The 56,736-nt window shown below is 33.2% G+C and carries 43 protein-coding genes; 23 read left to right on the forward strand and 20 right to left on the reverse strand.

The window, feature by feature from the left end:
* Nucleotides 1-79 precede the first annotated feature (79 nt).
* From AAC024_RS07015 to AAC024_RS07100, 18 genes are all read left to right on the forward strand, one after another.
* Nucleotides 80-3,169, forward strand: coding sequence for an efflux RND transporter permease subunit (locus AAC024_RS07015; RefSeq protein ID WP_339894574.1), 3,090 nt, complete (start codon nucleotides 80-82; stop codon nucleotides 3,167-3,169).
* Between the two features lie 1,078 nt (nucleotides 3,170-4,247).
* Nucleotides 4,248-4,577, forward strand: a complete 330-nt coding sequence (locus tag AAC024_RS07020) for an iron-sulfur cluster assembly accessory protein (RefSeq protein WP_339894575.1) — start codon at nucleotides 4,248-4,250, stop codon at nucleotides 4,575-4,577.
* A 33-nt stretch (nucleotides 4,578-4,610) separates the two neighbouring features.
* On the forward strand, nucleotides 4,611-5,006 hold the full coding sequence (locus AAC024_RS07025) for a four helix bundle protein (RefSeq protein ID WP_339894576.1): 396 nt from the start codon (nucleotides 4,611-4,613) through the stop codon (nucleotides 5,004-5,006).
* A gap of 34 nt (nucleotides 5,007-5,040) precedes the next feature.
* Nucleotides 5,041-6,489: a Fe-S cluster assembly protein SufB gene (sufB, locus tag AAC024_RS07030; protein ID WP_339894577.1), complete on the forward strand. Its 1,449-nt coding sequence runs from the start codon at nucleotides 5,041-5,043 to the stop codon at nucleotides 6,487-6,489.
* A 110-nt stretch (nucleotides 6,490-6,599) separates the two neighbouring features.
* Entirely contained in the window at nucleotides 6,600-7,019 is a 420-nt protein-coding gene (locus AAC024_RS07035; protein WP_339894578.1) for a hypothetical protein, read from the forward strand.
* A 101-nt stretch (nucleotides 7,020-7,120) separates the two neighbouring features.
* On the forward strand, nucleotides 7,121-7,873 hold the full coding sequence (sufC, locus tag AAC024_RS07040) for a Fe-S cluster assembly ATPase SufC (RefSeq protein WP_339894579.1): 753 nt from the start codon (nucleotides 7,121-7,123) through the stop codon (nucleotides 7,871-7,873).
* Between the two features lie 152 nt (nucleotides 7,874-8,025).
* Complete coding sequence (gene sufD, locus AAC024_RS07045; protein ID WP_339894580.1) at nucleotides 8,026-9,339, forward strand: Fe-S cluster assembly protein SufD; 1,314 nt, start codon at nucleotides 8,026-8,028, stop codon at nucleotides 9,337-9,339.
* Nucleotides 9,340-9,481: 142 nt separating this feature from the next.
* Nucleotides 9,482-10,696 carry a cysteine desulfurase gene (locus AAC024_RS07050; RefSeq protein ID WP_339894581.1) on the forward strand — a complete coding sequence of 405 codons (1,215 nt, stop codon included), beginning with the start codon at nucleotides 9,482-9,484 and terminating at the stop codon, nucleotides 10,694-10,696.
* Between the two features lie 126 nt (nucleotides 10,697-10,822).
* Nucleotides 10,823-11,245 (forward strand): SufE family protein, encoded by a 423-nt coding sequence (locus AAC024_RS07055; protein ID WP_339894582.1) that lies wholly within the window; start codon nucleotides 10,823-10,825, stop codon nucleotides 11,243-11,245.
* Between the two features lie 105 nt (nucleotides 11,246-11,350).
* Nucleotides 11,351-11,674: an SUF system Fe-S cluster assembly protein gene (locus tag AAC024_RS07060; protein WP_339894583.1), complete on the forward strand. Its 324-nt coding sequence runs from the start codon at nucleotides 11,351-11,353 to the stop codon at nucleotides 11,672-11,674.
* Between the two features lie 72 nt (nucleotides 11,675-11,746).
* A complete protein-coding gene (locus AAC024_RS07065) occupies nucleotides 11,747-12,316 on the forward strand; it encodes a class I SAM-dependent methyltransferase (RefSeq protein ID WP_339894584.1) in 570 nt (189 codons plus the stop codon).
* 1 nt (nucleotide 12,317) lies between these two features.
* A complete protein-coding gene (locus AAC024_RS07070) occupies nucleotides 12,318-12,824 on the forward strand; it encodes a DUF2480 family protein (protein WP_339894585.1) in 507 nt (168 codons plus the stop codon).
* A 190-nt stretch (nucleotides 12,825-13,014) separates the two neighbouring features.
* Entirely contained in the window at nucleotides 13,015-13,956 is a 942-nt protein-coding gene (locus tag AAC024_RS07075; RefSeq protein WP_339894586.1) for a DUF3078 domain-containing protein, read from the forward strand.
* A 345-nt stretch (nucleotides 13,957-14,301) separates the two neighbouring features.
* Nucleotides 14,302-14,670, forward strand: coding sequence for a response regulator transcription factor (locus tag AAC024_RS07080; RefSeq protein ID WP_339894587.1), 369 nt, complete (start codon nucleotides 14,302-14,304; stop codon nucleotides 14,668-14,670).
* Nucleotides 14,671-14,804: 134 nt separating this feature from the next.
* Nucleotides 14,805-15,803 (forward strand): hypothetical protein, encoded by a 999-nt coding sequence (locus AAC024_RS07085; protein ID WP_339894588.1) that lies wholly within the window; start codon nucleotides 14,805-14,807, stop codon nucleotides 15,801-15,803.
* Between the two features lie 4 nt (nucleotides 15,804-15,807).
* Nucleotides 15,808-17,238 carry a glycosyltransferase gene (locus tag AAC024_RS07090; protein WP_339894589.1) on the forward strand — a complete coding sequence of 477 codons (1,431 nt, stop codon included), beginning with the start codon at nucleotides 15,808-15,810 and terminating at the stop codon, nucleotides 17,236-17,238.
* 11 nt (nucleotides 17,239-17,249) lie between these two features.
* Nucleotides 17,250-19,664 (forward strand): sulfatase-like hydrolase/transferase, encoded by a 2,415-nt coding sequence (locus AAC024_RS07095; protein WP_339894590.1) that lies wholly within the window; start codon nucleotides 17,250-17,252, stop codon nucleotides 19,662-19,664.
* A gap of 12 nt (nucleotides 19,665-19,676) precedes the next feature.
* Complete coding sequence (locus AAC024_RS07100) at nucleotides 19,677-20,927, forward strand: YaiO family outer membrane beta-barrel protein (protein WP_339894591.1); 1,251 nt, start codon at nucleotides 19,677-19,679, stop codon at nucleotides 20,925-20,927.
* Between the two features lie 3 nt (nucleotides 20,928-20,930).
* On the opposite strand, the gene hflX is transcribed toward AAC024_RS07100, so the two are convergent.
* Nucleotides 20,931-22,148, reverse strand: coding sequence for a GTPase HflX (gene hflX, locus AAC024_RS07105; protein WP_339894592.1), 1,218 nt, complete (start codon nucleotides 22,146-22,148; stop codon nucleotides 20,931-20,933).
* Nucleotides 22,149-22,210: 62 nt separating this feature from the next.
* Here hflX and AAC024_RS07110 point away from each other — a divergent pair, with 62 nt between their 5' ends.
* On the forward strand, nucleotides 22,211-23,179 hold the full coding sequence (locus tag AAC024_RS07110) for an endonuclease (protein WP_339894593.1): 969 nt from the start codon (nucleotides 22,211-22,213) through the stop codon (nucleotides 23,177-23,179).
* Between the two features lie 265 nt (nucleotides 23,180-23,444).
* Here AAC024_RS07110 and AAC024_RS07115 read toward each other — a convergent pair whose 3' ends face one another.
* The 4 genes from AAC024_RS07115 to AAC024_RS07130 all read right to left on the reverse strand — a co-directional run bounded on the left by AAC024_RS07115 (nucleotide 23,445) and on the right by AAC024_RS07130 (nucleotide 28,577).
* Nucleotides 23,445-23,822, reverse strand: a complete 378-nt coding sequence (locus AAC024_RS07115; protein WP_339894594.1) for a hypothetical protein — start codon at nucleotides 23,820-23,822, stop codon at nucleotides 23,445-23,447.
* 96 nt (nucleotides 23,823-23,918) lie between these two features.
* Nucleotides 23,919-25,355, reverse strand: coding sequence for a DUF5689 domain-containing protein (locus AAC024_RS07120; RefSeq protein ID WP_339894595.1), 1,437 nt, complete (start codon nucleotides 25,353-25,355; stop codon nucleotides 23,919-23,921).
* Between the two features lie 208 nt (nucleotides 25,356-25,563).
* Nucleotides 25,564-25,743 carry a hypothetical protein gene (locus AAC024_RS07125; protein WP_339894596.1) on the reverse strand — a complete coding sequence of 60 codons (180 nt, stop codon included), beginning with the start codon at nucleotides 25,741-25,743 and terminating at the stop codon, nucleotides 25,564-25,566.
* 41 nt (nucleotides 25,744-25,784) lie between these two features.
* Entirely contained in the window at nucleotides 25,785-28,577 is a 2,793-nt protein-coding gene (locus AAC024_RS07130; RefSeq protein WP_339894597.1) for a TonB-dependent receptor, read from the reverse strand.
* 123 nt (nucleotides 28,578-28,700) lie between these two features.
* Between AAC024_RS07130 and AAC024_RS07135 the strand changes: the two genes are divergently transcribed.
* Nucleotides 28,701-29,789: an endonuclease/exonuclease/phosphatase family protein gene (locus AAC024_RS07135; RefSeq protein WP_339894598.1), complete on the forward strand. Its 1,089-nt coding sequence runs from the start codon at nucleotides 28,701-28,703 to the stop codon at nucleotides 29,787-29,789.
* Between the two features lie 78 nt (nucleotides 29,790-29,867).
* On the opposite strand, the gene AAC024_RS07140 is transcribed toward AAC024_RS07135, so the two are convergent.
* The 12 genes from AAC024_RS07140 to uvrC all read right to left on the reverse strand — a co-directional run bounded on the left by AAC024_RS07140 (nucleotide 29,868) and on the right by uvrC (nucleotide 48,284).
* Nucleotides 29,868-30,308, reverse strand: a complete 441-nt coding sequence (locus tag AAC024_RS07140) for a hypothetical protein (protein ID WP_339894599.1) — start codon at nucleotides 30,306-30,308, stop codon at nucleotides 29,868-29,870.
* A gap of 96 nt (nucleotides 30,309-30,404) precedes the next feature.
* Nucleotides 30,405-31,172, reverse strand: a complete 768-nt coding sequence (locus tag AAC024_RS07145) for an endonuclease (RefSeq protein WP_339894600.1) — start codon at nucleotides 31,170-31,172, stop codon at nucleotides 30,405-30,407.
* A 38-nt stretch (nucleotides 31,173-31,210) separates the two neighbouring features.
* Nucleotides 31,211-32,848 carry a choice-of-anchor J domain-containing protein gene (locus AAC024_RS07150; protein WP_339894601.1) on the reverse strand — a complete coding sequence of 546 codons (1,638 nt, stop codon included), beginning with the start codon at nucleotides 32,846-32,848 and terminating at the stop codon, nucleotides 31,211-31,213.
* 12 nt (nucleotides 32,849-32,860) lie between these two features.
* On the reverse strand, nucleotides 32,861-35,479 hold the full coding sequence (locus AAC024_RS07155) for a TonB-dependent receptor (RefSeq protein ID WP_339894602.1): 2,619 nt from the start codon (nucleotides 35,477-35,479) through the stop codon (nucleotides 32,861-32,863).
* A 148-nt stretch (nucleotides 35,480-35,627) separates the two neighbouring features.
* On the reverse strand, nucleotides 35,628-37,247 hold the full coding sequence (gene pgi, locus AAC024_RS07160; RefSeq protein WP_339894603.1) for a glucose-6-phosphate isomerase: 1,620 nt from the start codon (nucleotides 37,245-37,247) through the stop codon (nucleotides 35,628-35,630).
* 3 nt (nucleotides 37,248-37,250) lie between these two features.
* A complete protein-coding gene (locus AAC024_RS07165) occupies nucleotides 37,251-38,585 on the reverse strand; it encodes a peptidoglycan DD-metalloendopeptidase family protein (RefSeq protein ID WP_339894604.1) in 1,335 nt (444 codons plus the stop codon).
* The gene (locus tag AAC024_RS07170; RefSeq protein WP_339894605.1) at nucleotides 38,543-39,460 is read right to left on the reverse strand and encodes a tryptophan 2,3-dioxygenase family protein; all 918 of its coding nucleotides are present in this window, start codon (nucleotides 39,458-39,460) and stop codon (nucleotides 38,543-38,545) included. Before AAC024_RS07170 ends, AAC024_RS07165 begins: the two co-directional genes overlap by 43 nt.
* Before the next feature lie 6 nt (nucleotides 39,461-39,466).
* Nucleotides 39,467-40,249 carry a DUF3108 domain-containing protein gene (locus tag AAC024_RS07175; protein ID WP_339894606.1) on the reverse strand — a complete coding sequence of 261 codons (783 nt, stop codon included), beginning with the start codon at nucleotides 40,247-40,249 and terminating at the stop codon, nucleotides 39,467-39,469.
* 899 nt (nucleotides 40,250-41,148) lie between these two features.
* On the reverse strand, nucleotides 41,149-42,309 hold the full coding sequence (gene hppD / locus AAC024_RS07180; protein WP_339894616.1) for a 4-hydroxyphenylpyruvate dioxygenase: 1,161 nt from the start codon (nucleotides 42,307-42,309) through the stop codon (nucleotides 41,149-41,151).
* Nucleotides 42,310-42,570: 261 nt separating this feature from the next.
* A complete protein-coding gene (locus tag AAC024_RS07185) occupies nucleotides 42,571-43,740 on the reverse strand; it encodes a homogentisate 1,2-dioxygenase (protein WP_339894607.1) in 1,170 nt (389 codons plus the stop codon).
* A gap of 266 nt (nucleotides 43,741-44,006) precedes the next feature.
* Nucleotides 44,007-46,247 (reverse strand): patatin-like phospholipase family protein, encoded by a 2,241-nt coding sequence (locus AAC024_RS07190; protein WP_339894608.1) that lies wholly within the window; start codon nucleotides 46,245-46,247, stop codon nucleotides 44,007-44,009.
* A 243-nt stretch (nucleotides 46,248-46,490) separates the two neighbouring features.
* Nucleotides 46,491-48,284: an excinuclease ABC subunit UvrC gene (gene uvrC, locus AAC024_RS07195; RefSeq protein WP_339894609.1), complete on the reverse strand. Its 1,794-nt coding sequence runs from the start codon at nucleotides 48,282-48,284 to the stop codon at nucleotides 46,491-46,493.
* A gap of 779 nt (nucleotides 48,285-49,063) precedes the next feature.
* Between uvrC and rimK the strand changes: the two genes are divergently transcribed.
* From rimK to AAC024_RS07210, 3 genes are all read left to right on the forward strand, one after another.
* A complete protein-coding gene (rimK, locus tag AAC024_RS07200; protein ID WP_339894610.1) occupies nucleotides 49,064-49,939 on the forward strand; it encodes a 30S ribosomal protein S6--L-glutamate ligase in 876 nt (291 codons plus the stop codon).
* The gene (locus AAC024_RS07205) at nucleotides 49,940-50,914 is read left to right on the forward strand and encodes a succinylglutamate desuccinylase/aspartoacylase family protein (RefSeq protein ID WP_339894611.1); all 975 of its coding nucleotides are present in this window, start codon (nucleotides 49,940-49,942) and stop codon (nucleotides 50,912-50,914) included.
* A 257-nt stretch (nucleotides 50,915-51,171) separates the two neighbouring features.
* Entirely contained in the window at nucleotides 51,172-51,735 is a 564-nt protein-coding gene (locus AAC024_RS07210) for a 5-formyltetrahydrofolate cyclo-ligase (RefSeq protein ID WP_339894612.1), read from the forward strand.
* Nucleotides 51,736-51,912: 177 nt separating this feature from the next.
* On the opposite strand, the gene AAC024_RS07215 is transcribed toward AAC024_RS07210, so the two are convergent.
* From AAC024_RS07215 to ileS, 3 genes are all read right to left on the reverse strand, one after another.
* Nucleotides 51,913-52,539 carry a lipoprotein signal peptidase gene (locus AAC024_RS07215; protein ID WP_339894613.1) on the reverse strand — a complete coding sequence of 209 codons (627 nt, stop codon included), beginning with the start codon at nucleotides 52,537-52,539 and terminating at the stop codon, nucleotides 51,913-51,915.
* Nucleotides 52,540-52,669: 130 nt separating this feature from the next.
* Nucleotides 52,670-53,047 (reverse strand): TraR/DksA C4-type zinc finger protein, encoded by a 378-nt coding sequence (locus tag AAC024_RS07220; protein ID WP_339894614.1) that lies wholly within the window; start codon nucleotides 53,045-53,047, stop codon nucleotides 52,670-52,672.
* A gap of 3 nt (nucleotides 53,048-53,050) precedes the next feature.
* Nucleotides 53,051-56,464, reverse strand: a complete 3,414-nt coding sequence (gene ileS, locus AAC024_RS07225) for an isoleucine--tRNA ligase (RefSeq protein ID WP_339894615.1) — start codon at nucleotides 56,462-56,464, stop codon at nucleotides 53,051-53,053.
* Nucleotides 56,465-56,736 lie beyond the last annotated feature (272 nt).

The following is a 56,736-nucleotide window of genomic DNA, read 5'->3' on the forward strand; positions in this document are numbered from 1 at the left end:
GAGCATATCAAGTTAAAATGGCTTCAATGTCTGGTTCAACACCTGCACACGGTCATGAACATTAAAAAAACGAAGAGAAATGTTAAACAAAATATTATCAATTTCACTTCAAAATAGATTGCTCATTCTATTGGGAGCGGTTGCATTGAGCGTATTGGGCGTGTATTATTCACGTACAATGAACGTCGATGTATTCCCAGACCTTACAGCGCCAACGGTAACCATTCTTACTGAAGCGCACGGAATGGAGTCTGTAGAAGTAGAGAAATTAGTAACCTATCAATTGGAAACGGCCTTAAACGGTTCGCCAAATGTGAGACGAATCCGTTCGTCATCGGCAGCAGGTATTTCCATTGTTTGGGTAGAATTTGAATGGGGAACCGATATTTATCGGGCGCGCCAAATTGTAAATGAGCGCATCCCGATGGTACGTGAAAACTTACCTGAAGGTATTGGAGCACCAACGATGGCGCCTATTTCATCTATTATGGGTGAAATAATGCTCTTGGGTGTGACATCAGATAGTTTATCGGCAATGGAATTACGAACCTTATCAGATTGGACAATCAGACCTCGCATAAAAGCGATTGGTGGTATTGCCAATGTGGTGGTCATTGGTGGCGATTATAAACAATACCAAGTATTTGCCAATCCTGAAAAGATGAAGCATTATAACGTAAGTCTTTCAGAATTGGTAGAATACGTTAAGGAGGCTAACAAAAACGCACCAGGAGGCGTTATCAATCAATATGGTAATCAATACATTATTAAAGGAAGTGGTAGAGCTTATGTGTTGGAAGATTTGCAGGAAGCGGTTTTAAAACAAGTGAATGGTCAGACCATCAAAATAAAAGATGTGGCCACGGTTCAAATTGGAGCTGCCGATAAAATTGGAGATGGTTCATTAAACGCAAAACCCGCTGTGATTCTGACCATCTCTAAACAACCAGATGTAAACACTCTGGAACTAACAGACCGATTGGATGAAGCTATCGCTGATTTAGAGACAACTTTACCAAAAAGTGTCAGCATCAAAAATCACATTTTTCGACAATCTGATTTTATAGAAGCATCCATCAGCAACTTAAATCAAACCTTATTGGAAGGTGCATTTTTTGTAATGATTATCCTTTTCATCTTTTTAATGAATTGGAGAACTACTGTTATTTCATTATTGGCAATTCCTATTTCATTATTGGTATCCATTATCATTTTAAAATGGTTGGGTTATACCATTAACACAATGAGTTTAGGAGGAATGGCAATTGCTATTGGTGCATTGGTTGATGATGCCATTATTGATGTGGAGAATGTGTATAAGCGCTTACGAGAGAACATCAAAAAGCCGAAAGCAGAACGACAATCAACAATTACTGTTGTTCGTGATGCATCAGTTGAAATACGAAGTTCCATCATTATCGCAACACTAATTATTATTGTATCATTTATTCCACTATTCTTTTTAAGCGGAATGGAAGGGCGATTGTTGCAACCGTTAGGTATTGCTTTTGTAACGTCGGTATTAACTTCATTGATAGTTGCGGTAACCGTAACACCAATTTTGTGTTCTTATTTGCTGGATAACGAAAAGCTTTTAAATAAGCAAGCAGAAGGTACACGTGTGGAGCGTTGGTTGCAGAAACACTATGGTAATCTTTTGGAACGTGCCACAAATATTCCAAAAACCATTATTGGAACTACAGTAATTGCCTTTATCATAAGTCTTTTGGTGCTAACCCAATTAGGAAGAAGCTTTTTGCCTGAATTTAATGAAGGGTCTTTGGTAATTAGTGTGGTTGGTCCGCCAGGAATGTCTTTAGAAGAGAGCAACAAAACAGGTAAATTGATAGAAACTATTTTATTGGATTTACCTGAAGTGGAAGTTGTTACCCGAAGACAAGGTAGAGCTGAATTAGACGAACACGCACAAGGCGTAAATGCATCAGAAATAGATGTGCCCTTTATTTTGAAAGACAAAACAAAAGAAGAATTTTTTGAAGAAGTCAGAAACAAATTGAGTAATGCACCAGGCGTAAATATTACTTTGGGGCAACCTATTGCACACCGAATTGACCATATGCTTTCTGGAACGCGTGCCAATATTGCTATTAAAATTTTTGGTTCAGATTTGCAACGCTTATTTGAAGTTGGTAAAAGCGTAGAGCAAAACATCAAAGATATTGATGGTTTGGCAGATGTTGCTGTAGATCAACAAATTGAAGTGCCACAAATACGTATCAAACCCAAACGTCAAATTCTTTCGGCTTATGGAATGACCGTTGGCAATTTAATGGAACAAGTAGATATTGCATTTGCAGGAAAAGAAGCAGGCGAAATTTATGAAGGACAGCAGTATTTTGATTTGATAGTGCGCTACGAAAAAACATTTAGAGATGATATTGAAAACATCAACAATACCTTAATAAGTTTACCAAATGGTGGACAAACCATATTAGGTGAATTGGCAACAGTTCAATCTGTAAGTAGTCCAAACACTATCAATCGTGAAGATGTACAACGTAAAATTGTGGTCGCTGCCAATGTTCAAGGAAGGGATTTACGTGGTGCTGTAAACGAAATAAAGGAAGCGGTTGCAAACAAAGTAAATATGCCAGAAGGCTACCGTGTACAATATGGCGGACAGTTTGAAAGCGAATCCAAAGCATCACAATTGCTTATGATAACAGCAATTATTGCAATAGCCATTATTTTTCTGTTACTGTATTATGAATTTAAAGATGTAAAACTGGCTTTTGTAGTATTAATAAATCTGCCTTTAGCTTTAATTGGCGGTATTTTGATTGTGTATTTCACGTCAGGAATCATCAGTATTGCAGCAACCATTGGGTTTATTAGTCTCTTTGGTATTGCTACACGTAACGGTATTTTATTGGTGTCACGTTACGAAGATTTACGTAAAGAAGGAATGCAAGGGTTTCAATTGATAAAAACAGGAGCTTTAGACCGTTTAAATCCAATCTTAATGACAGCCTTTACAACTGGTTTAGCATTAATCCCATTAGCCTTAAAAGGCGGTGAACCGGGAAGCGAAATTCAAAGCCCCATGGCAGTTGTTATTTTGGGTGGTTTGTTATCGGCAACTATTTTAAATTTGGTTGTGATTCCGTGTGTTTATCAATTGGTAATTCAAAGACGAAAAACGAGGTAATATGTAATTATTCCTGCCCAATCAAAATAATAATGGCTTTATTGTTTATGAAATATAAATGAGGTTCATAATCAAAATTTTGGGCAGGATATCTTTATGAATTTGAAGGTATTGATATTTAAGGAGTTATTGGTGAGGATTCAAATTTATTTCCTGAAGTAAAACCTTTCAAAATCAGGGGCTTTTCAAAGCTGAAGAGATAAAAGAACTTCTAGAATTTGAATCTTGGCATGCCCATAATTTTAAGACTAGTAGCAAAAGAATTGTTGATTGATCCTTTCATGCAAAAAGTAGCACACGGAATTTTTGGTTTAACAGACAACGCTATTCTAATACCCTTTTTACGATCTCTTTCAGACTATGATTTTATAAACAATAATTATTAAAACGATTAATACTACACTAAATGATGTATTTCATCGAAAATATACGGTATTCATCTATTAAATATTATTATTTTTATTAAATTAACCCCAATCAACGGATTCTTTCATGAATAGAAGAATAACATCTAACATGTTTTGCTCAACTTATGGGCATAATTATTTTCGCTTGAGTAAAGCAAATGCTAATACTCCAGAACTTATTTGTAAATGTTGCAAGAGTTATTTTAAATTTGAATCTGACGGCGCTATAACTTCCGTTTCTCAAAGAGAAAATGACAAATTCTCGTCAATGCTCTACAAAAAAAGAATTGCTTAATCTTCAAAAGTAGTCCTCAATAAAAATCAACCAACAAAAGGTAACAACCTTTAATTGAGTACTTCATAAATTGATAAGAAAAACCTATCAAACCATATATTAATATAATGTTAGGTTATTCTATATTCATTGACTTATATTGTATATTTGTCCTCTATTTAGAAACTGTCTTAATAAAATTATTAATTCAAAACTAAATTTAGAGTCTGTTTAAGAATTTGTGATTAGAATTTTTACAGTCTATTTTTGAAGCAGTATGAGGCAAAATTTTTAAACATAGCCTAGTTACGGTTCAAAATTTTAACGAAATAATGCGCAAAAAGAGGCGTAAAAAAATAATTGGCAAAGTCTTAAACAGACTCATAAAAAAAATAATATGATAAAAGTCTCTGAAACAGCTAAAAAGAAAGTGGTTGAGCTTATGACTGATGATGGCTACAATGCAACTACAGACTATGTTCGTGTAGGTGTTAAAAGTGGCGGTTGTTCTGGATTATCTTATGACTTAAATTTTGATAAAGAACAACAAGACGGTGATAAGGTTTTTGAAGACAATGGTGTAAAAATTATAGTTGACAAAAAAAGCTTTTTATACCTCATAGGAACCACATTAGAATATTCAGGTGGATTAAACGGAACAGGTTTCGTTTTTAATAATCCCAACGCTAACCGCACTTGTGGTTGTGGCGAATCATTTTCACTATAAAAGTTCAAAATTTAAAGTTTTAAATTCAAAATCATGGCTAGCGTTAAACAATTTGAAGATTTAGAAATTTGGAAATTAGCGAGAATCCTTTGTGACACTATAAATAAAATTGCCAATAGAACAGATTTAAGGAAAGATCATAAACTCTACAGTCAAATTGATGGTTCTTCTGGTTCTGTAATGGATAATATTGCGGAAGGTTTTGAGAGAAATGGAAATAAAGAATTTGTTCAATTTTTATCAATTGCAAAAGCATCTTGTGGAGAAACACGATCTCAACTCTATCGGGTTTTCGATAGAAATTATATAACTACTGAAGAGTTTCATGAATTAAAAGAAGAAACTATAACCTTGAGTAAGATGATTGGTGGTTTTATGAACTACCTAAAAAAGAGTGATTTAAAGGGAAGCAAATACAAAACAGATTAGCCCAACTTTGAATTTTAAATATTAAATTCGGAACATGAATAAATATACCGAGGATGATTTACGCGAAGAGCTAAAAACTAAAGAATACGAATACGGTTTTTATACTGATATAGAATCCGATACGTTTCCCAATGGTTTAAATGAAGATATTGTGCGTGCCATTTCTAAAAAGAAAGAAGAGCCACAATGGATGACCGACTGGAGATTGGAGGCTTTTAGGGCTTGGAAAGAAATGATTGAACCAGAATGGGCAAATGTGCATTACAAAAAACCAGATTTTCAAGGTATTTCTTATTACTCTGCACCAAATAGCAAGCCTAAATACGATAGTTTAGATGAAGTAGATCCTGAGCTTTTAGCAACATTTGCTAAACTTGGTATCTCAATTGATGAGCAAAAAAAGTTAGCTAATGTTGCTATGGATGTTGTAATAGATTCAGTTTCAGTAGCAACCACATTCAAGAAAACACTAGGTGAAAAAGGCATTATCTTTATGAGTATTTCTGACGCTATAAAAGAGCATCCAGAACTTGTTAAAAAATATTTAGGAACCATTGTTCCACAAAAAGATAACTTTTATGCTGCATTAAATTCGGCTGTTTTTAGTGATGGCTCTTTCTGTTATATTCCAAAAGGGGTACGTTGCCCAATGGAATTATCAACGTACTTTAGAATTAATCAAGCAGGAACAGGACAATTTGAAAGAACTTTAGTCATTGCTGATGAAGGTAGTTATGTAAGTTATCTTGAGGGCTGTACCGCACCAAGTAGAGATGAAAATCAATTACACGCAGCCGTTGTAGAGCTCATTGCCTTAGATGATGCTGAAATAAAATATTCAACAGTACAAAACTGGTATCCAGGAAATGCTGAAGGTAAAGGTGGTGTTTTCAACTTTGTAACAAAACGTGGACTCTGCGAAAAGAATGCAAAAATTTCTTGGACACAGGTTGAAACTGGTTCTGCAGTAACTTGGAAATATCCTTCTTGTATTTTAAAAGGCGATAATTCAGTAGGTGAGTTTTACTCAATAGCAGTAACAAACAACTATCAACAAGCCGATACAGGAACTAAAATGATTCACTTAGGAAAAAACACGAAGTCTACTATCATTTCAAAAGGAATTTCAGCAGGAAAATCTCAAAACAGTTACCGTGGTTTGGTTCAAATAAATTCAAGAGCGAAAAATGCACGTAACTTTTCACAATGTGATAGTTTATTGATGGGTAACGAATGTGGCGCACATACATTCCCATACATAGAAGCTAAAAACAAAACAGCAATAATAGAACACGAAGCAACGACCAGTAAAATTGGTGAAGACCAAATTTTTTATTGTAATCAACGTGGTATTGATACCGAAAAAGCTATTGCATTAATAGTAAATGGTTTTAGTAAAGAAGTTTTAAATAAACTTCCGATGGAGTTTGCTGTGGAAGCGCAAAAATTATTAGAAATAAGTTTAGAAGGAAGTGTGGGCTAAAAGCCCATTCCCATGAAAATGGGAATCTTTAATTTGAAGTTTAATTAGAAAGATACTCGCATTCGAAGTAAAGGCAGGATTCTTATCAAATAAAAATCAAGAGTTAAAAAATGAAAAAGTTACTTTTTATCACATTAATTTTCATAGCATTAGTAAGTTGTAAAAAAGATGTAAAATCTCAAAACTCAGAAGAAACTATCATCAATGATAGTGAAGCAAGAACTGTAAAACAGAGTGATGGACTTACACTATTAAAAGGCGAGTTTGTTTACTACGATGGTGCTGCTGTGCTTCAAACAAATTCTGAAATTTATGGTGTTTTAATTACCGATAAATTAGAAGCCCTTCAAAAACAAGCTGAAAAACATAAATCTGAACCAACAGACATGGTTCAGGTTGAAATACGAGGAAAAATCACAAATCAAAAAGACGAAAAAATTCTTTGGGAGAACAAGGTTGAAGTTATTGAAATATTAAATGTAAAACCTAATTCAAAAGAAGAAAATAAAGTTATAAAACTAGGAAACTAATCAGAATTAAATCACAAATTACAAATTCTAAATTCCAAAAAACAAACAGAAGTAACCATTTGAGATTTTGTATTTGATATTTGGAATTTTAAAAATAAAGTATGTTAAAAATAAACAATTTACACGCAAGTGTTGAAGATAAAGCCATTTTAAGAGGTGTTAACTTAGAGGTTAAAGCAGGAGAAGTTCATGCTATTATGGGACCTAATGGGTCTGGAAAAAGCACATTAGCTTCCGTAATTGCAGGAAAAGAAGAGTATGAAGTAACCGAAGGCAACATCCTTTTTGAAGATGAAGATATTGAAGAATTGGCTGCCGAAGAACGCGCTCACAAGGGTGTATTTTTATCGTTTCAATATCCTATAGAAATTCCTGGCGTTTCTGTAACAAACTTCATGAAAACTGCCATAAACGAAACTCGTAAGGCAAAAGGTTTAGCAGATATGCCTGCTAAAGAGATGCTAAAATTGATTCGTGAGAAATCGGAGTTATTAGAAATTGATAGAAAGTTTTTATCACGTTCTTTAAACGAAGGGTTTTCGGGTGGGGAAAAGAAACGTAATGAGATTTTTCAAATGGCCATGTTAGAACCAAAATTAGCCATACTAGATGAAACTGATTCTGGTTTAGATATCGATGCACTTCGTATTGTAGCAAATGGCGTAAATAAATTAAAAAGCAAAGACAATGCTGTTATTGTAATTACACATTACCAGCGCTTATTAGAATATATCGTTCCAGATTTTGTTCACGTACTTTATAATGGAAGAATTGTAAAATCAGGTACTGCAGCATTAGCTCACGAGCTTGAAGAAAAAGGATACGACTGGATTAAAGAAGAAGTGAACGCGTAGTTAGTTGGCAGTATTCAGTCTTCAGTTGGCAGTTGCTTACTCAATTTCTGATTACTCTTACTTTCTATTAAATATGAAACAGTTATAAATATTATACAGATTTAGTAGCGTTTTAACTGCATACTGAATACTGTCCACTGAAGACTGAAAAAATGGATTTAAAAGAAAAATTAGTATCATCATTTTTAGCATTTGAAAATCATGTCGATATAGATGGATATATTCACGATGTTAGAACGGATGCTATAAAAGTATTTGAAGAAAAAGGCTTTCCTTCAAAAAAAGAGGAAGATTGGAAATACACGTCATTAAATAGTATTTTAAAAGAAGATTATAGCGTTTTTCCAAAACAAGAGAATGCTTTAGATTATAAGGATATCAAAAAGTATTTCATCCACGATATTGACACCTATAAAATCATCTTTATAGATGGAAAATATTCATCGCATTTATCTCAAACTACACATGACGGGATAGATGTATGTTTGATGTCATCAGCTCTAAACAAGCCAAAATACCAATTGATTATTGAAAATTATTTCAATAAAGCTGCGGTAAAAGATAGTTTATCATCATTAAATACAGCGTTTTCAAGTGAAGGTGCTTATATTCATATACCTAAAAATAAAATTGTTCAAAAACCAATTCAAATTTTGCACTTTTCAACAGGAAATGAATCTGCTACCATGTTACAACCACGTAACTTAGTTGTTGTTGATGAGAATTCGCATGTGCAAATCGTAGAGCGTCATCAAAGTTTAACAAGTAATCCTGTATTAACAAATAGTGTTACCGAAATTTTCGCTAACAAACGTGCTATTGTCGATTATTATAAGATTCAAAATGATAACGAAAACGCCTTTTTAATAGATAATACGTTTATCAAACAAAAAAGAGAAAGCTTAGCTTCAGTGCATACTTTCGCTTTTGGTGGTAAATTAATACGAAATAATTTAAATTTCTATCAAGAAGGAGAACGCATAGATTCTACCCTAAAAGGTATCACTATTATTGGCAACAAACAACATGTAGACCACAACACCTTGGTACATCACAAAGAACCAAATTGCGAAAGCCATCAAGACTATAAAGGTATTTTTACCGATAGATCTACAGGCGTTTTCAACGGTAAAGTAGTTGTTAATAAAGAAGCGCAAAAAACCAATGCATTTCAAGCCAATAACAACATTTTACTAAGTGATCAAGCGTCTATAAACACCAAACCACAATTAGAAATTTTTGCCGACGATGTAAAATGTTCACACGGTTGTACTATTGGCCAGTTAGATGAAAGCGCTATGTTTTACATGCGTTCACGTGGTATTCCAGAAAAAGAAGCCAAGGCACTTTTAATGTACGCCTTTAGTAATAACGTGTTAAGTTCGGTTAAAATCCCAGAATTAAAACAACGTATCACCAAGATTATCGCCAACAAATTGGGTGTAAATATTGGGTTTGATCTATAGAAAATTTTGTCATTCCCTCAAAGGAGGGAATCTCATGATGCTAATTTAAAATATTATTATTTTGAAGCTAATCCCGCTTTCGGCAGTCGCTCTCTGCGAGGAGCTCCAACAAATGCCTCAATCGGGGCTAGACATAAACGCTATGTTCAACGTAGAATACATAAGAAAAGACTTCCCCATTCTTTCTCGCAAAGTTAATGGCAAACCTTTAGTATATTTTGATAATGCTGCAACCTCACAAACACCACAACAGGTTATTGATGTCATTGTAGATTATTATTCAAATTACAATGCCAACATTCATCGTGGCGTTCATACTTTAAGTCAAGAAGCAACCGATTTATACGAACAAGCGCGTCTTAAAATACAATCTCATTTCAATGCAAAGTTTTCGCATGAAATCATTTTCACATCAGGAACTACACACAGCATAAATCTCGTTGCAAATGGTTTTTCATCCCTATTAAAAAAAGGAGATGATATTATAGTTTCAGCCTTAGAACACCATAGTAATATTGTGCCTTGGCAAATGTTATGTGAACGAACTGAAGCAACTCTAAAAGTCATTCCTATGAATGAAGAAGGAGAACTCATCATACCGGAATTTGATAAATTGCTATCAAAAAACACCAAACTGGTTTTTGTAAATCATATATCTAATGCTTTAGGAACTATAAACCCTATAGAATATATAATCAAAAAAGCTCATGATGTAGGCGCTGCAGTTTTAATAGATGGCGCCCAATCTGCACCGCACATCAAACCAGATGTTCAAGCTTTAGATGTGGATTTTTATGTCACTTCTGCGCATAAAATGTGCGGACCAACAGGTGTTGGCATGCTATACGGAAAAGAAGCATGGTTAAAAAAATTACCACCTTACCAAGGTGGTGGCGAAATGATTGCAGAAGTAACTTTTGAAAAAACCACCTATGCAGATTTACCTCATAAATTTGAAGCAGGTACTCCAAATATATGTGGAGGCATTGCTTTTGGAGCAGCCATAGATTATATGAATAGTATTGGTTTTGAGAGCATCGCAGCTTACGAAAATGAACTACTGGAATATGGCACAAAGAAATTATTGGACATTGAAGGTTTAAAAATTTACGGTACTTCAAAGCATAAAACCTCCGTTATTTCTTTTAATTTACAAGGAATCCATCCTTATGATGTTGGCACCATTTTAGATAAATTAGGAATAGCAGTGAGAACTGGACACCATTGTGCGCAACCTATTATGGATTTCTATAAAATTCCTGGAACAGTAAGAGCTTCTTTTGCATTTTATAATACTAAAGCTGAAATTGATGCTTTGGTTGAAGGTGTTAAGAAAGCTAAAATGATGCTGTCTTAAATTCTTATCGTATTTTTGCATAAAATTAGAAGTTGTCAGGTTGAGCGCAGTCGAAACCTAATTAATTTATTTAGATTAAAAAACCTTTCGACTGCGCTCAAGGAGACAAAACTAAAATTGAAACCTATGAGTATTGAAGACATCCAAAACGAAATAATAGACGAATTTTCAATGTTTGAAGATTGGGAAGAACGCTACCAATATATGATTGATTTAGGGAAAGATTTACCCTTAATTGACGACCAATACAAAACCGATAGCAACATTATTAAAGGTTGCCAAAGTAAAGTATGGGTGCATGCTGAGATGAAAAATGATAATATTGAATTTACAGCCGATAGTGATGCCATTATCACAAAAGGCATTATAGCTATTTTAATTAGGACATTTTCAAATCAACATCCAAAAGACATTATTGATGCCAATACCGATTTTATTGATAAAATAGGTTTAAAAGAGCATTTATCACCAACACGAGCTAATGGATTAGTGAGTATGGTGAAGCAATTAAAAATGTATGCTATAGCGTACCAAACACAACTTAATTAGTTTGTTGTTTGTTGTTTGTTGTAAAGTCGTTTATCAACTTCGACTAAACAACTTAACGAATAAACAGATTCCCACCTTCGTGGGAATGACAAAAAAAAATTTATTATGAGTGATACAATAAATACTGCCGAATTAGGCGAAAAAATAGTAAACGTACTTAAAACGATTTACGATCCAGAAATCCCAGTTGACATTTACGAATTAGGTTTAATCTATGACGTATTTGTAAACGAGGATTTTGATGTTAAAATATTAATGACTTTAACCACACCTAACTGTCCAGTTGCAGAAACATTACCATTAGAGGTTGAAGAAAAAGTAAAATCATTAAATGCTGTAAAAGACGCCGAAGTAGAAATTACTTTTGACCCGCCTTGGACACAAGAATTAATGAGTGAAGAAGCTAAGTTAGAGTTGGGGATGCTTTAAGTTAGTTTTCAGTCTCAGTCGCAGTTTACAGAACGCTTTGACTAAACAACAAACAACTTAACAACTTACAATTTGAATGCCGAATATTATCATACCAAAAAATCTGTTGCAGAATATATAAACGCTGCGAAAGGTTTTGATGGATCTGATTTAATAAAAAAACTAGAGGAGGTTTTACCAGCTAATTCAAATATACTTGAAATAGGTTCTGGCCCAGGTGAAGATTGGGAAATCCTTAGTACATTTTATAGTGTTATTGGTTCTGATTTTTCATCAGAGTTTTTAAATCATTTAATCGCTAAGTATCCAACAGGAAAATTCCTTAATTTGGATGCCATTACCTTAAAAACAGAGCAAAAGTTTGATGGAATTTATTCAAACAAAGTCATGCATCATTTAAGAGATAGCGAATTAATTGAGTCTATTAAAAACCAACACAAAATATTAAATCCAGATGGCATAATTTGCCATTCGTTTTGGAAAGGTAAAGGCTCTGAAATTTTTAAAGGTCTTTTTGTAAATTATCATGATAAATTCAGCCTTAGAAAGTTTTATGAAGCTAGCTTTGAGATTTTAACATTGGATTTCTACAAAGAATTTGAAGATGGAGATTCTCTTTTATTAATTGGAAAGAAAAAATAAAATGCCAGACGACATCATAAATCGCGTAGCGAATAGCAAACTAGTTACTATTGACCTTGAAGATTATTATCCGAAAGGCAAACGCGTTTTTTTTGACATTAAAGATTGGCTTTTTGAAGGTTTTGTGCTTCGCGAAAAAGACTTTAGAATTCAAGCAGCAGAGTTTGATTGGAGTCAATATCAAGATAATTATGTTGCTTTAACCTGTAGTACAGATGCTATAATTCCTGGTTGGGCATACATGCTTTTAAGTATTCAACTAGAACCTTATGCAAAAAAAATCGTGATTGGCACTCTTGATAATTTAGAGACTTCTATTTACCAAGATATTATAAACAACCTTGATTTCTCAGACTTCAAAAACAAACCCATCATTATAAAGGGGTGTTCCAACAAACCTGTTCCTCAAAACGCTTATATCATGCTTTCTGTTAAACTAAAGCCATTAGCTAAATCAATCATGTATGGAGAGGCTTGCTCTTCTGTGCCACTTTTCAAAAAGAAATAATCTTTTAAGTGACTTTAGCATTAGTTAAGTGTCAAACATACATGTAGAAATAAATATAAGAGTGCAAAACCGTTTTATTTTTGTACTAAATAAACACATTTATATTTCAATATACATTAATTAACATTTGTTGAAAATTAATTTTGTTGAAAATTAATATATTTGCACGCATTTTATTAAAATTAAAGAAATGAAAAGAACATTATTATTACTTGCATTACTTATCGGAATGGTTTCGATAAATGCTCAAACAAAAGAGGAATTACAAATTCAAAAATCTGAAAAGCAAGCTATTGCAGATGCTGCACAAGCTGAGGCTAATGCTTTACAAACTAAAATTGACGGCTTTCCGGGGTGGAGAAAAGGCGCTTTTGGTACTATTGGTGGAAGTTTATCTAACTTTAACAACTGGTATTCTCAAGGATCTCCAAATAATGCCTCTGGTAATATTGGGTTTACTGTAAATGCCTTTGCTAATTTAATTCAAGACAAATTCTTTTGGAGAAACTCATTAAACACAAATTTAAACTGGGTGAAATTAGACAATAAAGATACTGATGCTGACAACGATAGCTTTAACCCAACTACTGACGTTTTTAGTATCTCGTCTTTATACGGTAGAAATATAACTAAGACATTAGCTGTTTCTGGATTAGCAGAATACAGAACTACAATACTAGACAATTTTAACGACCCTGGTTATTTAGACGTTGGTGTTGGTGCGACTTGGACACCAATTGAAAATTTAATAGTGGTTGTACACCCATTAAACTACAACTTTGTTTTTGCTAAAAATGATGCCGTTTTTGAATCATCATTAGGTGCTAAAATTGTTGCTGATTATACTAGACAAATTGGTGCTGTTAGCTTTAAATCTAATTTCTCAACTTTCCAATCTTACAAATCTGGTGATTTATCTAACTTTACTTGGATCAATAGTTTTGGCTATACCCTATGGAAAATGATTGGTGTTGGTTTTGATTTTGGTTTAAGAAGCAACAAACAAGAAGCTTTAAATTATGCTTTAGGACAACTTGATCCTTTAGCACTTCCTGCTACTGAACCAACATTTGACAATGTTGATAATGATTTACAAACTTATTATACTTTAGGTTTAAGCTATAAGTTTTAAAAGACAAAAAACACTCATTGTCTAATCCTAAATAATCGATACAGATTAAAAGGATTAAATTTATAAATTAAAAGAGGTCGTCTAAATAACAATTTTAGACGACCTCTTTTTTATATTCTGATACTTCACTCTTAAAACGACTTCTAATTCTTACAAAATTAAATAATAATCGTGCTTTTGTCGTTTTTATTTGCTTTTTGTCGATTTTATTGTATATTACAACCGTTTTTGAAAGATCATTTCAATAAATTTTTTTCACTACTAAAAACATAAGTAGTGAAAACCATTCTGTCTCTCACTGTTTAAAGTTTCAAAAACACTAATATTTTTAACAGAATAGGTAAAATGAACAAGAAAAAAATTGTTTTGGCAGAAGATAATACAACACTTTCTTTGTTATTAAAATTTAGATTAGAAAAAGAAGGGTTTGATTTATTTATGGCCAAAGATGGCAAAGAAGCTTTAGAGTTAATTGAAAGCAATTCACCAGATTTAATTATCACCGATATCATGATGCCTTTTATGAGCGGACTAGAAGTGATTAGTCATATAAGAAATAAACTAAATTCAGAAACCCCCATAATTGTTTTTTCAGCCGCCGGTCAAGAAGAAATGGTGCTTAAGGCTTTTAATTTAGGGGCTAATGATTTTATGGGAAAACCGTTTAGTCCAAATGAGTTAATGATTAGAGTAAAACGATTATTGAAGATATAACAAAACCATATAACTGAAATTAATTTTGCCCCATGATTGATTACCAGTACATATATAGCACTTATAACAATCTTCCTTTCCTAATTAAATTGGTCTGGATTGTTATTAGTTTATTGGCTCTAACTATCGCTTTCATGAGCATGTACTTAAAAGTTATCCGTCATTCATTAAGAAAGAAACGTGAAATAAATATAAAGTTTAAAACAGAATACGAATCTCTTTTAGTAAAGTATTTATATTCTGGTGATGATTCAGGAAAAACCACGAAAACTCAAAACTCAATCATTGAGAGTTTAAAAGAGTCTGTTAAAGTAGATTCCAAAAGAAAAATAATTCTTGCTGTTTTATACGATTTGATGAATGAAGTTTCAGGTGAAATGTCAGACTCCATACAAACATTCTACTACAAAACAGGACTTATAAAATATAGTTACGCCAAATTGAAAAATAAAAAATGGCATGTTATTGCCAAAGGAATTGGAGAACTAAGACGTTTTAGAATTAAAAAAGCAAGTCATAGAGTAACAAAATTTATAAACCATCCTGTAAGAGAGGTTCAAAAAGAGACTCATTTATACATGGTAAACCTATTCCTTTTTGATGGACTATCCTTTTTAGATCACTTAAAAACACCTCTTTCCGAATGGGAACAAATCCAACTGCTTGAAACATTACAAAAATTTGAAAATCAAGAAATATGCAATATCCGTCCATGGCTAAAATCTACTAATAATTCTGTTGTGTTATTTGCCCTTAAGTTGGCTAAAATTTATAATCAATTTGAAGTAAAAGAAACTTTAATGGAGTTGCTGTCACATACAAATAAAGATATACGGCTTAATACTATAAATGTACTTACACATTTATATGGAATTGAAGCTAAAGATGTTCTTAAAACTAACTTTAACACACTTAGTATAGAAGAGCAAATAAGTTTCTTCGGTCTTTTAGAAAAATTAGTAATGCCTGATGACGAACCTTTTATAGAAGAACATTTATTTCATAAAAATTTCGAAATACAATTATTGGCTCTAAATATTTTAAAAGAAATAAACATTGACAAATATATGGGCCTTTCAAAGCTTTCTAAAAAAGAAAAGAGTACAGCCATGATAAAATCAGAAAACATTTAACTATATGGATACTAGTTCGGTTAAAATAATTTTACAAATCCTACACGTTATATTTTTTGGATACGCTTTTGCCGCCATTCTATCCTATATTATACTATCTGTAATCTCTGGCAAGGAAACCATTGAATACTCAAAAAGGAAAAGCTTTATTAATTATAAAGATATCCTGTCGTCAACCATATCACCCTCAATAACCATAATTGCACCAGCTTATAATGAAAGCTTAAATGTTGTTGAAAACGTTAGGTCTTTATTGTCTAATCACTATGTAAACTACAATGTAATAATTGTGAATGACGGGAGTGAAGATGACAGTTTAGAGCGCCTTATTGAAGCTTACGATTTAGAAAAAACAGAATACATTATAAATGACAAAATTAAAACACAACCACTCAGAGCAGGAATCTTTAAATCAAAAAACCCTGCCTTTGAAAAATTAATGGTTGTAGATAAGAAAAATGGAGGAAAAGCAGATGCCTTAAACATGGGTCTTAACTTAAGCAAAAGTAAATATGTAGCCTGTATTGATGTAGATTGTTTACTTCTTGAAGATGCACTTCAAAAACTTATAAAGCCTTTTCTTGACGAAACCGAAACCAAAGTTATTGCAGCAGGTGGTGTTATAAGAATTGTAAACTCATGTACTATTAAAGGTGGTAAATTAATGGATATTAATTTACCAAAAAGTCTATTAGTCAAATCTCAAATTTTAGAGTATTTACGTGCTTTTCTGCTTGGCAGAATGGCTTGGAGCAGATTAAATGGCTTACTGGTTATATCTGGAGCCTTTGGTGTATTAGATAAGGAAATAGCCATAACCGTTGGCGGATATGATACCAATACAGTAGGTGAAGACATGGAAATTATTGTAAGAATGAGACGTTATATGGAAGAAAAAAACGAAAAATATAGAGTGTCCTACATCCCTGATCCATTATGTTGGACAGAAGCACCAGATTCCTATAAAATATTTATTTCTCAAAGAAACAGATGGACAAGGGGAACTATTGAAACCTTGAAAAAGCATAGAAAAATTGGTTTTAATAGAAAATATGGCTCATTTGGTTTAGTAAGTTACCCATATTGGTTAATTTTTGAACGACTTGCACCAATAATTGAATTAATTGGACTTATATACTTTATTATTTTAATAATTCTTCAGGAGGTTAAATGGGAATACGCCATGTCCTTTCTTGTCTTATCTTATTTATTCTCAGTAGTGTTTTCTCTAATGGCAATATATTCTGAAGAGCTCACCTTTCATCAATATAAAAAAAAGGGTACAGGTATTAAACTCGTTCTATTAAGTGCTTTAGAACCATTTGCATTACACCCATTTATACTATATGCCGCCATACAAGGAAATTATGACTACTACTTTAATAAGAAGAAAAAATGGGGAAATATGGTTAGAAAAGGATTGTCAACAACATAACTTAAAATGTAATGAATGCGAAATTTTTAAATAAAGATATTTATAAATATGCCAACTTAATTTTGTCATTAATTGGGTCGTTTTGGTTAATAAGCCTATTTGAACTAATTATGGCTAAATCCACCCAAACCCCTTTTATTCTTGCATTATTATATAAACTTATCAACGACTTTTGGGGAGGTTTAATAATTGGCTTATTAGTATTTCCTTTGTGTTTAATTATAAATAAATTTGCTAAAAAACAGGTGTTTAACATTATCAAAGTTTTATTTGTAATTATTGTAATTATTCAATTTTCACTAGTAAAATATAGCTTAACTACTTTACTTAATTTAGGAGCCGATCTTTTAGGATATTCCTTGGATGATATTTTTAATACAGTATCATCTTCAGAATCATTTTCCATAGCTTATTTTATTCCTTTTATAGTTTTTCCGGTATTATTTTTCTTAGTTCAAAGGTTATTAGCAATCTACTCCAACGAGCGTATATTAATTGCTGGAGGATTAATAGGTGTATTACTATTTGGTAGCTTAAAACTGGTACTCACCAATGTTTCGGAAGTTTCATTTCAAAATAAAATAGCCTTTTTAACTTCAGATATTATAAAATTCCAAAATGAAAAAAATAGGTTAAACGCATATAACTTCAACAGAAACGATTATCCGCTATTAAAACCTTTTAGTCAATCTAAAGATGTATTATCTCCCTTTTTTAATATTACACAAGAAAAACCTAATATAGTTGTGTTAATTGTGGAGGGTCTTGGTAGTGAATTTGTTGGCAACAGAACGTATAGTGGCTTTACACCGTATTTAGATGGACTAATTTCAAAATCATTATATTGGGAAAATTTTGTTAGTACAACAGGTCGTACTTTTGGAGTTGTCCCTTCTTTATTAGGCTCATTACCTTTTGGCGAAACAGGGTTTTTAGAACTCCCTAAAACACCTTCTCACATTTCTCTAATTAGCGTACTAAAAGCTAATGATTATTCAACTTCTTATTATTCTGGAGACCAATCTAGTTTTGATAAAAAAATTAACTTTTTTGAATATAATGATATTGATAATGTTATCGATGAAAACAAATACGGGCCTGAATATATTAAAACAGAAGCCAACTCTGGAGGGTTTTCTTGGGGTTATCCAGATTCCGAAATATTTAAAAAAACACTTGCTACTATTGATAAATATCCTGAACCAAGGTTAGATATTATCATGACACTATCTAATCATGAACCCTTTAATTTTCCCAACAAAGCATACTATGAGAGTAAAGTAGATAGTATTTTAAATTCTAATAAAAAATTTAATATTCCACAAGAAGAAATTTTAGAATATAAAGATATTTATACAAGTTTATATTATACAGATAGTTCTATAAAAGACTTTATGAATACTTATAAAAAGCGAGAAGATTTTAACAATACCATATTTATTATAACTGGGGACCACAGGCTTATTCCTATTCCTCAAAAAGACAAACTATGCAGGTTTCATGTGCCATTATATATTTACAGTCCATTATTGAAACAACCAGAAACATTTAAATCGGTTTCATCACATTGGGACATTGCTCCAAGCTTACTTTCCTTTTTAATGAATAATTACCCGTTTAACAAACTAGACGAAACTGCGTGGATGGGTAATGGATTAGATACAACAAAGGCCTTTAGAAACATTAATAAAATTCCATTAATGCGCTATAAAGGAAGTGTAAATGATTATATATATAAAGACTATTTATACTCTGATGGAGAGCTCTATAAGATAAATGAAGATTTTGGAACTTATAAGGTTCATGAAGAAGCATTAACAAATGCCATAGCAGATTCTTTATTAGCATTTAAAAAAGTGAATGCTTACATAACAAAACGCAACAAAATTTTCCCAGACTCGCTTAATATTTATGTGAAACCAAAAATAGATTTTTCAAATGAACAGTTAGCCATGATAAGTACCATGGCCAAGGATAAAACATTTGATGAAGCTTTTAAAATTGCCCAAAACAAAGCTTTTAATAAAAAACGTGAAGAAGCGCGATTATTATGCGATTATATTTTAAGCGAACTTCCTAATCATTCTGATGCAAGGACTTTAAAGGGCAGAACTCTAGCTTGGGATGGTGACTATGTTAATTCTGAAATAGAATTGTTAAACGTAATTAAAAGATCCCCTTTTTATTTTGATAGTTATTTGGCTCTTTTGGACCTATACTGGTGGTCTGAACAAGAAAAGAAATCGGAAAACCTATTTAAGCAAGCTTTAAAAAATAAAATCGATAATCCAGATTTAAGTTTTAAAATGGCTAATGCGTATAATCGCTTAAATAATAAAACCCTAGCCGTTAAATTAATGGATAGTTTAGTTAACAAATACCCAGATAATGCTGATTATATAGCATTTAAAAAAGCCCTAAATTAAAAGTTTTATCTAATGAATAAATATTTTTTCATACTCCTATTTTTATCAAGCTGTTGCTTTTACGGACAACAGAAAGTATTTAAGGGAGATCCCGATGTGGCCTTTAAAAATGCAAGAGAACTTGCATTTAATGGCGCTCGAAAACAAGCTCAAGATACACTTCTTTTAATCTTAACTAAATACCCAACATATAACGATGTTAGATCCTTTTTAGCAAGTACATATTCATGGGATGGACTCTATAAAAAAGCTAGAAAAGAATTTGCCCAAGTTTTAAAAAATGACTCAGATCGATTAGACACTTGGGAAGCCGCTATAAAAAATGAATTGTATAGCGACACTCCTTTTAGTGCCTTGGAGATGGCAAATAAAGCCTTAAAATATTTTACAGATAATGACGAATTGCTATACTTAAAAGCAAGTGCGCAAGAAGATTCTAATAATCAGGAGGAAGCTTTAAAAACCATAGAAAAATTATTAGAAAAGAATCCAAAACACAAAAAAGCTATTAATTATAAAAACGACTTGATAAATAAATTAAGTCATAATTCCATAGGATTAAGGTCTAGTGTTGAGGTATATTCTGAAGTGTTTGACCCTATGCAATACTACCTATTGCAATATGGGAGACAAACAAAATATGGTAGTATAAACGCGAAAGTTAACTTTAGCAGACGATTTGCTTCAAATGGTTGGCAGTTCGAAGTAGATTTATATCCAAGAATCTCAGAAGGGCTATATGCGTATTTAAATTTTGGAACCTCTGAGTCCACATTATTTCCAAAAATTAGATATGGCGCCGAATTGTATAAATCACTACCAAAAAGTTTTGAAGCATCACTGGGGTTTAGGTCATTAAAATATTCTGAAATCACTAATATTTATACGGGTTCAGTAGGTTGGTATACCGGAAATAGTTATTGGTCTTTTAGATCATACGTTACACCTGATAATGCTGGATCTAGTATCTCTGGAACTATAAATTACAGAAAATACAGAAAGGATGCTAACAATTATTTTAGTATTGATGCTGGTATGGGTTTTTCTCCAGAAATTTACAGGTTTGAATTTGAAGGCAACCAAAACGCCATTATTAACCTTAATTCTCAAAAACTAAACTTAGGGTATTTTTTTACTTCAAAAAACGATAAAAACGCATGGGGAATACGCTCTGGTATAGTGCATCAAGAAATAAGTTTTGATCCCGGTTCTTATTTGTGGGTTTTTGACATTGGACTTTCTTGGGATATTAAGTTTAGATAAGCCTTACCCCATATCCTGATAATTATAATCTGGATATAAGAAATGATTGTACGGAAAACGTGTGACGTGAATTTCGCGAACCTCATCATAAACACGCTTTTTAAAATCTTCTAAATTCTCTTTGTTTAGTGCGGAAATAAATAAGGCATTGTTGCCTACTTTACTCATCCAGGTGCTTTTCCATTCATCAAGAGCATAGTGTTTTGCGGTTCTTTCTGTTTCTAAATCGTCCTCCTCTAATGGTTCTGCTTGATATGCATCAATTTTATTGAAAACCATAATAGTTGGTTTATCACCGCTTTTTATTTCGCCTAAAACTTTCTCTACAGAAGCAATATGCTCTTCATAATTAGGATGTGAAATATCTACCACATGAAGCAACAAATCGGCTTCTCTAACCTCATCGAGCGTACTTTTAAAACTATCAACCAATTGTGTTGGAAGCTTACGAATAAACCCAACGGTATCACTTAATAAAAAAGGAAGGTTTTGAATCACTACTTTTCTAACGGTGGTATCTAGCGTTGCGAATAGTTTATTTTCCGCAAAAACATCGCTTTTACTAACAACATTCATTAGCGTAGATTTACCAACATTGGTATAACCAACAAGTGCCACACGAACCATTTTACCACGGTTACCACGTTGCACTGCCATTTGCTTGTCAATGGTCTTTATACGGGCTTTTAGTAATGTAATTTTATCACGAACAATACGTCTATCTGTTTCAATTTCGGTTTCTCCAGGACCACGCATTCCAATACCCCCTTTTTGGCGTTCTAGGTGCGTCCACATTCCTCTTAATCGTGGGAGTAAATATTCGCATTGTGCCAATTCTACCTGAGTTCTTGCATAACTTGTTTGTGCACGTTGTGCAAAAATATCGAGGATTAAATTGGTTCTATCTAATACTTTAACATCAAGAATTTTACTAATATTACGTTCTTGTGCTGAGGAAAGTTCGTCATCAAAAATAGCGGTAGTTATATCGTGCTCTTCAATATATTTACGAACATCTTCTATTTTACCCGTTCCTATAAAGGTTTTAGGATTTGGCATGTCCATTTTTTGGGTAAAACGTTTAACTGCATAACCGCCAGCTGTGAAGGTTAAAAACTCTAATTCATCTAAATATTCTTTAGATTTTTCTTCATTTTGATCTTTAGTGATAACGCCTATTAAAACAGCACGTTCTAAAGTAATATCTTTCTTTTCTATCATATTGCAAAGTTACATAATTGCTAGCGTTTTATTTTTAATAATTTTAAGCCTATTTTTGATTTATGATAGATGATTTAGAAGCTATTCCCGTTCGTGATGATTTGCAAACTATTGCATTTTACAATCTTGAAAATTTATTTGATCTTGAGGACGACCCCAATACGCATGACAATGATTTTTTGCCTAGATCTGAAAAAAAATGGACACCAAAACGTTACAAAAATAAACTTAGAAAGTTAGGTTTTGCTATTTCTAATATTGGGAAAAATGAAACGGGAAAGCATCCTGCTATTGTTGGTTTAGCAGAAGTTGAAAACGCCAAGGTTATTACCGATTTAATAGCTTCAAAACATTTAAAAGCTATTAATTATGGTTTTGTGCATTATGACTCTTTAGATGAACGCGGTATTGACGTAGCATTATTATATGACACCGATGCTTTTAAGGTAGAACACTCTGAAACATTTATGGTGCATCTTACAAAAGATGATGGTAAAACTGATTACACCAGAGATATTTTATTAGTTTCAGGATTACTTGATGGCGAAGAAATACATGTTCTTGCAAACCATTGGTCGTCTAGACGTGAAGGCGCTGAAGAAACAGAACACAAACGTTTTGCTGCTGCTGATAAGGTCATAGAAATAATTACGAATTTAAATATTAAATATAGTAATCCTAAAATAGTGGTTATAGGTGATTTTAATGATGACCCTACAAGTAACAGTATTAAACGATTGGTAAATAGCCAAAGTTTATTTAATCCTATGGAAGTTTTACATACGTATTCTAGAGGAACGACCAGCTATAATTTCCAATGGAATTTATTTGACCAAATACTATTCTCTACTAACTTTTTTGAAGCTACACCTGATACCTTAAGTTTTGATAAGGCTAATATATTTGATGATGATTTTTTAAAACTTTTTAAAGGAAAGTATAAAGGCAAACCTTTTAGAACTTATGTAGGCCCTAAATATAAAGGTGGATACAGCGACCATTTCCCGGTGTATGCTATTTTCAAGAAGTGATATTTGTTGTCTCTTAGAACTTAAGTGAGAGGTCCCACCATGCATTTCTTTTTTTTAATTTTTAAACCCTCCTAATTTCGATAAAATCGAAATTGTCCTCCCTTTAAAACAAAGGGAGGAACAAGTTTTAATTATGTTTTTATAAAAATACGAATGAATAGGAAGAAGCAAATCATATTTAATTTCCTGCAAGGTCTTTTTGTCCTTGTAGGTATAAATTATTTTGAAACTTAAAAACCTACAAGGTTTTTGAAACCTTGCAGGATTAAACGGCTTGAAACAATACATACGTTAATCCCAAAACCACAATAGGCAACAACCAAAGAAGCCAAATATTATAAGACAGTTTTTTCTTTTTAATTATTTTAGCATTTAAAACTTTTCGTTTTCTTCCGCCATATTGCATCCAGTTTTTGAAGTAAAGAAAAATAGCAACTAATATAAATAAGGTCCAGGCTTTGCTTGCCGACATCGTATCTACATGCATTTGCCTAAAAAAGCCTGCAAAGAACACCCCTAAAAGTAATAGCAGGCTGCACTGTAAAACGGTAACATAAAAAGTAGCAATGCTATTAGCTTTTTTGTTCTTTTTAGTTTTGTAATGTTGAAAAAAGTGAAAGAATAAGGTATCGAATGTGGTCATTTAGCAAACTTATGAAATCATTATCTATTTTCTTAGACCTGTCAGGTTTTAAATCCCGATAGCTATCGTGGACTGACAGGTCTTGATTTGGTATCACTATTCTATATAATCCACACTAATCTCATCCAATTCATAAACCCCATCAAAAGTGTCTTGTCCACTTCCTGTATATTTAAATGCGATATGAATGGTTCCTGAAATACACGATAAATCTACATTTCCAGAACTAAACCAAGGCGCAAAAGAATCAGAATCTTTTACAACATAAGCATCAGTTAATATCGCCCAAGTTGCTGAAGTCACATTAGTCTCAACACCATCCCAATCTGGAGAATAAAACACTTCCATAAAGCTACTGTCCGCTAAACTATTAGAGGTTTTAAAACGTAAGGTTTCACCATCTTGAGCATCCAAATTGATCGCAGGTGTAATTAACCAACCTATATTACTTTCATCACCAGAACTGCCTGATTGAAATCTAGCAGACCTTCCTAAAGACGCATTAGAAGATGTTGAGGAATAGCCTTCCCATGCTTGGGTGCCTGCTTCCATATAGTTTGTCCATTCATCAATAACTATAGGTTTGTTATTTTTTTGAGGTTCAAAATCTTCATACAATAAATTCCCTGTTCCTATGGTTGAAGCAAGACCACAACTTAATTCCAATGGATCACAACGTTCATTACTATCAAAATTAATAGCAGCAGAACTATTGATGACTAGCACGTTAAAATTATCCCTAAAATCGCGACTAAAAACACCCGTTACACTTCCTTTTCCCTGTGGTACAATCAAAGATTTAAAGTCAGAAAACGTACTGGTTTGCATAATCATTTGGATACCAGAATCGCAACTTTCCAATAAGCGTAAGCCATCAAATTCATCAAAAGATTCACTTGCAAAGGTTGCTCCCAATTCAAATCGGTTTAATTGCATATTGGTTAACTGAATCAGAGTGTTTTCATCATTTTCAGTTAAATCTGCCAAACCCGAAATCTTGGGTTTTATATCGGCTATTTCATTACTTCGCAAAACAATATCTTTATATTCAGCCGCCTGAATTTGTTCCACATTAACGGCATCCCCCTTACCAATTGTTATTACTCCACTGGTTTCTCCAACGGTTAATCCGTTTAGTTTTACATATACTTTTTGACCAAATTGATAGGTGTCAGATAAACTACTGACATTAATATCAATTTTAAATCCTAATCTCGGGTCGTTATCTGGATTACTATCATCCGTTTTATTCTGAATGATTAATTCCTCAAAAAAGTTCCCTGCTTTATCCGAAGACACTACATAACCTTCAATATAAACTTCATCATTTATAATTGCAGTTGTATTCCCTCCATTTACAGTTTGTTCGTAAAGCGATTTAATGGCTTTGAAGGTTGTTAATTGCTCAGTCGGAATGTTTGGGTCTTCAATTGAAATATTTGGCACTCCAAAGTCATCATCCTGAACACAGGAGGTAATCATGATTAGCATCAAAATGAAACCAACTGCAGTTTTGTTAATATTATTTTTCATTTTTCTATATTTTAGATTCCCAAGTTCTCGGGAATTATAATTTATGTTATTCTGTCACGTTGAGCGCAGTCGAAACGCATTAAAAACTAAGCTTTCATAGCCCTTCGACTGCGCTCAGGGTGACAAATCAATTATTTAAAAAGATTAAAATTTTATTCATAACTCCTTATTTTTAATTTTTTATTTGGGCGTTACTTTTTACTCATACCTACAAGGTTTTAGATACCAAACCAAGTTTGGCACTGCGCCTTGCAGGATCGCAAAAAGTCGGGCTATCCGTTACAAGTCCTCGGTCGTGCCTCCCTGTGGGCTTTCCTCTACTATCCCTAACGCGATACCATCCGCCAAGGTCTGTTCTATATATTCCATAATAGCTTATCCGCTTCATTCCGTTTTAATTCCTCCCCTTTGGGGAGGTTAGGTGGGGCTTCAAAACCTATAATTCATATTTAAAAAGTAGGTCGCACCACGACCATACCAATATTTAGAGCCAAAAACTGGCGTATCCAATCCTTTATCATTTCTCAACTCTCTATAATTAGCGTTTCTACCTTGTTCAAAACCTCCAGTTTTAAATACTCCATCTAAAAGGTTGTTCACACTAGCAAAAACACTAATATATTTATTACCTATTTTCCATGATTTTCCGCCTACCAAATTCACAACCATATAATCATCAAATCGTTCTTGCTTAAGTAATTCTCTGGCCAATTCTTCATCGTAATCATTAAACTCATTACCATCAAAATCAGTAGTAAAATTTGAGGAACGCGTTAACGGACTGATATCAATATATGTATTTGTAAAGAAATTAGCTGTTGCTCCAAACCACCAAAAATCTGGATCTCGATATTCAAAACCAACGGAATAGGCGCGATGTGGTCCTGCTGCTATTTTATAATTTTTTAAATTAGATTGCCCAAAATCTTTGAATCCGTTTACAAAGCCTGCAGCTACAGATTCTTCATCAGCTTCAGTAGTTAAATATAAATTCGGATTGTTTGCATAGGTAAACTGTCCTACAGATGCCACGCCTTTTAATTTTATGGTTGGCGTTACTTGTGCTTCAACACCAAACTCAGCGCCTATATGTTGTTTATCCACACCCTGTAAAATTTCTTGAACAAAAGCCACATTATCACCACCAATACCATCCGCAAAGAAAAAGGAGATTTCGTTAGCATCTTGGGTTTTGGTATAATACGCTGTCAGTTTAGCTTTAATTATTGGTGATCTAAAAACATAACTCATATCTGTTGACAATATCTTTTCTTCAGTGATATTTGGAACAATATTATGGTTTTCTCTTGAATTTGAATATGTATTTCGGAGTGATGGTGCTCTGGTAATATAACCACCATTAACATTCAATAAATGCTTCCCAGAAACTTTATAAGTCAGCCCTCCTTTTGCACCAAAACCTGTAAAGCTTAATTTTTCACCTTTACCAAAAGACGAATCAGGAAATGCTCCATTTTGGTATAAACCCTCTCTTTGATACTGAGTATTTGTATAGCTTCCTGAAATATAATAATCTAGTTTTTTATAGGTAAACTGGGCTTGTGCATACCCATTTAAAATATTGGCTGAAAGAGTATAGTTGTATTTAAAGGTATCGCCTTCACCTACCAATCTGTTAGGGTTTTGTAAATCGTTTTGAGCCTCATCAATATCTGTGGCAAATTGATCGATATCCAAGTAGGTTTCTGCTCCTAATAAATCCAAAACTTGTGCATAATTTTCAGATTTTAGTCTTTGATAATTTACGGCTGCATTGAGTACTACGTTTTCATTTAACTCCGAATTAAATATTGAATTGAAAGTGAATTGTGTATCATCAACACGATCTTCATATAGTGCATATCTTGCATTTCCTCCTTTATTAATATTGGCTCGATACAACTCAATCCAATTTATCTGCCCGTTATCCTGAAATTCTTGCAATGCTTCATAGGCATTTCCTAAATTATTTGGATACTTCCATTCAGAATAACTAGGCAATTTTTGATAATAGCTAGGGCTTGGATTTGTACCACCTCCAACGGGTACTCCATCTTCTAAATCAGTGCCATTATTATCTAAACGGCTATTTCCTAATTTTCCAAACTGGTAAGCAACATTAGTATTTACTGTTGTTTTCGAAGAGAAGTTCCAATAATGATTTAACATAAAAATGGGCTCTTCAACTTCTTTAATTCTTGAATTACGTTTTTTTCCATCTTGCCATCCCCAATATTCATTGTATTTTATGTCTTTTAAATCGAAAACTTCTTGTGTATTAGGAGACGACTTTCCTCTTCGATTTGGCGCATACATGCCAGTGAAGTTTAAACTATGGGTTTTGTTTAGTTTTTTTTCAACCGATAGAAAAAACGAATTCGCATCGTAAAGCGTAGCATCTTGGTAGCCTTCGTTTCCCCAACGCCTTCCTAATGAAATGGTATATGCCCAATTATTTTCTAATAATCCTGAAGCATACGTTGCCATAAGTCTATTTGTATAACTTCTATTTGAAGACGAATAGGTAATACGACCACCTTCTCTAGCTCCAGAAGCTCTTACATTAATATTGGTGGTTCCTAAAACACCTCCAAAATTATAACTAGATGGAGCTAATCCTGAAGTTAATTCTTGATTCCGCATCACATCATTTAAACCGCCCCAATTACTCCATTGCGGTCTGCCGTGGTAGAGTTTATTCATGGAAATACCATTGATAAGTACTGAACCATTTTCGGAATCTAAACCTCTTAATCTAAAGAAGGACTGACTAAATTCAAAAGCGGCAGTACGCTGAAACACGTCTAAAGATGAGGATAGTAAGCCTGTAATATTATCTGCACCAGTGGCGTCGTTATCTAATTCATCATCAGACAATGTTATGGTGAATAAATCTTGACTTTGAGATAAATCGCGCTCTAAAGTCATATCCGTTATATCTACCATTTTGCCTTCATTCACAATAATTGGAAAACGTTTTATGATATATCCTGTTTTAGAAATCTTCAATATTTGTTCGCCTAAAGGTATATTTGATGAGAAAATAAATTCGCCTTGAACATCTGTAAGCGTAGACAAATTCGATTCTTCTAAAGTAATAGTTACATTCAAAATGGGTTGAAAAGACGCAGCATCCTTAACACTACCTTTTATTAAGGTCTGTTGAGAATAGAGGGACATTGTAAAAAATCCGAATAAAAAAATGAGGGTTAATTTATTCATAGTTACCTTTAAGACACCAATAATAAGAAAAAGTAACTGAATTATTACAAAAAAATTAAATCAGTACCATAACTTTGGCTTAGGTTTTGTATTGTAGCCATTATAATCTTTAACGTTGACTGAATGAATTTTTTAAAACTTGTTATATCTATTTTATTTTTGAGTTTTTTTATATCTACTCATGCTCAAGATAAAAAATTCAAAATTCACACCCTTGCCTTTTATAATTTAGAGAACTTATTTGATACCATTAACGACCCTATAAAGTTTGATGATTATAGTCCGATTATGGAACTAAAAACAAATCGAGGAGATGCATATAAACGAAAAATAGCCAATATGGCTAGAGTTATTTCTGAAATAGGCAAGGATGTCACTAATAATACGCCTGCTGTTTTAGGGGTTTGTGAAGTTGAAAATAAAGATGTTTTAGAAGATGTGGTTAACGATTCCACACTGCTTGAAAAAAATTATGGTATTGTTCATTATGATTCTCCAGATTCAAGAGGCATTGATGTGGCGTTATTGTATCAAAAAAGTTTGTTCGCGCCAATAAGTACTAGTTCCCATGAATTGAAAATTTATGATGACGAAAGTCAAGAACGAATTACAACAAGAGATCAGCTATTGGTAAGTGGTAAACTTGAAGATGATTTAATTCATATTATAGTGAATCACTGGCCTTCTAGACGTGGTGGCGAAGCAAGAAGCAGACCTAAACGTGTTGCTGCTGCTAAACTAAATAAGCGCATTGTAGATTCGCTTCAAGCTCAAGACCCTTATGCAAAAATATTTATTATGGGAGATTTAAATGACGACCCAACAAATACAAGCGTGAAAGCCATTTTAAAAACAAAAAGAAAACGTAAAAAGGTTGGTTTTAAAGGTTTATATAATCCTTTTGAGAATTTTTATAGAGATGGATTAGGTACAACTGCTTACCGAGATAATTGGAGTTTATTTGATCAAATTATAATTACTAAATCTTTACTAGAAAAAGATTATACCTCTTTTAGATATTACAAAGCTGGAATCTATAATAAAAACTATTTAATTACCACTAAAGGAAAATACAAAGGATATCCTTTTAGAAGTTGGAATTATAGCGGATTTAGCAATGGTTTTAGTGACCACTTTCCAGTTTATATGTATTTGATAAAGGAAGCCCCCTCTGCCCTATCGGACAACTCCACAACGGGGAGAAAGGAATAGTCTAGTTTCTAGCTAAAAAAGAGACCTGTCAGGTTTTAAAAACCTGACAGGTCTGGAACTGTTTATTTTAATCTAATCTTATCCTAACCAAGCACTCCAAGGAATTCTAGATAATAACAACACTAATGCTATGGTGTAAAAAATGGCAATGGTTTTAAGTTTTGGTGTAGACGTTAACTTCTTCTTATGTTTTGAATAACCAATAGTGATTAAAACCAAAACGATAATATTTACTAATGGATGTTCTACAAGATATAATCTATTTACAGCATCTTTCATAACACCTCCCATGCCAAGTTCTCCAAAAGCAGCAAATCTTGGTGATACAAAATATAGAATAAATCCAATAAGTAATTGAATATGAGAAACGATTAAAGTGAATAAAGAAATTCTAAAATCTTTAGCACTATACTCTTTCTTTCCAACAGTTTTTGCAATAGCATTTACTACGGCAATTATTAAAATTAAAAGCACTAAATAGGCCCAATAAGAATGTAATACTTGTATTGCTTCGTACATGATTTTAAATTTTATTTAACTAGTCAAAAATAATGATTTTAATTCATAAAAAAACCGCTTCTCTTTAGAAACGGCATTTTTAGATATTTTAATGTATTACTGCCACTTATTCTCGGCATTATTACCTCCCCAAATTAAGGTTGCTAAATAAGGATTATCAATAAATGCATTTCTGTTGCCTTGAGCTGCATAGATAACATTGTTACGTTGTTCTTCGAATGCAGAAACTGGATCTTCTATGTTCCATTTTAAAAATAATTCTGGAGTACCAACTTTTTCTATTTTTTCACGATATCTCACATTCAAGTATAAAACCATTCTTGCTACATCGCCTTTCCATTCATCTCCAGGGTACCACCCATCACCAATACGTTTATTAGATCCACTACCTTCCACAAATGGTAAGTTGCTTCTATCGCTGTTAACTGTGGCATCAGCAGATCTTAGATGATGTAAATCTGTAACTGCATCTGTCATTCTTAACAATGATTGGGGATATACGTGTTCTGTATTGAATGTTTGAGGTGAATATGAGTTTGATCCTGAGGTATATTCTTCCCAGTATCTGCTTTCACCAGTATACATTAATGTCACATTATCTGAATTCGCTAAATCTGCATCTGCATTGTATAAAAACTCATGTCTTTTTCCGTAAGATAAAATTGTAGTGTGATTATCTACGGTATGTTTTCTCAGCGCATCATAATTAGATTCAGCGTCTTCTGTAAATGCAATTCTAGTGTAATATTCAGTAAGTTCTGACGGCACATTTAAACCCAAACCAACATCAGGTAATGTTACATCATCGCTATTTGAACAACCAATAAAAACTATTGAAACGAATAATAAAATAAACTTTTTCATATAATAATAAATTTGATTTTTTGAGATTATATTTTTAATCATTGATAAATCCACTCTCCAGCTTTCTTAATAACAGCTTTGTTTTCAGGTTCTGTAACACCCGTATAAACAACCAGCGTTACAACGTATTTTTGACCATCTGCAGCACCTGGGTTAATGTTATCTAAAACGGCACCAATGGCTTCTAAAAGCATATCGTCATTCCAATAATTACCACTATTTATCCTTCTATCAAAACTACCAAAGAATCCGACGTTATCAGCAGGTCCTTCATATTTTGTTTCGAACTCACTAGATACGAAAGCAATATCAGCATCAGTAAATGCATATCTTATAGTATTATCTGGAACCCATTTATTACCATCATTTCCAAATTGTAATTCTGTTTTATCTGGTGACCATACTCCGTTAATTACAGAATAAGAGTTTCCTCTGGTTACTGTACTACCATTAAAGAATTTATAAATAACAACTAACTCGTCTTCTTCTTGTGCAAAGTTATAAGGTGCTGTTGAACTTAAAAATCTAGGAATATAATTCTCTGGATCGATTGAACTGCTAAAGTTATTGAACCTACCAGGTCTTCCTGAATCTTCACCCATAGCATCATAATCAGATTTGCTTAAATAGTACACCTTTTCTAAGGCTTCCCAACTAGAACCATCATATTCGTAGTATGCGCCTTTATTATCAACATCGCCTTCAACCCCAATTGTTTTTATTGCGAATGATTCAACTCTCCACCTCGCTGATGTCATATCTGTAGATGTATATTTAAAAGCGATATGAATAGTCTCTCCATCAAAAGCTGAAAAATCAAAATCTTCAGAAAGTGTTAAACTTCCATAAATAGATTTATCAAAAGTAAAAGTAACCCAAGTAGCAGCTGTTGGATCTGTACCTGTTGCATAATTTGTTGAAACTATAATGTCAATTGATTCTTCTGGAGCTCCAAAAAGATCTATTTCTTGATTAATTTGAAATTTTAAGGCCGTTTCACCCGTTAAATCAATTTCAGGAGAAATTAACCAATCCTCGTTAGGAAAAGCACCTCCGTTGAAACCAGATCCTTGGGCATTAGCTGAACCAGCAGTCCATCCTTGATCACCCAAAACATCAATATTTTCAAAATTATCATAGTTAGTAGGAAAAGATGCTTGGTATATGTTAGCTAAACCCACCTCAGGTGTTTCAAAAAACTGATCGTATCTGGCAAGAACTATATCACCGTCTTCTGGCATATCGATTGCAGCATCTAAAATTTCTGGTAGAAAATCATCTGCATCTAGGCTAGGATAAAATGCAGAACCTTGTTCTCCTGTTGCTGCATAATCAGCAAGCCCTAATTGATATACAGTGGCATTTGCATATTCCATTACTTCTTCCAAATCAGAACCAAATTCTAATTCATAGCCAACTAAAACTGAGGAGCCATTTCCCCATTGTGGGTATAAACCTGATAAGAAATCTGGAATTAATTCTTCAGCATCATCAATGGTTTCAAAGAAGTTATCAGCGATACCAATTTCTTCATAATCCTCGTCGGTTAAAGTAATGTTAGCTTCTCCTATAATAGGATTATCTTGTGCATCTAAATCATTATAGATGTCTTCATTAGGGTTACAACCTATTAAGATTGCACCTAAAAATGCTATACAATAAATTATTTTTTTCATTTTCAAAGTTTTTTAAAAATTAATTTTCGCACCAATACTAAATGTTCTACCAAACCCGAAGTACACTAGTGCTGTTTCTGCAATAGAACCAGACCTATCTTGAGCATCAGAAATGTATTCCGTATCAAACACATTATTCATTCTACCTGTTAATGTCGCATCAAAAGATCCAAATTTAAATCCATGGCTTAATGCTAAATCAAATAAACCGTAATTAGGCATTTTCCAAGCTTGGGGAGCATCTGTTGCTAAAGTTGCTGCAATTTCTGCTGCTGCTGCATCAGGGTCAGTTAAATTAGATGTAACCCCTCTATCACTAGGATTAAAATCTGCATAGATATCTGCATAATAATTATAATCTACAATAAGTCTTGTGGTTGGTGTAAGTTTATAATTTAAACCTAAAGCCATGGTGGTTTGAGCTGCATCTGCAACTTTTAACCCTGCTATATGTAAATTAACAGGAGAATCATCTATCTCTACTTGATCCTCATCAAAAATTCGTACATCTTCTATATTATTTTGCCATTTCCAGTCTCCAAAAGATGCCATACCCGTTATGTTCAATTTATCTGTAGCTCTATAAACAAAATCCACTTCGATACCTTGATGCAAAGCATCAACACCTAGGATATTTGCACTCGCTTGTGTTCCATCTGGTTGTTGAAAGAAAGCTGTTTCTGTTCTATCGTTCCAAGATGTTCTGTATAAGTTAACGTTAGCAGATAATTTTTCACCTCTAAAACGGTAACCTAACTCGTAACTTGTTATCTTTTCATTCTCGGCATCTGCATTGATATTATCATTTCTAAAATCTAAAAATACGGAACGGAAATCTGCTGCTCTTTCAAAATAACCTAAATTGGCAAATAAACTATGCTTTTCATCTATTCTATAATTTCCACCACCTTTTATACTGTAACCAAAAAAGTTATACCAATCTGTTACTTGTAGTGGATCTGAATCTAAATAATTAAAATAGTCCTTTCTACGATAAGCGGTGTTTGAAGCTGCCAAAGCAAGAAATGTATTGAATTTTTCATTTACATCATATTCCAACTGACCAAAGACTCCTAACCACCCAACATTGCCATCATTATTAAAACTTACTTTATCACCAACTTGAGCTGCATTGATTAAATTATTTTGATTATTATCATCTAAGTAGTACTGTCCTCCAAGTAAATCTTTCACCTCTCTAAAATGCCTACCTGTATACGATCTCAAATCAACACCTGCCAATAAAACCAAATCGTCTGATAAATCCGTTTTTAATGTAGATAGTAAGCCATACCAAGTATGGTCATTACGATCTGCTGTTAAAATAGTTTCAGAACCATTTGCTCCTAAGGCTTCATTTTCATCAGAAATTTTATCAAAATCTATAGGGCCGTAAAGGCCATCTCTATATTCGCTAGTACCATCTGGATTAATAATGAATTTATCTCTATTTCCCGTACCTCTACCTCCACCGCCTGATCCGAAAGACAGATAAGCAGATGAGTTAATAGATGTTTTTTCGCTTAATGTCCAATAATGATTTAAAGATATTTGAGGTTTATTGTAGAAATTATCTCGTTCAGATGTTATCTGACCATTTTTATAACCCCAATCTGCATTAAACTTTCTACCGCTTTCACTATTTCTGTACGTTTCAATTAATTGTCTGTTTCGTCTTTGACCGTGACTTTGTTTGGAACCAAAAGCAGAAAACGATAATTTATGAGCATCATTTAATTTTTTAGAAATATTTATAAAATACGACACGCCGTTAAATGGTGTTCCATCTACATAACCATTTCCTGTTGTGCTTGCTGCAGAAACTGTTGCGGCCAAACCATTATCCATCAATCCTGTTGAATAGGTTAAACCATATTTTAAGTAACCATCATTAGCTACAGAAGTAATAACATTTCCTCCTGCCTCAACATCTGTAGTTTTAGTTATAATATTGATTGTTCCTCCTATAGATGGTACAGCAACTTTAGAAGCACCAAGACCTCTTTGAACTTGCATCGTGCTTGTAACATCGCCAAGTCCTGCCCAATTAGACCAGAAAACACGACCATTTTCCATGTCGTTGACAGGAATACCGTTAATCATAACTGCAACATTTTGCGAATCAAAACCCCTAAGGTTTATTCTACCATCACCGTAACCACCACCAGCTTTAGTTGCGTAAACACCAGGAGTAGATTTTAAAACTTCAGGAAATTCTTGTGTTCCTAATTTAAGCTCAATATCTGCTGCTTTTATTGTAGAAACTGCAACAGGTGTTTTTCTGTCAACTGCTACAGAAGCAATAATTTGAATTTCTTCAAGACCTACTTGGCTTGAAGTTAGCGTTACATTACCAAGACTCATGTCTCCAGAAAAAGCAATAGTTTTAGAATTATAACCAATGTAGGATATTACAATTTCTCCAGAAGTAGATTTAGTTTTGAAGGTAAAATTACCATCAAAATCTGTAGTAACACCATTAGAAGTCCCTTTCTCAATAACATTAGCTCCGGGAAGTGGGATACTAGTTCCTGCTTCAAGAATTGTACCTGAGATAGTACTTTGTGCCATAACAACTGCTGAAAACAGTATTGCTACGGTAAACATTAAAAAACGCGTAGTTCTTTTCATAATTATTTGTTTGAAATTAGTCGTTGCGAAAATACATATTTATTGGCATTATTTATTATGCGTATGTTAAAATTTTTAACATTGCTTGTTAATAAAAAAGTGCCAGTATTTAACATACTGGCACTTTTTGTAAATATTTGCTAGTTTTTTATGATATTCTCTTGTAATAATTCAGCAAGTTTTGAGTTGAAGAATCGTGTTGGTTATTTTGAACATTGCTAAATTCCTGTAAAATTTTTGATGCCAATTGTTTCCCTAGCTCTACTCCAAATTGATCGTAACTAAAAATATTCCAGATAATACCTTGCACAAATATTTTATGCTCGTACATGGCTATTAATTTTCCTAAACTTTCAGGCGATAGTTTATTTATAAAAATAGTGTTTGTTGGCTTGTTACCTTCAAAGACTTTAAATGGTACAATGTCTGAAGCTGTTCTCTCAGATACAACTTGTTGGTTTGTTTTACCATTTAAAAGTGCTTCTGTTTGTGCTAAAAAGTTTGAGATTAATTTATCTTGATGATCCTGATTGCCATGGAGCGATTTAGTAAAACCTATAAAATCAGCAGGAATCAACTTAGTACCTTGGTGTATTAATTGAAAAAATGCGTGTTGTGAATTTGTTCCTGGCTCTCCCCAAATTAATGTTCCTGTTTCATAATCGACAGGGTTTCCGTTTCTATCAATACTTTTTCCGTTACTTTCCATAATACCTTGTTGCAAATATGTAGCAAATTGATTTAGGTATTGAGAATAAGGTATAACCGCTTCGCTTTCAGCTTTAAAAAAGTTATTATACCAAACACTGATAAGTGCTAAAACTACTGGAATGTTGTTTTTAAAATCTTCGTTTTTAAAATGGGCGTCCATTTTATGCGCCCCTTTAAGTAAGCTATTAAAATGGTTATAACCAACAGCTAAACTAACGGTTAATCCAACAGCGCTCCATAGTGAAAAACGACCACCAACCCAATCCCACATAGGGAAAATATTGTTCTGGTCAATTCCAAAATTTTTAACAGAATCAATATTTGTTGAAACAGCCACAAAATGTTTGGCAATATCAACCTCACTAGCAGACTTTAAAAACCAATCTTTTAAGGTATTCGCATTTGAAAGTGTTTCTTGTGTTGTAAAGGTTTTTGAAACAATAACAAATAAAGTAGTTTCAGAATTTAATTTTTTAATAACCTCATTCACATGATCCCCATCTACATTACTTACAAAATGTGTCGTTAAATGGTTTTTGTAATACTGTAATGAGTCTACTACCATGGCTAGCCCTAAATCTGAACCACCAATACCAATATTAACAATATCAGTAAATGGTTTTCCTGTATATCCTTTTATTTCGCCATTTACTACCTGGTTTGTAAAAGCTTCTATTTTTTGTTTTACTTTATAAACCTCAGGAATTACATTTTCTCCATCAACCTTAACATTATAAGATTCAGGTGCTCTTAATGCTGTGTGTAATACCGCTCTACCCTCCGTTTGGTTTATTATTTCTCCTGAAAACTGACTTTCAATAGCTTCTTTCAGCTTAACCTCATCTGCTAATTCTAGCAAATACTTAAAAGTTTCACTTGTTATTCTGTTTTTTGAAAAATCCACATAAAAGTCATCCCATTTAATGGTGAATTTATTTGCTCTGTCTTTGTCTGCTGCAAACAAATCTTTCATCTGAACATCTTTTACAACTTTAAAATGTGCCTGTAGTTTTTTCCATGAATCGGTTGTGGTAGGATTTATGCTTGGTAATGCCATGAATTAATGGTTAAGTGATATTAGATTATTATTTTGTTTTATTGTTTGTTCTGGCTGGTTTTGTTCTTCAAAAACATCTTCTAAAAAATGAATATTATCTAGGCGAATTTTTATAGGTTCAATAAATTTCAAATATTCAACTTTTAAAGAATCTGAAATAGGTTTTGCTTCTGGTAGTTTTTGTTTAAATGGATCTACCTCTTTCCCGTTTTTCCAAAAACGATAACAAACGTGGGGGCCTCCAGTGTTTCCTGTCATGCCTACCCAACCAATCACATCGCCTTGTTTTACAAACTCACCAACTTTAGACTTGCGTTTCTTCATATGAAGATACTGGGTTTCGTAAGTGGCATTATGTCTAATTTTTACATAATTACCGTTACCACCTCGTCGCCTAGAATCGATAACTGTGCCATTTGCAGTAGCCATAATTGGGGTTCCAATTGGTGCCGCAAAGTCAGTACCTCTATGCGGACGTAATTTAAATCCGTAAACAGCAATACGTCTTTTTAAATTATAGCGCGATGATATTCTACTAAACTTTACTGGTGCTTTTAAAAACGCCCGACGTAAATTTTTAGCATCTTCACTAAAATAATCTATAATACCTTTAGCTGAATCCGTAACAAATTCAAAAGCATAAAAAGGCTCTTTATTATGTTCAAAATAAGCTGCTTTTATGTTATGCACACCTGTATAAATGGTATCATCAATATATTTATCGGTATAAATCACTTTGAATCGATCTCCTTTTTGAAGTCTTCTAAAATCAATGGTCCATGCATAAATATCATCAGCCAATTTATAAGCTAATCTAGGGCTTAGCCCTTGCTCCTCTAGAGTTTGAGAAATACTACTATTAATAACACCTGTAGCTGTTTTTTCAACATACTTAATAGGTTTTCTACTTGTATAGGCATGAATAGAATCTTGAAAATTTATAACCACATATTCTTCTAAACTGGGTTGATAAATAAAACATTTAGGAGTTTCTAAAGAATCTTTGGAACATAAAAGCGTATAAGGCTTACCAATTTGAAGACGTCTTATGTCAAAAGTGTCTTTAGCTTTTTCAGCAATATGGAATATTTTTGGATAGCCAACATGGTTACGCTCTAAAATTTCGCCAAAGCTATCACCTTTTCGAATCGTATCTCTTTTAACAACATAGTCTTGGACATTAAAACCAAATTCAATAATTTCTTTTGGTTCTTCAACAACCTCTACTATATCTTCAACTACAGTTTTTTCATCATCTTTACATCCAAAGATGCTGACTACTAGTAATAAAACTATTAAATATCTGTTCCCCACGTTTCTTTTTCTTTCTTGGTCCATAAATCTGGAAAAAATATTCTCTTTTGATATTTTGGATGCATATATTTCACCCATTCGCTTCCTCCTGTGGCTTCAGCAGTTTCACCACCAATATTTAAATAATGATTAGCCGTATTATAATGTGCTAAAACCCATTTTATATTTACTGTATAATCATAGTGACGCATCGCTTTTATCAAATCTTTATTAGACTGATCTTCTTTAGGCAATGCTTTAAATTTGCTCCACAAGTTGTTGTCTTGATAAAACTTGGTAAATCTAATAAATTCTTCTTTATAGCGTGCTTCAAAAGCCGACAATGTATAGCTTTTTTTACCTGTTTTATAATCCTTCCCTGCTGCTTGCCAATATAAATGTTCAAAGGCGTGTTCGTAAGTAGAATTTCTATCAATAGTATCTCTAAAACGCTTATCTATTAGGTTTATAAGTTCTGTAGATGCAAATTCAATTTTTCTATATTGTGCACTTTGAAAACCACTAGCTGGAGTTAAAGTCGTTCTAAACTTATTGTATTGATTCACATCCATCCCATCTTTCATAATAATAAATGAAGATGTTAACACATCAAAATAACGACTAATGCGCATTAATTTGGTTGTAAATGTGTCTGTATCAATGTTGTTATTCCTTGCTATCTGATCCATCTCAGAAAGCACCATCTTAAATAACAATTCGTTAACCTGATGATACATAATAAATACATTCTCGTCAGGAAAAACGGTGCGTTGCACTTGAAGATTTAACAGGGCGTCTGTATGAATATAATCCCAATAATTTATGGGTTTGCTATGAAGTAAACCTTCTAAATGCACCTCAGCATCTTGGTCTATGGCGTCGTATTTTTCTTTAAGCTTGTTGGTTATCTTAGAGTTCAAAATATCTTAATTATTAACAACTATTTTAAAAGGATGCTTTAGTCCTTTAAAAGCTTCTAAGTCTGCCCTTAAAGACCCAACAGCTAAATCTGCCTTAATGCGTAAAGGTACTTTATTTTTATCTTTAGACACCCATAGTGTTAAACTTTCTTCCTCCTTAAACACACGGCCTGCCATAACATAAGGCCTAAATTTTAAAGACTCTATACTACCAAATTCAGTATCAATGGTTTCTTCTCCAAGATATTTCAATTTAAAACCATAATTCTCTTCATCAAAAAACATATCAATCTTCACTTCATCACCTATTTTCAACTCACTTACATCTAAGTTATTTCGCAAATAGTAAAAGGTAGATACCATGTCTTGTATATTAGGCTTAGTATCAATAACCTTTTTAGTTTTATTTTTTTTATTATTTACATGCGCTTTATGTTTTACTTGGTCAAAATCTATTTCTAAATCTTTAGTGTGCCCGCCTTCATCAATATTTCTAACAAATTTATAAGGTATAATAGAGTCTTTATCAAAATAGCTTTCATACTTATCTTTCACCTTAAAAAACCATTTAATCATACCTGTAGTCCAGCCTTTACCAACTACATGATACACCTCTTTATCATCAATTTTCGCATCCTTTACGGTTAGTGTTGCATTGCCTGCTTTAAGCCAATTACTATAACTCATTTTAAATCTAAACCATTCACCAGAAGTAAACGCCGATTCTTGCTGAGCAAAAGACATCTGCATTGACATTACCGCGATACATATAAGTAGAATTCTTTTCATTTTTCTTTGCGTAATTTCTATGTAGTGTTTGGACGGAAACACAGCAAAATTAAATTTGTTTCTTTTTGCGCCCTTTCAGTTTATTTTTAATCGCTTGATACTAAGGCATCAACTCATAAAAACTAAACAAAAATGACATCAAAAATAATTCAAATTATAAAAATCGTCTGTTTCCGTCCAGACACTATGTAACTCCTAAGCGCTAAATTTTATTGTTTTAAGTAAGAAATTACAATTACTGTTCCAAAAATAAAAATTTAATTGTATTAGCTATGGTAAAGCACGTTATAGTTTGTTAGATTAACAAAAATTAACGGTTTATCTATATTTTTAGGGCGTTACCACAAGGGTCGGGCTTTCGCTACTCAATCTTTTTGCGAAAAAACAAAAAGGATTTCAAACAAACCACTCAATCCCTAACGCAGTGCAGAACTCAATTCACAAACTATCTTCCCAAAAGATTACACAGAGACACACAGAGAACCATAGAGTCTCACAGAGAAATCTCAACATACATTAAAATTTTGATTAAAAACGAGAATTTCAAAAACCGTATAAACCACTCTGTGAATCTCCGTGAAAATTTAAGAAATCTCTGTGTCATAAACTTATAACGTTTTCCAATCCTATACAAAAAAGGACGATTAAGATTTAAAACACTCGAGTTTGAAAGTTGTAATCTTTTCTGGTATCTATTTTTAAACCCTCCTAATTTCGATAAAATCGAAATTGTCCTCCCTTTAAAATAAAAGAGAGGAACAAGTTTATATTAAATTTTTAAAAATAATTTGAAGCAAAATAAATAAATAAATCAACACCAATGCTAACACAAAAAGAGACTCTTCAGGTTTTAAAAACCTGAAGGATCTGAAAACATGCAATATCTACAAGATTATAAGCTAGAGCGTCCCTCTTTTTGCTTGCTCTCGTTCAATAGATTCAAAAAGTGCTTTAAAGTTTCCGGCTCCAAAACCTCTTGCGCCCATACGCTGAATGATTTCAAAAAACAAGGTTGGTCTATCTTCAACAGGTTTTGTAAATATTTGTAACAAATAGCCTTCTTCATCGGCATCAATCATAATTCCTAAATTTTTTAAGGCTTCAATATCTTCTCGCAGTTCATGACTGTGTTCTTCTAAACGACCAGGTACAGCTCTATAATATTCTTCTGGTGGCGTAGATAAAAACTCAATACCTCTTGCTCTTAACGCACTTACCGAAGTAATAATATCATCTGTAGCAACAGCAATATGCTGCACACCTGAACCTTCATAAAAATCAAGATACTCCTCTATTTGTGAGCGTTTTTTACCTTTTGCGGGTTCATTAATTGGAAATTTTATGCGTCCATTACCATTACTCATTACTTTACTCATTAAAGCGGAGTATTCCGTATGTATTTGTTTATCATCAAAAGATAAAAAGTTTTCAAAACCCATAACATCTTCATACCATTTTACCCATATATTCATTTGCCCCCAGCCTACGTTTCCAACCATATGGTCTATAAACTTTAAGCCAATTGGTTCTGGATTATAATCGGATTTCCATGCTTCGAAGCCTGGTAAAAATGCGCCTTTGTAGTTTTTTCGTTCTACAAACATGTGTACGGTTTCGCCGTAGGTATAAATACCTGCTCTTACTACTTCACCATGCTCGTCTTTTTCAACAATTGGTTCCATGTATGATTTGGCACCTCGGTTAGTCGTTTCTTGATATGCTTTTCTTGCATCTTCAACCCACAGTGCAATTACCTTTACACCATCACCGTGCTTTACAATGTGTTCGTTTATTGGCGATTTACTAGAAAGTGGCGTTGTTAATACTAGTTTTATTTTATCTTGTTTGAGCACATAGCTTACCGCATCTTTAGATCCTGTTTCTAAACCTCGATAAGCATAAGATTGAAACCCAAATGCTGTTTTGTAAAAATGTGCCGATTGTTTTGCGTTACCTACATAGAATTCTACATAGTCTGTTCCTAAAAGTGGCAAGAAATCTTGTGCACCTTCAAATATTTTTTCTAAACCGTAGTTTACTGATTTTATGTCTTTCATAATAAAAAGCCCACCCTAACCCTCCCGAAGGGGAGGGAACTCTAATCTGGACGTTGAGAGTTTAGTTTTGATAATGCTATTAGTTAGCAAATATGCTTAGCCCTGATTGAACGGCATGTTTGAGCTCGTTGAGGCACGAAACAGCGAGTAGTGAAAGCAGGAAATAGCTTCTAATAATTTTTATTTTTAATGAACGTTTTGACTAGTAAGCAAGATAATAACCATGATTTTTTTCACGTTACTAATTCTCCTCCTTTGGAGGGGTTAGGGGAGGCTGGCTTCTAACCAAGATTTATAGTAACTTTCATCTGCTATTTTCATAGCTTCTTCTGTAACCATTAATGGTTTAAATGTGTCTACCATAACTGCCAATTCATCGGTTTTTGTTTTACCAATACTGCGTTCTGCGGCTCCGGGGTGAGGACCATGTGGTATTCCTGCCGGATGTAAGGAAATATGCCCCGCATCAACATCATTTCTGCTCATAAAATCGCCATCTACATAATACAACACCTCATCAGCATCTATATTGCTGTGATTATATGGAGCCGGAATAGATTGTGGATGATAGTCATACAAACGCGGGACAAAAGAGCAAATTACAAACGCCGTTGTTTCAAAGGTTTGATGAATTGGTGGTGGTAAATGAATACGCCCAGTTATAGGTTCGAAATCGTGTATTGATAGAGCATACGGATAATTAAACCCGTCGTACCCCACAACATCAAAAGGGTGAGAATCATAAACCATATCGAAAATTTCATCTTTCTTTTTTACTTTAATTAGAAAATCTCCTTTTTCGTTATTTGTTTCTAACTCATACGGGCGACGAATATCGCGTTCGCAAAAAGGGGCGTGTTCTAACATTTGTCCAAACCAATTTCGATACTGTTTTGGTGTGTAAATTGGTGCATGAGATTCTACAATAAATAAACGATTTTCTTCTGTATCAAAATCTATTTTATAAATGATTCCTCTTGGAATAATTAAGTAATCGCCGTATTTAAAATCTAAATTTCCATAAATGGTTCTTAGCTTTCCTGTTCCTTTATGAATAAAAATTATTTCATCGGAATCTGTATTCTTATAAAAATATTCGGTTGTAGATTTTCTTGGTGCCGCTAAAGCTATATGGCAATCTGAATTGGTTAAAACAATTTTTCTGCTTTCTAAAAAATCATCTTCAGGTGCTACTTGAAAGCCACGAAATCTATAAGACTGAATATTATTCGCTTTTGAAATTTTTGGAGCTACACTGTATTGAGAACGAATTGCTTTAACTTGTGTGGGTCTTTGCTCGTGATATGAATTGGTTGACATGCCGTCAAATCCAACTGTGCCAAATAACTGTTCATAATATAAACTGCCATCTGGCTTTCTAAATTGAATATGCCGCTTATGCGGAATATTTCCTAATTTATGGTAAAAAGGCATACTTTTAAATTTAAAAAATGAATATTAAATGCGTTCTTAAGTTAAGCTTAAGTTGTTAAATAACTAGTATTTATAAAGATACAAAAAGTATGCTCATTCAGGATTTCTCTTGATGAGATAGTGAAGATATGATAGTAAATCTTTCCAAAAGAGCTTCATAGTGATACAAATATCGTAATTTTAAGTGAGATGCTGAAATAAATTCAGCATGACAAAATAGTTTTAAAAGATTTCCACCTACGCGGAAATGAAAAAACAATAAAAACTTAAAACCAAAATCCAATATTAAAAAACCAGCTACCTTCTCCTTGTTCTGGCGAATAACTATATTTTGCTTGAATAGGGCCTAAAAACGTTTCAATGGCATAGCCTAAAGCATAGCCTCTGTAATCTGGAAGTGTAAACCACTCACCCGAATCAAAAATATCATTATCTACATTAGCCCAATTCCCTTCAAAAGTGATATGGTGATTTTTAAAAGCCTCAAAATCTGCTATTGCAGAAGCTTTAACATAACTGTTCCCAGTTAAAGAAATAAAATCATAACCTAGAAATGGAATAAAATTGTTTATTAAATTATTGCCATAACCTCCCAAAGCAAAATCGAGTGTTCTATTAGACTTATCACCAAATTTAAAGCCACCGCTGGTTCGAAAATTAAATGCCCATTTATCTGAAACACTAAAAGCATATCCTATATCTGCTTTGGCAATGGAAAATTCTTTAAAATCTGGTACAAAACTAGAAGCAGTCAAATATATATTTAAGTCGCCATTAAAATAAACCCCTTTTTTAGGGAAGTATTTATCATCATAGCTATCAAATTTTAAATTTCCAAAAAGACTTATATAGTCTGTTTTTTCAAATAAAAAGTCTTCATCTGGATTATTTCCTATAATAGTTTCAGAATTTATTTCTAATCGTTTATGCTCAACTCCAGCACTTAAGGCGAAATCTCGTCTAAACAAGGTTTGCAGATAAAACTGATTGGTTTGATCTCTTAATTTTACATCAATCTTGTTTAGCCCCGCAGTCATTATTTGGTCATCATCTAAAACTAATTGCGGGCTTATATTTTTATGAAATTGGTTGTATCTAGATCTTAATCCTATACTCCAATAAAAACCTTTATCAATTAAATACTCAAAATTATAACGCACATCATCACCTAAAATAAGATCTAAAGAGCCAACATCATTTTTAAACAGTAATTGCTTTTTTGTTAAGTTTATTAACGCAGCACTTTTATATAAATTATCATAATGAAGCCCAAGCTTTAAAAACGTATTTACTCGGGTTTCTTTTACAGAAGCTTGTAAATCATATCCGTCTTTATTTGGTGAGTCTTTTAGTTCATATTCAAAAGCATCAAAATTATTTGTAGCTACCAAATTATTCACGCCTTTACTAAAATCTTTATAGCTTATTTTTTCATTGTTCTTTAATTTTAGCTTACCTAATATATAAGCTCTTGTATAGTTTTTATTACCACTTACTTTTATAGTATTAATAGTGATGCTATCAATTGATTTTAAATTTATTTGTTGATTTATATTCGGGGTTTTTGATGCTAAACCTCTTAAAATGTTTAATTTAGACAATGCGGCAAATTTACCAGCTTTAATAATGTTGTTGCCTTGATTAAATGAAACGACATTAAAATCTTTAATATTAGGTTTTATATAAACATCGGTTTTTTCAATTTTTAACTTCATAGCGTTAATAGTTCTGAAGTTATTAATTTGAAATAAAACCTCTGGAGCAGAAGTAAGTTCCTCACGAGTTGCTAATCCATCTTGCACATCAACTCCAATAATAATGTCCATGTCCTTAGCCCTTAATTCGTCAATAGGATAGTTATTGACTACACCGCCATCAATTAAAATTTCATCATTAATAGTCACTGGTTGGAATAAAGAAGGCAAAGCCCCACTTGCCATAATGGACTGCGTTAAATTGCCTTTATCTAAAATAACTTGTCTTCCGTTTTCAATATTTGTTGCAATACAGAAAAAGGGTATTGGTAGTTTGCTAAAATCATCTACGGTATTGACATGAATTAGAAGTTTTAAAAGTAAACCATACGTATTTTGGCCTCTTGACAATGCTGATGGTAATTTAATTTTAAAATCGTTAAATGGAAGTTTTACAGCGTACTTTTCCATATTATCGCGCTCGCTAAAGGCCGTGGAAGATCTTGGTAAATCGTCGTTAATAATATTGTCAAAATCTATATTTTGAAAAATAGAATCTAGTTGCTTTCCTGAATAGCCTGAGGCATATAACGCCCCAATTATAGCGCCCATACTAGTTCCTGCTACATAGTCAATTTTTACACCTAAACTATCCATTACTTTTAAAACACCAATATGCGCTAATCCTTTTGCGCCACCACCGCTTAATACCAAACCTACTTTTGGTTTAGGATTTTCTTGTGCTTTATTTTGCGCTTTCGCGGAAAGTGTAGCTAGTATGAATAGAGTTAGTATGATGGTTTTTTTGTTCAAGGTTTTGTTTTTACTTATTAGGTTTTTAAAATATTGCTGTTTAGAAATGCTTTAAATATTACTGTTATTTGTTTTTACACCCCTAAAGTCCCCTCGAGGGGACAATCGTTCTATTCAACCGAGTGAGTTGTCCCCTTGAGGTGACTTTAGGGGTGTTTTTAAAAATTTACAATTCTTTCTGATTTATTATAATACTTCTATTTTATTTGAACCCTACAAGGTTTTTAAAACCTCGCAGGTTGTTTACTTCTCATGATAATAATTATAAACCTTTTCTGCCCTAGAAACTCCTACAACAGCTTCCAACTCATCTAACTTTGCATTAGCAACACGTTTAGCTGATTTAAAATGCCTTAGCAACTCTACAACCGTTTTTTCGCCAACGCCAGAAATGGTTTCTAGCTCTGTGTTTAATGCTGTTTTACTACGTTTATTCCTGTGATGTTCAATTCCAAAACGGTGTGCTTCATTACGTAATTGCTGTGTGATTTTTAGCGTTTCGCTTTTCTTATCTAAATATAAGGGAATTGGATCGTCTGGGTAAAATAATTCTTCCAAACGTTTTGCAATTCCGATGATGGCTATTTTTCCTCGTAAATTCAACGCATCTAAACTTTTTAATGCCGATGATAGTTGGCCTTTTCCTCCGTCAATAATAATAAGTTGCGGTAAGGGTTGATCCTCTTCAATCAAACGTTTGTAGCGTCTGTAAACCACTTCCTCCATGGATGCGAAATCGTCTGGTCCTTCAACGGTTTTTATATTAAAATGACGGTAATCTTTTTTACTTGGTTTTCCGTTTTTAAATACCACACATGCCGCAACAGGATGTGAGCCTTGTATGTTTGAATTATCAAAACACTCAATATGTCGCGGTTCTTCAGAAAGCCTTAAATCCACCTTCATTTGTGCCATAATTCTGTTGGCGTGTCTATCGGGGTCAACAATTTTCATTTGCTTGAAACGCTCCATTCTAAAATATTTGGCGTTTCTAAGCGATAAATCTAAGATGTGCTTTTTATCGCCTAATTTTGGAACAGTTACTTTTACCTCTTCGCCTAAATCAACTTTAAAAGGGACATATATTTCTTTGGAATTGGAGTTGAAACGTTGCCTTATTTCTGTAATGGCAAGTTGTAATAATTGTAAATCGGTTTCGTCCAATTTCTTTTTAATCTCTAAGGTATGTGAACGAATGATAGAACCATACGATAGTTGTAAAAAGTTAACATAACCATAACTTTCGTCGCTCATAATAGAAAACACATCTACATTACTAATCTTAGGATTTACAATGGTAGATTTTGCTTGATAGTTTTCTAAAACCCCTACTTTTTCTTTTATTTTTTGCGCCTCTTCAAACTGCATGTTTACAGCATACTGTTTCATTTGCGTTTTAAACTGAGACAATGAATCTTTAAAATTACCTTTTAAAATTTCTTTTATGGCTTTGATATTTTCATTGTATTCCGCTTCGGTTTCTAGACCTTCGCAGGCGCCTTTACAATTCCCTAAATGGTATTCTAAACAAACTTTATACTTTCCTGCCTCAACCTTTTCTTTAGATAAATTGAAGTTACAATTTCTTAAACTATACAACCCTTTTATTAAATCTAATAACGTGTGAACCGTCTTTCCGCTTGTGTAAGGTCCAAAATAGTCGCTGCCATCTTTAAAAACACGACGTGTGGAAAATACTCTTGGGAAACGCTCTTTTTTTATGCAAATCCACGGATATGACTTGTCGTCTTTAAGCAACACATTATAACGAGGTCTATGCTTTTTAATTAAGTTATTTTCAAGTAAAAGCGCATCGGTTTCGGTTTCAACCACTATGTGTTTTATGTTAGAAATTTTTTTAACCAGCACTCGGGTTTTACCATTTTCGTGAGTTTTGGTGAAATAAGAACTTACCCGTTTTTTTAAATTTTTTGCTTTCCCTACATAAATAATCGTCCCTTCTTTATCGTAATATTGATAAACTCCGGGTTGATTTGGTAAAGTTTTTAATTGTATCTCTAAATCGGGGGTATCCATTGTTGTAAAGGTAATTATTTTAATGTTTTTGAACCTGAATTTTATAAGGTTTTAGTGCATATTATTAATTTATAAACGAATTAACACCTCCCTTAACCCCTCCTTTTTAGTAGGGAAACTGTTGTGTGAAATTTTAAATGATTTTTATTTTTTGAATTGATTAATTATCTACATTGCGCCGCTTTTAAAAAAAGTAGAACGTTATTAAAACAACACTTAACAACGGATTTAAATTGGTGTTGGCGGACTGGATTGGTTAGGGATTTCTATGGTTTAACCAAGAGAATATTCATAGTTTTTTTGATCCATTCTCAATAAAAGAATAATTGAAAATTCACACCTCCCTTAATCCCTCCTTATTAGGAGGGAAACTGTTGCGTATGAGTTTCCCCTCCTTGGAGGGGATTAAGGGGTGGGTTTTAACAAAATTCTTTAATATCTATTTAAAAATGGTATGCGTAGAAAATCAATTATTTGTTTAGCCAATTATATTGTACTCAGGTTAAAAGCACGCTAAATGTCAACGGACATTACTGCCAACTGCGGACTGTATTGCGTTAGGGATTGCAGTGGATAGCCCACAGCGGAGGCACGGAGCGAGGACTTGTAACGGAAAGCCCGACCCTTGTGGTAACGCCCAAATAATATATAAAATAGATACAAAGTGAAATACGAAGTTATATTTTTGGAAAAACATGTAATATTAACTTAACTTTAAACACGAAAGCTAACTGGTGATTTTTTGTCTTTATGAGTAAGTGATATTTATAAAATGTAGTATGAATATAGTAATTCTGTCTAGAAACCCGCAATTGTACTCTACTGAACGATTTGTTGAAGAAGGCGAGAAACGCGGTCATAAAATTGAAGTTATAGATCCTTTAAAATGTGATATTATTATTGAAAAACAAAAACCTACGATATATTACAACGATCGCTATTTAGATTATGTAGATGCTATTATACCAAGAATTGGCGCATCGGTTACTTTTTTTGGATGTGCTGTTGTTCGTCAATTTGAAATGATGAACGTGTTTACAACCGTAACTTCAGATGCCATTATTCGATCGCGCGATAAATTACGAAGCTTTCAAAGGCTTTCTAAAGTAGGAATTGGGATGCCAAAAACGGTGTTTACAAACTATTCTCGCGATGTAGAAAAAGTAATATCGCATGTTGGCGGAACACCTGTAATTATTAAACTTTTAGAAGGCACACAAGGCTTGGGTGTGGTTTTAGCAGAAACTAAAAATGCTGCAGAATCTGTTCTTGAAGCTTTTAATGGCTTGCAAGCCCGTGCATTGGTGCAAGAATATATTGCGGAAGCTAAAGGTGCCGATTTAAGAGCTTTGGTTGTAGATGGACAAGTTGTGGGCGCAATAAAACGCCAAGGAAAAGAAGGCGAATTTCGTTCAAATTTACACCGTGGTGGTTCTGCAAATATTGTAAAACTTAATCATGATGAATTAAAAGTAGCTATGAATGCGGCTAGGGCCTTAAAATTACCAGTTTGTGGTGTGGATATGTTGCAATCTGCAAGAGGGCCTTTATTATTAGAAGTGAATTCAACTCCTGGTTTAGAAGGTATTGAAACGGCAACAGGTCGTAATATTGCTAAAGCTATTATTTCTTTCATTGAAAAAAACAAACAATAGATGACTCAAGTAAATGATGATGGTTTAACCATTCTGGGCGAATCTATAAAACCTGGAGAAAGCAAAGAAATAAGTTTTGATATAGCAAAACTTCATACGGCTGCCACGGTTAATGTACCTATAATTATCGAGCGTTCTAAAAAACTGGGGCCAACGGTTTTATTTACTGCTGGCATACATGGTGATGAAGTTAATGGTGTTGAAATTGTTAGGCAACTTATTGCTAAAGGCATTAATAAACCTAAATGCGGTACTATTATTTGCATGCCTGTTATTAATATTTTTGGATTCATAAATTTAAAACGCGAATTTCCTGACGGACGCGATTTAAACCGTGTGTTTCCTGGAAGCTCTAAAGGTTCTTTAGCCAGCAGGGTAGCTCACAAATTAATGAACGAAATCATCCCTCATGTAGATTATATTATAGATTTTCACACAGGTGGTTCAGGTAGGTTTAACGCGCCACAATTACGCATTGCAAACGAGAACAAGCAATTAAACAACTTAGCAAAAATATTTGGAGCTCCTTTTGTGTTATACTCCAAAAATGTATCAAAATCGTTTAGATTGTCATGCCATAAATTAGGCAAACCGCTATTACTTTTTGAAGGCGGAAAATCTTTTCATATTGATGACATTGTTACAAATTCTGGCATTAATGGTTCTAAACGTATTTTGCACCACTTAGGCATGTTAAATTCAAAATTTACAGTATCATCACCTAAAAAAGACAGTCTTTTTATTAATGAAAGCAAATGGATTCGTGCTAACTACTCTGGTATGTTTAAGGCCTCTTCTTTTATAGGAACAGCAGTAAAAATAGGAGATGCTTTAGGGAACATTACAGATCCTTACGGAAAACTCAACTATGTTGTGAAAGCTCAAAATGAAGGTTATATTATCAATGTAAATGAATCGCCAATTGTGTATCAAGGTGATGCTTTGTTTCATATTACTACGAAACTAAAGCGTTAATATGCGTCCAGACCCTTCAGGTTTTGAAACATATGTGTTCTCAAGAGTTTTTAAACACTTAAATTATTAGTTTTTCACACCCCTAAAGTCCCCTCCAGGGGACGATCGTCCAATTTAACTGAGTGAGTTGTCCCCTGGAGGGGACTTTAGGGGTGTTTTTTAACATTGTACTTTTTTCTTAAATTAAATGCCATTATTAATTACCTTCAGAACAACAATATTTTTGAAACCTGAAGGGTCTAAAGATAGCATCAAAAATGAATAAAAAAGCATTACGAAAAACATATAAAACGTTTCGTAAAGATTTGTCCGAAAATCAAATTGAAGATTTGAGCTTAGCCATTTCAAATGAGCTCTTAAAACTTCCTATTTGGGGGTATTCTTTTTACCATATTTTTTTAGCGATTGAAGAACAAAAAGAAGTGAATACCAATTATATTTTGAATATCCTTTCTGGTAAAGATAAAAATATTCTGATTTCTAAAAGTGATTTTAAAACTGGAAATATGACGCATTTTCTTTTGACTGATAGCACCTTAATAAAGAAAAATGATTACAATATCCCTGAACCTATTGATGGTATAGAGATTTCAACTGATAAAATTGAAGTCGTTTTTATTCCGCTATTAGCTTTTGATAAAACAGGAAATCGGGTTGGTTATGGCAAAGGGTTTTATGACCGTTTTTTAGCAAACTGTAAACCTGAAACTGTAAAAGTTGGACTATCTTTTTTTGATGCTGAAGATGAAATTAACGATACTCATGAAGGTGATGTGAGGTTGGATTATTGTGTGACGACTGAGCGAGTTTATAAGTTTTAGTTAAGTACAGACAAAAATTTAGAATAGAACTATAAACCACACATATATAACATATTACGTATTTTTCGTTACGTAGACCTCACAGGTTTTTAAAACCTGTGAGGTCTTTGTTATCCTGAAAATTGCAAGTAGTTTATTTCTGAAAATAAATTTTTGTCATGTACTTAAAAGTTTTAGTTATATCTCTTTTTTTGAAAACGCCTTCTTATTAAATACAATAAGCATAATAAAGCCAGTACTTATAGCCATATCGGCGATATTAAAAACAGGATCGAAAAAGCTAAATCGTTTTCCAGCATAAAAAGGAAACCATTCGGGTAAGTCTATTTCAAATAATGGAAAGTGTAACATGTCAACAACTTTACCATGAAGTAAACCATCGTAACCTCCTGTTTCAGGCAGAAAATTAGCCACTTGATTATAACTATCTTCAAACAAAACACCATAAAAAACAGAATCAATAATATTCCCTAGAGCCCCTGAAAAGATTAAAGCAATAGCCACTATTAATATTTTAGGACTCTGTTTTTTTGTGGCATCATACAACCAATACCCAATCCCAAAAATAGCTACAATTCTAAATGACGTTAATATTACTTTGGCTGTCCGATCTGATATAAAAGATACAAAATCACTAATTTTTGTGCCCCAAGCCATACCATCATTTTCAACAAATATAATTTTAAACCAGTTGAAAACATCAACACTTTCTTGTAATACAAAGTTGGTTTTTATATATAGTTTACTAATCTGGTCGATTAGTAAAATAATTAGAATTAGTATAATGGATTTTTTTAGTGACATAACGTTTATTTAAGACCTTTCGACTTTAATCTATGCTGAGCGCAGACGAAGTACGCAAGAGGACAAAACATTTAAATAAAAAACGTCTCAATAATTTTGAGACGTTTCAAATATATAATTTAATATAAAACTATTGCATGTTTTTAGCTTCAATACTTAAGGTAGCATGAGGCACTAATTTTAAACGTTCTTTGTTAATTAGCTTTCCGGTAACACGGCAAACACCAAACGTTTTGTTTTGAATTCTAATTAAAGCATTTTTTAAATCGCGGATAAATTTTTCTTGACGAATGGCTAATTGCGAGTTTGATTCTTTACTCATTACTTGACTACCTTCATCAAAAGCCTTAAACGTTGGTGATGTATCATCAGTACCATTATTATGGTCGTTCATGTAAGCACTTTTTATCAATTCTAAATCGTGTTGTGCTTTATCAATTTTTTCTTGAATTAGCACTTTAAATTCTGCCAATTCTTTGTCTGAAAATCTTACGGTATTGTCACCCATAATTTAATGTTTTTGGATAAATAGTTTGGTATTTACTTCATCAAAAGCAATTTCTATACCATCCTCTAATTTATCTATTATTTCAATTTCGTTTGTTAATGTTTCCGATTTAATATAAGTCATATTTGCATTGACGGCGTTTACAACTTGTTCATCTTTTTGAAAGGTAACATCTATTCTATCTGTAACTTCAAAACCTGAATCTTTACGTAAGTTTTGAATTCTATTTATCAGCTCTCTTGCAATACCTTCTTTTCGTAAATCATCTGTAATTGTTACGTCTAAAGCTACTGTTATAGCTCCTTCATTAGCTACCAACCAACCTTCAATATCTTGCGACGTTATTTCAACATCTGTACGCTCTAAAGTAATACTTTTTCCGTTTACTTCGACGTCTAAAATACCATTTTGTTCGATTTTTTTAATATCGCCAGATGTAAAGTTATTAACTAACTGAGCCACAGCCTTCATGTCTTTTCCAAATCGTGGTCCAAGCACTTTAAAATTTGGTTTTATCTGTTTTACCAAGATATCAGAAGCATCTTCTAAAACTTCAATTTCTTTAACATTAACCTCTGATTTTATAAGGTCTGCAACCGCTAATATTTCGTTTTTTTGAGATTCACTATCAATAGGAATCATTATTTTTCGTAAAGGTTGTCTTACTTTTATTTTTTCTTTAGCTCTTAATGACAACACCAAGGATGATATAATTTGAGCACTTTCCATCTTGTTCTCCAGAGACTTATCAACATAAGTTTTTTCAAAAACAGGAAATTTTGCTAAATGCACACTCTCAAAAACTTCTTTTTTAGTCACCGCATTTAAATCCAAATACAATCTATCCATAAAGAAAGGTGCAATTGGCGCACCCAACTTAGCAATAGTTATCAAACAAGTGTATAGCGTTTGGTATGCTGAAATTTTATCTTGTTGGTAATCACCTTTCCAAAAACGTCTTCTACTTAAACGCACAAACCAGTTACTCACATAATCTTGTGTGAAATCTGAAATAGCTCTAGCGGCTTTAGTAGGCTCATAATCCGCATAAAAAACATCTGCTTTTTGAATTAATGTGTGTAATTCTGAAAGTATCCAACGGTCTATCTCTGGTCTTTCACTTAAAGGAATATCAGCTTCACTATAATTGAAATTATCTAGATTAGCATATAATTGAAAAAAGGAATAGGTATTGTAAAGCGTTCCGAAAAACTTGCGCTTCACTTCTTCAATACCATCTAAATCGAACTTTAAATTATCCCAAGGGTTTGCGTTTGATATCATGTACCAACGTGTAGCATCGGCACCATAATTCTCTAAAGTTTTAAAAGGATCAACAGCATTCCCTAAACGTTTAGACATTTTTTGTCCGTTCTTATCCAACACCAATCCATTAGACACTACATTTTTGTATGCAACCGAATCAAAAACCATAGTTGCAATAGCATGAAGCGTATAAAACCAACCACGGGTTTGATCGACACCTTCTGCAATAAAATCTGCTGGGTATGTGGTTCCTTTATCAATTAAATCTTTGTTTTCAAAGGGGTAATGCCATTGCGCATAAGGCATGGAACCAGAATCGAACCAAACATCAATTAAATCGCTTTCGCGGAACATTTTCTGCCCTGTTGGAGATACTAATACAATTTCATCAACAATATTTTTATGCAAATCGATTTTCGCGTAATTGTCTTCGGAATTGTTTCCAACTTCAAAATCCGCAAAAATATCTGCTTTTAAAACCCCCGCTGAAACGGCGCGTTGCATTTCATCTTTCAACTCTTTAACTGAACCAATACAAATTTCTTCTTTACCATCTTCAGTTCTCCAAATTGGTAACGGAATTCCCCAATACCTTGAACGCGATAAATTCCAATCATTAGCATTTGCTAACCAATTACCAAAACGTCCTGTTCCGGTAGATTTTGGTTTCCAGTTAATGGTTTCGTTAAGTTCAAACATTCTGTCCTTAACATCGGTTACTTTAATAAACCAAGAATCTAACGGGTAATATAAAATTGGTTTATCAGTACGCCAACAATTCGGGTAGCTGTGTTTATATTTTTCAACCTTAAAGGCTTTGTTTTCAATTTTAAGTTTAATAGCGATTTCTACATCAACAGATTTTTCTGGTGCCTCACCATCAGCATAATATTCGTTTTTTACATATTTACCGGCAAACTCTGTAACTTCTGGTCTAAAACGACCTTGTAAATCTACTAACGGTACTAAATTATCATTCTCATCTTTTACCAACAATGGCGGAACTTCCGGCGTTGCTTGTTTTGCAACTAAAGCGTCATCAGCTCCAAAAGTTGGTGCTGTATGTACAATTCCAGTTCCGTCTTCAGTAGTTACGAAATCTCCCGAAATAACTCTAAAGGCATTTTCTGGATTGTCATTTGGTAACACATAATCTAGTAGTTGTTCATATTTTATGCCGACTAAATCGCTTCCCTTACATTCAGTTACAATTAAAAATGGAATTTTTTTATCTTCTATTGAAAAACTACTGAGTTTAGAAACATCCTCTGTTTGTTGATATTTTCCGCTAAATTGTTTACCAACCAAATTTTTTGCAAGAATTACATGAACGGGTTCAAAAGTATACTGATTGTAGGTTGCAACAACAGCATAATCGATTTTAGCACCCACTGTTAGTGCCGTGTTACTTGGTAAGGTCCATGGTGTAGTTGTCCAAGCTAGGAAATACACCTCCCTTGATCCCTCCTCAAGGAGGGAATCGAAACTCTTAGGAAGCGTTTCGTTTATAGCTTTAAATTGAGCAACTATAGTGGTGTCCGTAACATCTTGATAAGTCCCGGGTTGATTTAACTCATGTGAGCTTAAACCTGTTCCAGCTTTAGGCGAATATGGCTGAATCGTATAGCCTTTATACATTAAACTTTTATTGTAAATCTGCTTTAAAAGCCACCAAACAGATTCCATGTATTTGGGCTCGTAAGTAATATATGGGTCATCCATATCTACCCAATAACCCATTTTTTGAGTCAGGTCATTCCAAACATCCGTATAGCGCATTACTGCTTTTCTACAGGCAGCGTTATAATCTTCAACAGAGATGGTTTTACCAATATCTTCTTTAGTAATTCCTAATTCTTTTTCTACACCCAATTCAATAGGCAATCCATGGGTATCCCAACCTGCTTTACGCTTAACTTGGTAGCCTTTCATGGTTTTATAGCGGGGAAAAATATCTTTAATAGCACGTGCTAAAACGTGGTGTACTCCGGGAAGTCCGTTTGCAGAAGGTGGACCTTCATAAAACACATACGGTTCGTTACCTTCTCTAGTAGATACACTTTTTTCAAAGATGTTATTTTCTTGCCAATAGTGTAGTATCTCATTAGCTACATTTGGTAAGTCGAGTCCTTTATATTCAGGAAATTTCATCTGATAATCTTTATTTTTTTTTAAATGGACAGATGTAAAATTTGATTTTAATAATTACAAATTATAATCATCTAATTACCAAAGTTTTCGCGCTCATTTACTCTTGATTCTTATAAGTTCGCGAATTTAATGAATTATCCTCAAAACATTAATTTTAAAACATAAAAAGACTACTCAAAAAAGTAGTCTCTTTAAAATCTTTCTATTTAATGAAGTCTTAATTTACAATTATTTTTTTAGTCAGCACCTCATTTGCTTCTGTTCGCATGCCT

Origin of the sequence: uncultured Algibacter sp. (assembly GCF_963976535.1) — a bacterium.
GTDB lineage: Bacteria > Bacteroidota > Bacteroidia > Flavobacteriales > Flavobacteriaceae > Algibacter_B.

Bases quoted from the DNA above. Each gene is read 5' to 3' on its own strand.
- AAC024_RS07055 (WP_339894582.1), top strand. From the start codon at position 10,823: ATGAGTATTGAAGACATCCAAAACGAAATAATAGACGAATTTTCAATG.
- AAC024_RS07095 (WP_339894590.1), top strand. From the start codon at position 17,250: ATGAATGCGAAATTTTTAAATAAAGATATTTATAAATATGCCAACTTA.
- sufC (WP_339894579.1), top strand. From the start codon at position 7,121: ATGTTAAAAATAAACAATTTACACGCAAGTGTTGAAGATAAAGCCATT.
- AAC024_RS07175 (WP_339894606.1), bottom strand. From the start codon at position 40,249: ATGAAAAGAATTCTACTTATATGTATCGCGGTAATGTCAATGCAGATG.
- AAC024_RS07085 (WP_339894588.1), top strand. From the start codon at position 14,805: ATGAGCATGTACTTAAAAGTTATCCGTCATTCATTAAGAAAGAAACGT.
- AAC024_RS07080 (WP_339894587.1), top strand. From the start codon at position 14,302: ATGAACAAGAAAAAAATTGTTTTGGCAGAAGATAATACAACACTTTCT.
- hflX (WP_339894592.1), bottom strand. From the start codon at position 22,148: ATGATAGAAAAGAAAGATATTACTTTAGAACGTGCTGTTTTAATAGGC.
- AAC024_RS07140 (WP_339894599.1), bottom strand. From the start codon at position 30,308: ATGTACGAAGCAATACAAGTATTACATTCTTATTGGGCCTATTTAGTG.
- AAC024_RS07110 (WP_339894593.1), top strand. From the start codon at position 22,211: ATGATAGATGATTTAGAAGCTATTCCCGTTCGTGATGATTTGCAAACT.
- AAC024_RS07070 (WP_339894585.1), top strand. From the start codon at position 12,318: ATGCCAGACGACATCATAAATCGCGTAGCGAATAGCAAACTAGTTACT.
- AAC024_RS07150 (WP_339894601.1), bottom strand. From the start codon at position 32,848: ATGAAAAAAATAATTTATTGTATAGCATTTTTAGGTGCAATCTTAATA.
- AAC024_RS07025 (WP_339894576.1), top strand. From the start codon at position 4,611: ATGGCTAGCGTTAAACAATTTGAAGATTTAGAAATTTGGAAATTAGCG.
- AAC024_RS07205 (WP_339894611.1), top strand. From the start codon at position 49,940: ATGACTCAAGTAAATGATGATGGTTTAACCATTCTGGGCGAATCTATA.
- AAC024_RS07060 (WP_339894583.1), top strand. From the start codon at position 11,351: ATGAGTGATACAATAAATACTGCCGAATTAGGCGAAAAAATAGTAAAC.
- AAC024_RS07120 (WP_339894595.1), bottom strand. From the start codon at position 25,355: ATGAAAAATAATATTAACAAAACTGCAGTTGGTTTCATTTTGATGCTA.
- AAC024_RS07185 (WP_339894607.1), bottom strand. From the start codon at position 43,740: ATGCCTTTTTACCATAAATTAGGAAATATTCCGCATAAGCGGCATATT.
- sufB (WP_339894577.1), top strand. From the start codon at position 5,041: ATGAATAAATATACCGAGGATGATTTACGCGAAGAGCTAAAAACTAAA.
- AAC024_RS07020 (WP_339894575.1), top strand. From the start codon at position 4,248: ATGATAAAAGTCTCTGAAACAGCTAAAAAGAAAGTGGTTGAGCTTATG.
- AAC024_RS07145 (WP_339894600.1), bottom strand. From the start codon at position 31,172: ATGAAAAAGTTTATTTTATTATTCGTTTCAATAGTTTTTATTGGTTGT.
- AAC024_RS07050 (WP_339894581.1), top strand. From the start codon at position 9,482: ATGTTCAACGTAGAATACATAAGAAAAGACTTCCCCATTCTTTCTCGC.
- AAC024_RS07015 (WP_339894574.1), top strand. From the start codon at position 80: ATGTTAAACAAAATATTATCAATTTCACTTCAAAATAGATTGCTCATT.
- AAC024_RS07100 (WP_339894591.1), top strand. From the start codon at position 19,677: ATGAATAAATATTTTTTCATACTCCTATTTTTATCAAGCTGTTGCTTT.
- AAC024_RS07130 (WP_339894597.1), bottom strand. From the start codon at position 28,577: ATGAATAAATTAACCCTCATTTTTTTATTCGGATTTTTTACAATGTCC.
- AAC024_RS07035 (WP_339894578.1), top strand. From the start codon at position 6,600: ATGAAAAAGTTACTTTTTATCACATTAATTTTCATAGCATTAGTAAGT.
- ileS (WP_339894615.1), bottom strand. From the start codon at position 56,464: ATGAAATTTCCTGAATATAAAGGACTCGACTTACCAAATGTAGCTAAT.
- AAC024_RS07125 (WP_339894596.1), bottom strand. From the start codon at position 25,743: ATGAAGCGGATAAGCTATTATGGAATATATAGAACAGACCTTGGCGGA.
- AAC024_RS07135 (WP_339894598.1), top strand. From the start codon at position 28,701: ATGAATTTTTTAAAACTTGTTATATCTATTTTATTTTTGAGTTTTTTT.
- AAC024_RS07210 (WP_339894612.1), top strand. From the start codon at position 51,172: ATGAATAAAAAAGCATTACGAAAAACATATAAAACGTTTCGTAAAGAT.
- uvrC (WP_339894609.1), bottom strand. From the start codon at position 48,284: ATGGATACCCCCGATTTAGAGATACAATTAAAAACTTTACCAAATCAA.
- pgi (WP_339894603.1), bottom strand. From the start codon at position 37,247: ATGGCATTACCAAGCATAAATCCTACCACAACCGATTCATGGAAAAAA.
- rimK (WP_339894610.1), top strand. From the start codon at position 49,064: ATGAATATAGTAATTCTGTCTAGAAACCCGCAATTGTACTCTACTGAA.
- AAC024_RS07155 (WP_339894602.1), bottom strand. From the start codon at position 35,479: ATGAAAAGAACTACGCGTTTTTTAATGTTTACCGTAGCAATACTGTTT.
- AAC024_RS07165 (WP_339894604.1), bottom strand. From the start codon at position 38,585: ATGGACCAAGAAAGAAAAAGAAACGTGGGGAACAGATATTTAATAGTT.
- AAC024_RS07075 (WP_339894586.1), top strand. From the start codon at position 13,015: ATGAAAAGAACATTATTATTACTTGCATTACTTATCGGAATGGTTTCG.
- AAC024_RS07215 (WP_339894613.1), bottom strand. From the start codon at position 52,539: ATGTCACTAAAAAAATCCATTATACTAATTCTAATTATTTTACTAATC.
- AAC024_RS07220 (WP_339894614.1), bottom strand. From the start codon at position 53,047: ATGGGTGACAATACCGTAAGATTTTCAGACAAAGAATTGGCAGAATTT.
- AAC024_RS07090 (WP_339894589.1), top strand. From the start codon at position 15,808: ATGGATACTAGTTCGGTTAAAATAATTTTACAAATCCTACACGTTATA.
- sufD (WP_339894580.1), top strand. From the start codon at position 8,026: ATGGATTTAAAAGAAAAATTAGTATCATCATTTTTAGCATTTGAAAAT.
- AAC024_RS07115 (WP_339894594.1), bottom strand. From the start codon at position 23,822: ATGACCACATTCGATACCTTATTCTTTCACTTTTTTCAACATTACAAA.